We start from the raw sequence: 55,672 nt of genomic DNA, 5'->3' as shown, positions 1-55,672 counted from the left end.
ACCGGGAGCAGGAGGCCATGAGCGGCGCCGACGCGTACCTGGACACCACTGACCTGACCCTGCGCGAGACGGTGGGTCGTGTTCTGGCGCTCTGGGGGACCTGCGGTTAGAGGGCGAGCCCCGTGCGGGGCTCGCCCTCGCTGGGTCAGCCGACCGCGCGGAAGCTGCGGCCGTCGAAGGTCGGGAAACTGTGGATGTCGGTGGGCGGGTACGCGAGCGCGCGACCCGTGCAGTCGGTCGTCTCGTACACGCGGATGGTCGTGTCGGTGTCGTTGGACTCCGAGTGCGCCGTGAACGGCAGGGTGGCGCACGCGGTGGACGCCGGGAGGGTCACCGACTGGCCGGTGAAATCACCCGACCAGAACGTGACACCCGACCCCGACTCGGCAGAGGCGGGCACGGCGGATCCGAGCGCGATGCACAGCGACGCGGCGCCCGCGAGACCCCAAGCGAACGTGAGCTTGGTACTACGCATGACTTCTCCCTTGAACTGACCGTTGAAGAGGACATGACACCGGCCGGGCCAATGCGATCTTTAATGTTCAAACTTAAAAAGTCAACACCGGTATTATTGTTGAGTGGAATATCATTCGGTATTTCACGAAATCGCAGTATTGGCTCCTTCGAAGGGTGGCACCCTGGAAGGACCGCGATCAGGAGGAGACCATCGATGTCCCAGCACTTCGGCGTCCCGCCCGCCCCCCGGCGCACACCGCTCACCGCGGAGGAGAAGGCCCGGGGTGAGGCGGCCTTCGCCCCGCTGGTCGCCGAGCATCTCCTCGCCGGCGGCCGCTTCCGGATCACCGCCGACACCCCGGAGATGGTGGAGCTGTTCCAGAACGCCGCCCGCAGGGTGAGCGACTCGCTCCAGCGCCCCGTGGTGAGCTACGCCAACGGCAGGGACATCGTCATCACCTTCGGCGAGGATTGACAGCGCTCAGGGAGATCCCTCAATCGCGCTCGGAGCGAACCCGCCTCCCACCGCACACCCCGCAGACGAGACGGCGACCCAGCCGTCCTCGTCGGGCTGTTCGAGCTCGGTTGCCGAGAGCCGCCCGCCGTAGTCACAGGGCTCCGTCAACGGCGCGGCGAACAGCGGGAAGGACATGGGCGGTACGTGGAGAAGCCCGTCGGAGGGATGAGTCGGAGGGATGAGATGGACAAAAGAGACGCGGCGCTGATGGGGGTCGCGATCGAGGAGGCGCGCAGGAGTATGGAGGAGGGCGGCATCCCCATCGGGGCCGCGCTGGCCTCCGACGGGCGCCTCGTCGCCGCCGGCCACAACGAGCGCATCCAGCGCGGAGACCCGATCGCGCACGGCGAGATCGCCTGCCTGCGTAACGCCGGGCGCATGGCCTCCTACAGCGGGACGACGCTGTACACCACGCTCTCCCCCTGCGAGATGTGCAGCGGTGCGGTGCTGCTGTTCCGGATCCCGCGACTCGTGGTCGGGGAACGGCGCACCTACCCGGGTGACGTGGGCTTCCTGCGTTCCCGGGGCGTCGAGGTGGTGGTGCTGGACGACGAGGAGTGCGCGTCCATGATGCTGCGGTTCCAGCGCGAGCATCCCCGGGAGTGGAGCGAGGACATCGGAGGACGATGACACGACATTTCACCGCATCACCTGGCCATTTGTGATTTAAGCCGATGTAAGTGACCTATGTGGTCCAGTGCCATCATGGAGGCATGCTGGAGGTTGCCGGACTGGGAGAGCTGGAGGAACGGGCGTACCGCTTACTGGTACGAGCGGGCGAGGCGGACGTCGCGGACCTCGCCGACGAGCTGGGCGTCGAACCTGAGCGAGCGGCCCGCGCGCTGGGGTCGATGTGCGACACGGGCCTGACCCGCGAGGTGCCGGGCACCCACGGCCGCAGGTACGCGCCCGTGGCCCCCGAGGTGGCGCTCGGGCCGCGGCTGGTCAGGCAGCAGGAGACGATCGACTGGGCCCGGCAGGCGGTGGAGCAGCTCGCCGAGGAGTACCGGGCGAGCCTGCGCCGCCGTGACGCCGACTGGCTGATCGAGATCCTGCCGAGCCGGGCCGCGCTGCGCGAGCAGGTACGCCACCTGCAGAACACCGCCCGCGAGGAGGTCATGTACTTCTGCCGCGCCGGACATGTCGTGATGCCCTCGCAGGACAACACCGAGGAGCTGGAAGCGCTCGGCCGCGGCGTCGGTTACCGCGTCATCTACGAACGGGCCCTGCTGGAGGAGCCCGGCATGGTGGCCAACGTCGCGTACGGGATCAAGCTGGGCGAGCAGGCGCGGGCCGTGCGCTCACTGCCGGTGCGGATGATGATCGCCGATCGGTCGGCCGCGCTGGTGCCGCTGGTGCAGCACGCGGCCGGGGTGACCGAGCCGACGGCCGCGCTGGTGCGCGGGAGCAGCCTGCTGGAGGCGCTGATCGCGCTGTTCGAGTCGCAGTGGGAGCGGGCGACGCCGATCAGGTTCCTGGAGGACGGGCAGGTCGCCGACCCCGGCGATGCCTGCCCGCTCGACGCGGACGAGCTGTACCTGTTGTCGCTGCTCGTCGCCGGGGTGCCGGAGAAGACGATCGCGAGCCAGCTCGGGCTGAGCCTGCGTACGGTGCAGCGCCGCGTCTACCACCTGATGCGGCTCGCGGGCGCGCAGACCAGGATGCAACTGGCCTGGCATGCGGCCCGCGAGCGCTGGTTGTAGCTACTTCACGCCGTACGCCCGGGTGACGGTCTGCTGGAACCGCTCACCGTTCGCGCCGGTGGCGGTGACCCGCAGGGACACGCCGGTGTCGGTGGACCGGTGCGCCACCAGGGTGGTGAACCGGCCCCTGCCCAGCGGCGCGAGCGGCAGCCTGCGCCAGGTCCGCCCGTCGTCGTACGACAGCTCGGCGGTCACCGTCCGCGCGTTCCGCGCGGTGAAGCCGAGCGGGACCGGGACGGTCCTGCGGACGTTCCCCTCCAGGTCCGCGGGGACGTCGTAGTCCACGCCGAGCAGCGCCACGGGCTGGGTGCCCTCGGGACGCGCCGAGCGGAAGGTCCACGACGTCTCGGTGGCCGTGGCGTACCGCCAGTCCTCCGAGGTGCGCGTCGTCGACAGCTCCATGCGGTACTCGGCGTCCTGCGGCACGGCGGGGAAGGAGCCGTTCAGTGTCTTGCTCTCCTGCACGAGCTCGCCGTCGCGGTAGAAGCGGGCGGAGCCGGTGTCGTCGGCGGCACTGCCGTCCACGAAGCCGTAGTGCCCGTCGGCGTCCACGAACTCGGGGATGTCGAACGACAGCACGTCCCCCGTACGCGAGGCGGCCCGCGCCGCCGGGCGGACGACGGGGGAGAACCAGCTCTCCCTGGCGATCTCCGCCGGCCGGTACGAACGCGGCACGTCCGTCAGGCCGCCGCGCAGCCGGTTCATCGACTCCCAGGTGAGCTGGTGCTGCACGACGTGCTGCCACTGGGTGTCGCCCGCGCTGACGTACTCCATGCGGCGCAGCGGCGTCGGCACCACCCGCTGGGTCTCCATCTGCAGATCCAGGCTGTACGTCTGCCACGGCCGCCAGCCGAACCGCTGGTCCTTGCCGTGGTCGTCGCCGCCGAAGTCGTGGTAGCCGGCGTCCACCAGGGCGGTGTTGGTCCAGTTCACGTCGTGCACGACCCGCTCCGGCACGCGGCCGGAGGAGACCTGCATGATCTCGTACAGGTACGGCGCCCTGAACGAGCCGGTCACGTGCAGCACGCCCCGGCCGGTACGCGCCTGCTCCAGCAGCGGCTGGCCGCGGTCATGGGTGATCAGGAGCGTGGGCAGCGGGGCGCGGTCGCCGTCCGGCCGCCACGGCTGCCACATGGCGCGCCCGTCCGGGCCGACCGCGATGACCGCGGCCGCGCCGGCCTCGGCGAAGCCCTCCAGCCGCTCCTCCCAGTCGCCGAAGTCCTGGCTGGCGACCACCACGGCCTTGCCCCGCACGTCGCCGCCCTTGGCGTCGCCGTCGACGAGCTTCCAACGCTTGGTGCCCTCGAACTCGGGCGACCGGATCGCCGGCCGCACGACCAGCCTCTCGTTGCCCAGCCGGGCCTGGACCCGGGGCGCGGCGAGCTGCCAGCGCGAGGCGAACTCGAACGTGCCGTTCGCCACCGGCTCGGTCGGGGTGACCATGAGCCCCTCGACCGACGGGAAGTTCATCGAGCCCAGGCTGATCTTCCGCGACCCGTACGTGCGGTGGGTGAAGTAGGTGGAGATGCCCTCCTGCGTCACCGGCTGGGACGTCCTGATCTCGACGGGCACGGCGGTCCTCGCGTCGAGCACCACCTCCATGTCGCCGGTCACCGCCATCTCGGGCTTGACGACGAGGGTGTCGACGGGGAGCTCCTCCTGGCTCTCACCCATGATCGCCTGCATGTGGTAGGTGCCCACCGGCACCTCGACGGTCCAGCCGATGTTCTCGTACAGGATGTAGCCCATGGCGTCGTCGCGGCCGGCGGCGCCGTACATCATGATCACGGGCACGCGGGCGGGCTTGCCGTCGCGGCCGACGGCGGTGAAGTGCACCTTGTGCGTCTCGGCGCGCCGGGTCAGCGCCAGCGTGGTGTGCGCGACCGCGGAGCCGTCGGACGCGGTGGCGGTGACGTAGCCGGCGTGCCGGCCGTGGGTCAGCTTGGCGACGTCCACGGCGACCTCGACGGTCGCGCTCGCGCCCGGCTCCACGGTGACCGTCGTGGCCGACAGGGTGACCGCGCCCTCGCCGGGGGCGTCGCCGTCCAGGTTGGACAGCACCGGGGCCGGCGTCAGGGTGACGGGGGCCTGGCCGGAGTTGGTGTAGGTGATGACACCGCCGGGGGTCCCCTTGTCGCCGTCCTCGTGCACGCCCATGCTGAGGGAGGCGGTGGCGGTGACCGTCTGACGCAGCGCGCGGGCCACGTCCACGCGCCCGCCGCCCTGCTCGTACGGCGTCTGGCCGTCGATCGTGCGGGCGGTGGACACCAGCGCGTCCTTGATCTGCCCGGCCTGCCACTCGGGGTGGCGCTGAGCCAGGATCGCCGCCGCGCCGGCCACGTGCGGCGTGGCCATCGAGGTGCCGGAGAGCTTCGTGTGCAGGTCGTCCACCGGCGTGCCGAGGGAAGTGCCGGAGGCGCGGGCGGCGGTGATGGCCACGCCCGGCGCGGTGATGTCCGGCTTGACGGCCTCGTCCAGGCGCGGGCCGCGGCTGGAGAACGACGCCAGCGCGTCGTCGGCGTCCACCGCGCCGACGGTCAGCGCCGAGGCGGCGGCGCCCGGCGAGCCGACGGTGTACTCGCCGCCCTCGTTGCCCGCCGCGACGACGAACAGCGTGCCGGTCTGCTTCGTCAGCTCGTCCACGGCGACGCTGAGCGGGTCGGTGCCGTCGGTGGGGTCGCCGCCGAGGCTCATGTTGACCACGTCGGCGCCGCTCTTCAGCGCCGCCCACTCCATGCCCGCCAGCACCTGCGACTCCGTGCCGCTGCCGCCGGAGTCGAGCACCTTGCCGATCGCCAGCTCGGCGCCGGGGGCCACGCCCTTGCGCAGGCCGTTCGAGGCCGCTCCGGTGCCCGCCACGGTGGCGGCGACGTGGGTGCCGTGGCCGTGCAGGTCCTCGGCCGACAGGTCGTCGGTGAAGTTCCGCGTCTCGGTGATCTTGCCGGCCACGTCGGGGTGGTCGGCGTCGATCCCGGTGTCCAGGACCGCGACCTTCACGCCCTTGCCGTCGTACCCGTCCTGCCAGGCCTGCGGCGCACCCACCTGCGGGACGCTGTGCTCCAGCGACACGCTCACCTTGCCGTCGAGCCACACCTTGGCCAGCCCGTCGCGCAGCCGCGGCTCGGCCGCTTCCGATCGGGCGCCGGCCTCGCCCCACAGGACGGGCAGCTCGTCCTTGTCCGCGCGCAGGGGGCGGGCGTTCACGCTGCTCAGCGTGACGGCCTTCGCGCCGCTCTGCGCGTAGGCCAGGATCAGCGGTAAGACGTCGCTGCTCGCGTCGTCGTAGCCCTGCTCGATCAGGCCGCTGACCGAGAACAACCGCTCGTCCATGAGGCCGCGGGACAGGTACGGCACCATGTCGGCGGGCGTCACGATCAGCTCGCCGTTCTCCTCCCGCGTGAGGAACCTGACGTCCTGCCGGCCCTCGCCGGGCTCCACGGTCGCCGCGCGTTTCCCGCCGGCGAACTCCTGTACGGTGACCACGTCACCGGTGATCAACGTGACGCGGTACATCGCGCCGCCGGTCGCCGGCTCGGGCGCCGCGGCGTGCGCCGGCACCGGCTGCGCCAGCATCGCCAGGCCCGCGCCCACGGCGGCGAAGCGGGTGATCCATCTCATGAACGAACCCGATCTGTAGTGCTACGTCGCTTTACTCGCTCATGAGAATGCGGCACTCTGCCTGTTCGGAGGGCGCGATCTGCCTGGCCGAACAGCGACATGTCGTCAAAATGACAGGGTCAGAGCGCGGCGAGGAAGGCCCGGATCTCCAGGAGGTCGATGCCGGCGGCGTCGGCGCGGGGCACGACGAGGGTCAGCTCACGCGCGACCGGCCGCGTCCTCGACTGGGCCACGAACGACACCGCGACCATCTTGATCAACAGCTCGGGGTCCGCCTCGACGACGGGCACGGCCACCCGGTCCAGCGGCCCCTCCCGCGCGATCGCCGCCCACAGCCGCCCGAGGCTCAGCCACAGGTCGTCCACCGACGAGCGCGCCTCCATGTCGTTGCCCATCCTGCGGGAGACCACGCAGTGCACCTTCCGGTACGGCGAACCGATCGTGGCCACCGTGCCCAGCGAGTAGCGCTTGAGCTTGCCCACGGGCTTCGACTCGCGCGTCTCGACGCGGCGGGGCACCACCGCCGACAGAGCACGTTCCAGCTCGCCGTCCAGGCGTTCCAGGTCGCCGTCGTACAGGCGGCCGAGCAGTTTCCCCCGCACGCCGCCGAGGTCGGTGTCGAACGTGTCGGCGAACCCGACCACGAGGTCGGCGTCCTGATTCAGCGGGTCGCCCACCCGGACCGAGACCGTCGTTCCCGGAAAAGTGCGCCAGATCGGGCACCGCGGATACGCCCGCGCCAGCGCCCAGACCGCGGACACCACCACGCAGCCGGCGAGCACGACCGGACCGGCCGGCCCCGCCCCTGACGCCTGCGCGACCAGCACCACCAGCGCGAGGGCTCCGAACGCCATGAGGAAGTGCGCGGCCAGGAGCACCCGGCCGCGCGGCGTGCGGACGACCGCCCGCAGCCCCTGGACGAGACCCACCCGCCGCCCTCCCGAGGAAATGCGCCAGAGCCTGGAAGATACGTCGTTCGACGCCTTCTGGGTAGATCTCTGCCCAAATTTCCGTCGATCAGGCCCGCGTTTTCGGCATCAGGGTGGCGAGCAGCAGAAGCAGCGCGCTCTGCGCCAGCATGCCGGGCGCGAGCGGCGGCGCCGCGCCCACGGTCTTCGTCAGCGCGTACCACCACTGGGTGAGCGGCGAGAGCGAGTCCCACGCCGGGTCCATGCCCGCGCCCACACCGTAATTGACCGACACGTGCATGAAGACGCCGTACGCCGAGGCCAGCAGCACCGTCCCGGCCAGCACGCGCACCACGGTCACCGTGCGCGCGGACACGGCGAGCAACACGAGCGCGACCACGAGGGCCGCCACGGCCACCCATGGGATGAGCTGGGTGAACGACTGCCAGTGGCGCTCGAAGGCGAGCTCCAGCCCGGCGCCGGCGATGCCGACCGCGACCAGCGCCAGCAGCCCCAGCCGGACCGCGGAGGAGGGGCCGAGCCGGCGAGCTTCAGCGGTTCGAGGGGTAGTTGAGGTCATGTGCGGCGACCACCGTCCGATGGGAAATCCTGTTGTCCTCCTCACGTTCTCGGCGGATCCTCAGAGGAGTCTCAGCGCATTCTGAAGATCTCGTGAAAAGTGGACGAAATGGCCGACGAGTACGTTCCGCGGCTCCCGCCCGAGCACGTCGAGCGGATCCGCCGCTGGCATGAGAACGCCTACCGCGCCATGCGCGAGGAGGGCGCTGGAGAGCAGACCTTCGCCTACCTGGGCCGCACCATCGTGGTGCCGCCCGGCGTGATGCCGATCGCGCGCCTGTCCCACCTGCTCGGCGAGGCCGTGCTGGCCGAGGTGAGAGAGGGCGACCGCGTGCTCGACATGGGCACGGGCAGCGGCGTCAACGCGATCCTGGCCGCCTCGAAGGCCGCCGAGGTGCTGGCCGTCGACGTCAACCCGGCCGCCGTCGAGGCCGCCCGGCGCAACGCCGAGCGCAACGGCGTCGCCGACCGCGTGGAGGTGCGGCTCAGCGACGTCTACGAGGCCGTCGACGGCCGGTTCGACCTGATCGTCTTCGACCCGCCGTACCGCTGGTTCACGCCGCGCGACGCGTCCGAGCTGGCCGGCGCCGACCCCGGCTACCGGGCGATGACCGCGTTCTTCCGCGGCGCGCGAGCCCACCTCACCCCCGGCGGGCGGATGCTGATCGGCTTCGGCACCTCGGGAGACCTCGACCACCTGCGCGGCCTGGCCCGCGAGGAGGGCTTCGCCACCGAGGTCGTCGCCCACCGCGCCCTGGAGCGGGACGGCTGGCAGGTCGACTACTACACGTTCAGGATGACGTGATCGGTACGGCCGGGCCGTACCGATCACCGATCACGTCCTACATGTTGATCATGTGACCGGCCAGGCCGTGGACGGCCTCCTTGACCGCCTCGCCGAGCGTCGGGTGGGCGTGGACGTTGCGGGCCACTTCATGCACCGTCAGGTCCCACTGCTGGGCCAGGGTCAGCTCGGGCAGCAGCTCGGTGACCTCGGGGCCGATCAGGTGGGCGCCGAGCAGCTCGCCGTGGGTGTCGTCGCTGATGATCTTGACGAAGCCGTTGCTGTCGCCGAGACCGTGCGCCTTGCCGTTGGCGGTGAACGGGAACTTCGCCACCTTCACGTCGTAACCCAGGTCGCGGGCCTGCGCCTCGGTGTAGCCGAAGCTCGCCACCTGCGGCTGGCAGTACGTCGCGCGCGGGATCATCACGTAGTCGAGCTCCATCGTCTCGGCGTTCGCGATGGTCTCGGCGGCGATGATGCCCATCGACTCGGCGGCGTGCGCCAGCATCAGCTTGGCCGTGACGTCGCCGATGGCGAAGATGCTGGGGACGTTCGTCCGGCAGCGGCCGTCGACCGCGATGGCGCCCCGGTCGGTCAGCGCCACCCCCGTCTTCTCCAGCCCGTAGCCGTCGACGCGCGGCTGGAAGCCGATGGCCTGCAGCACCTTGTCGGCCTCCAGCACCTGCGTCTGGCCGCCCTTGGTGACGGTGACCTTGACCGAGGCGCCGGTGTCCTCGATGGCGTCCACGCGGGTGGAGGTCATCACCTCGATGCCGAGCCGCTTGTAACGCTTGGCCAGCTCGGCCGACACATCTTCGTCCTCCAGCGGCACGACCCGGTCGAGGAACTCCACGATCGTCACCTTGACGCCGTAGTTGTGCAGCACGTACGCGAACTCCACGCCGATCGCGCCGGCGCCCGCGATGATGATGCTGCCCGGCAGCTCCTCCGACAGGATCTGCTCCTCGTACGTCACCACCCGCTCCGACAACTGCGTGCCGGGGATGAGCCTGGTGGTGGCCCCGGCGGCGATGATGCAGTGGGAGAACGTGATCGTCTCGCCGTTCACCTGGAGCGTGTTGGCGTCCAGGAACGTGCCGCGCCCGTCGTACTCCGTGATGGCGTTCTTCTTCATCAGGTAGTGAACGCCCTTGACGCGTCCGTCGGCCACCTTGCGGCTGCGCTGGAAGGCCGCCCCGTAGTCGAAGGTGACCTCGCCGCTGATGCCGAAGGTCTTGGCCTCGTGATGGAAGATATGGGCCAGTTCGGCGTTGCGCAGCAGCGCCTTGGACGGGATGCAGCCCACGTTCAAGCAGACGCCACCCCAGTACTTCTCCTCGACGACCGCGGTGCGCAGTCCGAGCTGGGCGGCGCGGACGGCGGCCGTATACCCTCCAGGACCCGCGCCGAGTACGACGACGTCATAGTGAGTGCTCATGAGTCGGACCATACCGCCAGCCCGAACTTGACCCGTCCTCAGACCTCGACCTCGTACGACAGACTCAGCTCATCGGCGGGGACACCGCGGATCCCCCAGTTCACCCGGGGCATCTCGACGATCGTGAGCTCCAGGTCCTCGGGGTCGTGCGGCCACCGGGCGTAGAGCTCCCGGATCAGCGTCCGCTTCGCGTAGTCGCTGCGCCCGGTGAAGCAGACCACCTCGATGATCACATAGCGTTCGCTCCGCTGCGGGCAGACGAGGTCGTCGGCCTCCAGCAGCAGGAAGCGGTGGAAGCGTTTGTCCTCCGGCAGGCCCCACGCGCTCATCAGGCTCGCGTGGATCAGGTCCGACAGCTCGCGCCGCCTGCCTGCCCAGATGTCGCGACGGCCGTACACCTTCACCTGCGCCATATCGGCCACTATAGGAGGTGTGATCCGCATTCTGCTGGCCGACGACGAGACCATGATGCGGGCCGGAGTCCGGGCGATCCTGTCCTCCGACCCCGCCCTCGACGTGGTGGCCGAGGCGGGTGACGGCAAGGAGGCGGTGGACCTCGCCATCAGCCACCGTCCCGACGTCGCCCTGCTCGACATCCGCATGCCCCGGCTCGACGGGCTGGCCGCCGCGGCGGAGATCCGCAGGGCCGCGCCGGCGACGGCCGTGGTGATGCTGACCACGTTCGGCGAGGACGACTACATCGCCAAGGCGCTCGACGTGGGCGCCAGCGGCTTCCTGTTGAAGTCGGGCGACCCGCGCGAGCTCATCGCCGGCATCCACGCGGTGGCCGGCGGGGCGGCGTACCTGTCGCCCAAGGTGGCGAGGAGCGTCATCAGCCGGCTCCAGGGCGGCCGGATGGCCAAGGGCGCGGTGGCCCGCGACCGCATCGAAGGGCTCACCGAGCGCGAGCGGGAGGTGCTCGCCCTGCTCGGCGCCGGTCTGTCCAACGCCGAGATCGCGCGCGAGCTGCACATCGTGGAGGGCACCGTGAAGGCGTACGTGAGCGCCATCCTCACCCGCCTCGACGTGCGCAACCGCGTCCAGGCCGCGATCATCGCCCACGAGGCCGGCTTGGTAGCCTGACGCGTGATGTATCGCCTCGTGTTCACGCAGGTCTTGCGGCGGTTCGACGCCGAGGCCGTGCACCGTCTCACCGTCAGCGGCCTCGCGCTCCTCGCGCGGCTGCCGCTGCTCAAGCGGCTGCTCCACCGTGTGCTCGCCCCGCACGACCCGGCCCTGCGCGTGACCGCGTTCGGCGTGCACTTCCCCGGGCCGCTGGGCCTGGCCGCCGGGTTCGACAAGGACGCCGCGTGCGCCGAGGGCATCGCCGCGCTCGGCTTCGGCCACGTCGAGGTCGGCACGATCACCGCCCACGGCCAGCCGGGCAACCCGCGTCCGCGCCTGTTCCGGCTGCCGCGCGAGCGGGCGCTGATCAACCGGATGGGGTTCAACAACGACGGCGCCCTCGCCGCCGCCCGCAGGCTGCGCCGGCCCAGGGGCGTCCCGGTCGTCGTCGGCGTCAACATCGGCAAGACCAAGGTGGTGCCCGAGTCGGGCGCCGTCGCCGACTACGTCACCAGCGCCAAGCGGCTCGCCCCGCTGGCCGACTACCTCGTGGTCAACGTCAGCTCGCCCAACACCCCCGGGCTGCGCGACCTGCAGGCCGTCTCGCTGCTGCGCCCGCTGCTCACCGCGGTCAAGGAGGTCGCCGACGCGACGCCCCGCCGCACCCCGCTGCTGGTCAAGATCGCTCCGGACCTGGCCGACACCGACATCGACGCGATCGCCGACCTGGCGCTGGAGCTGGGCCTCGACGGCATCATCGCGACCAACACCACGATCCGCCACTCCGGCGAGACCGGAGGGTTGTCCGGCCGCCCGCTCAAGAAGCGCTCGCTGGAGGTCCTGCGGCGCCTGCGCGCCCGGGTCGGCGACGGCCTCACGCTGGTCTCGGCCGGCGGCGTCGAGGACGCCGACGACGTCTGGGAGCGCCTGCTCGCCGGCGCCACCCTGGTCCAGGGCTACTCCGGCTGGATCTACGGCGGCCCCCTCTGGGCCTCCCGCATCCACCGGCAGCTGTCCGTACGTGCGCGCCGACACGGCATGAAGTCCATCACCGAGGCCATCGGCCGCACCGCCTAAGGTGGCACGGTGATCCGACCAGTGACCCTTCCCGGCGGCGTCGTGCTCCGCCCGCTGAGCGAGCACGACGCCCCCGCCCTGACCGAGGCCTACATCCGCAACCGCGAACACCTGCGGCCCTGGGAGCCGCGCAGGCCCGAGAGCTTCTACACGCTCACGATCCAGGCCCAGATGCTGGAGGCCATGCTCGCCAAGCAGGCCGCCGGCCAGGCGACCGCGTGGGCGCTGGCCGACGGCGACCTGATCGTGGGCCGCATGACGCTCAACGACACCGTCCGCGGCCCCTTCCTCAGCACCAACCTCGGCTACTGGATCGACGCCGGCCACACCGGCCGCGGCCTGGCCACCGCCGCGGTGCGCGAGGTGTGCCGGATGGCCGACGAGGAGCTGCGCCTGCACCGGGTCGCGGCCGGCACGCTGGTCGACAACGTCGCCTCGCAGAGCGTGCTGCGCAAGGCCGGCTTCGAGCTGTACGGCACCGCCCCGCGCTACCTGGAGATCGACGGCCGGTGGCAGGACCACCGGCTCTTCCAGCTCATCCTCAACGACCGCCCGGCCCTCTGAGTCACACGCTCGGCCGGGTCGACTCCGCGTCGTACGTCATCGCCTCGATGCGGGCCATCCTGTCGCGCATGTCCAGCTCGCTCGGCCGGTGCGGGCGCCGCCGCTGCCACGGGCGCGGCCCCGCCGGCGGACGATACTCCACGCCGAGCGCGTCGAGCCGCCCGAGATGGCGGGCCAGCCGCTCGCCGAAGCCCTCCTGGGCCCGGCCCGCCCAGGCCACCTCCGCGAGCGCGCAGGCCCTCGGCCACAGCCGGTAGTCGACCGTCCGCGGGTCGGGCACCCGCTCGCTCCACAGCTGCGCCTGCGCCCCCAGCACCCGCGACCGCTCCGCATCGCTCCAGGAGGCGGGCGCCGGGTCGAACGCGGCCACGTCGTCCACCGTGGTGGTGTCGCCGATGGCCATCGGCTCCTCGGGCGAGCCCGACTCGGCGTAGTCGAAGTAGAGCGGGAACACCGGCGTCGCCACGATGTCGTGCCCGGCCGCGGCCGCCCGCCGGCCCACGCCCATGCCGCGCCACGGCATGACGATCGTGTCCTCGCGCAGCCCGCCGCTGACGAACGCCTCGTCCCACACCACGGCCCGCGCGCCGCGCTCGGCCAACGCGTCGGCCAGCCGCCGCAGGAACCACGCCTGCAGGTCGTTGGCCGTCGCCAGGCCCAGCGACTCGCGGTACGCGCCGATCTCCGGCGAGGCCGCCCAGTGGTCGAGCACCACCTCGTCGCCGCCGATGTGCACGTACGGGGTCTCGCCCAGCGCCCCCAGCAGCTCGTCGAAGACCGTGAGGAGGAAGTCGACGGTCGCCGGCAGCGGCGACAGGATCGCGGGGGAGATGCCCCACCGGTCGAGCACCTCATGCGGCTCCCCGGTGGCCCCGAACTCCGGGTACGCCGCCAGGATCGCCGACGCGTGCCCCGGCACGTCGATCTCCGGCACCACCGTGACGCAGCGGGAGCGCGCGTACGCGGCGATCTCCGCCAGGTCGTCCAGGCTGTAGTAGCCGCCGTGCGGGAGGTCGTCGTACGTCAGCGGCTCCCCGTAGTGGCTGGTCACCGTACGCGGGCGGTGGGAGGCCACCTCGTGCAGCCGCGGGTAGGCCCGGCTCTCCACCCGCCACCCCTGGTCGTCGACCAGGTGCAGGTGGAGCCGGTTGAGCTTGTGCACCGCCATCAGGTCCAGCAGGCGCAGCACCTCCCGCTTGGGGAGGAAGTGCCGCGCCACGTCGAGGTGCAGCCCACGCCAGGCGAACGCGGGCGCGTCCTCGACCCGCACCCCCCGCACGGCCCACAACGCGCCGGCCGAGAACCGGTAGGAGGCGTCGGGCAGCAGCTGGTGCAACGACTGCGCGGCGTAGAACGCCCCCGCCCGGCCGCCCGCCGCGATCTCCACACCGCGCGACCCCACCGTCAGCCGGTACGCCTCCTCGCCCAGCGACGGATCACGGCGCACGTCGATCTCGCCGGAGTCGCCGGGCCGCAGGTCGAGCCAGGGCAGCGCGACACGTACGGCGTCCACCAGGTCACCGGACACCGTCGCGCCGGAGCTCAGCGCGTAGGAGGCGGAAAGGTCATGGAGCAGCTCAGGACGAGGAATCATGATTCGAGATAGTGCTGCAATCCGTTCGCCAGCGCCAGAGCGATCTTCTGCCGGAACTTCGGATCGCGGAACTTGGCCGCCTCGGCGGCGTTGCGCATGTTGCCGCACTCGATGAACACCTTCGGCACCGTCGACAGGTTGAGCCCGCCCAGGTCGTTGCGGTAGTCGAGCGCCCGGCTGCCGATGTAGTTCGAGTACGGCAGCCCCGTGCCCTCGCGGAAGGCGTCGCGGACGGCGATGCCCAGCCTGCTCGAGGCCTTCACGACCTTGTCCACCGGCCCGTCGATCTTCTTCGGCATGATGACGTGGAAGCCGCGGTTGCCCGGCGCCGAGCCGTCCGCGTGCACGGAGATCGCGGCGTCCGCGTCGGCCTCGTTGCCGATCGCGGCCCGCTCGGTGATGCACGGCCCGACGCCGTCGTTGCCGGAGCGGGTCAGCTCGACCGTGGCGCCCCGGTTCTTCAGGATCTTGCGGAGCCGGGTGGAGACGTCCCAGGTGAAGGCGGCCTCGCTGTAGCCGTCGTCGGTGGACGTGCCGGTCGTGTCGCAGGCCTTCTTCTGCGTCAGCACGTCGACCTGGCGGTTGATCGCGGCCGGGTCGCGGAAGTTGCCGCCGTTGTGGCCCGGGTCGATGACGACCACCTTGCCGTCGAGCGGCTCGGCCTTTTCCGGTGTCTCCGACACCGGTACATCGGCCTCGCCGGTGGTGGCCGCGGGGGTCTGCCCCGTGGTGGCCGCCGGGGTCTGCCCCGCGCTCGTCGCGGGGGCGGCCTGACCTGCCGTGGCGCCATCGGTGCCGGCGCCGCCGCACGCGGAGGCGATCAGGCCGCAGACGGCGAGGATCGTGGCTGGTAGAGCACGCATACCGTCCAACTTACGGCAGGCAGGGCGGTCGAGCCCGTGTTATGCCGGTCTGGCGCGTACGATCCCCGCCGGCACGTCCTCACCAGACGTGCTCGCCGACCTCCTGTCGTTCGAGCAGGGCGGCCAGCTCCCGCGCGTCCTCGGCGTCGAGGCCGAGGACGACGCGGGGGCGGCCCCACGGGTGGTCGAGCGAGTGGGCGACGTAGCTGGCGACCGACTCGGCGCCGCCGTCGGCGCCCCGGCCCTTGCCCGCCCGCCAGTGCCCCCAGGCGCGCTCGAGCTCTGCCGCCGCACGCTGGGCACAGGACACCAGTTCCGGATCACGCATGACTGTTCCCCCCGGATCAGATCGTGACCGGACCGAATCCGGCCACAATTAGCATGACCCTGACGAGTAAACCGTCGTACGCCCGTGCCTCCGCACGGCTTGACCCAGCTTTGGGCCGCTCTTAGGCGGGCCCCGTGCTCCGTCGCACGACTAACTCCGGCCGGATCTCCCGCAGGCGCGCTGCCTTGCCGGGGTCTCCGATCCGGTCGCTCAGCAGGGCGGCCGCCGACCGGCCCATCGCGCGGCGGGGCTGGTCGACCGAGGTGAGCGAGATGTGGTGCGAGGCCGACAGGTGCGTGTTGTCGTACCCCACCACCGAGAGGTCTTCGGGGACGCGCAGGCCCAGTTCGCCCGCGGCAGAGAGCACGCCGAGCGCGACCACGTCATTGGCGGCGAAGATCGCCGTGGGCCTGGGGTCGCGGGTCAGCAGCGCCTTCGCCGCCGCCCTGCCGCCGTCCTCGTCGGACTCGGCGGCCTCCACCATGATGTACGGCGCCAGCGCGTGCCTGCGCATCGCCACGAGGTAGCCCTCGCAGCGCGACGCGCGCCGGCTCTCGATGTGGGCGATCCGCTTGTGGCCCAGCTCGACCAGGTGGTCGATGGCCATGCGGGCGCCGAGTTGATCGTCGTCGACCACGATGTCGACGCCGTCCAGCTGGTTGTCACGTTCCCCCACCACGACGGTGGGCGTGTAGGAGGTCGCCTCGACCAGCGTCTCGCTGGTCGGCGCGATGCCGAGCAGCACGAGGCCGTCGACCCTCAGCTCGAGGAACGCCTCAACGGCCTCGTCCTCGAACGCCGGGTCCCACTGGCTGTTCCCGATGAGCATGCGCAGACCGTCGCCGTGCAGGCTCTCCTGGAGGCCGTCGAGGAACTCCGCGTAGAACGGATTGTGCAGGTCGGCGACGAGCGCGCCCACCAGATGCGTACGTCCCTCGACCAGGCTGCGGGCGACCGCGTTCGGCCGGTAGCCGAGCTCGCGGGCGGCCTGCAGCACGGCCTGGCGACGGTGCTCGCTCACGTGCGGGGAACCACGCAGCACGAGAGAGACGAGCGATTTGGACACGCCGGCTCGTTCGGCGACATTACGGATGGTCGGTCTCGGCCGAGGCAGTGCGTCTACCTCTCTCAGTTCGGCGATGGAAGTGTTGACGGGCGGTCCTGACATGTGTCTCCCCCGCGATGCGGATATGGGCACCTGTCTCACCAAACGATCGAGTTCGCGGCAGGGTACGGCCTCCGTAACGGATTGGCGTAACTCTTGTCACGGGACGGAGGATTTCGGCCAAGGGGGGTCGGCTACTGTGCAGGTGTGAAAGGCGGGGAGTCAGCCGGAAACACACGGCCGGCGCGGCGCAGGCTCAGCGTGGACCGCCGCAGGGAAGAGCTCATGGCGGCGGCGCTGGAATTGTTCGGCACCCGCGACGCGGAAGACGTCTCCATCGACGACGTGGCCTCGGCGGCGGGCGCCTCGCGCGCCCTGGTCTACCACTACTTCGGCGGCAAGCAGGAGCTCTACGTGGCCGCGCTGCGCAGCGCGGCGGTGCAGCTGGAGTCGCGGCTGCAGTCCCAGGATGGCGGCGGGGCGCTCGACGAGCTGGCCTCCGGGCTCAGACGTTACTTCGACTTCGTCGAGGAGCACGCGGCGGGCTTCGCGGCGCTGCTGCGCGGCGGCCCCGCCAACAGGACGGGCGAGGTGGGAGAGATCGTCGACGGCGTGCGCCGCCGGCTTTTCGCTCTCGTCCAGAAGCAGATGGGCGTCGAGGAGCCAGGGCCTGTGCTGCGCACGACGCTGCGGTCGTGGATCGCCTCCGTGGAGGCGGCCGGCCTCGACTGGCTGGAGCACCGCGACATCGACCGCTCGACGCTCGAGAAGATGCTGGTCGATCACATGGTCGCGCTGCTAGGCGTCGCCGCCGCCCATGATGGCGACGTCGCCGGGTTGATGGAGCGACTGGGCTCTCCTCATGGCCTCACTCCGTGAGGCGGGCTCGGTCGCCCCGATGGTCGCTGCGCTCCCGCCGCTCATCCAGAAGACGGCGGCTCGCTCACGGAGAAGAGTGGCGCCGGGCGGGCGGCGCCAACTTCCGTCGCGACGTCGTGTCGTCACGAGTGGTGGACCGGGCCTCCAGCGCCGGCCAGGTCCACCCACTGAACCCCCCTGAGGTCCGTGACGACGTTCCCGTTACTCGGAGCGCTGCTGCGGGATCCCCGCGAGCAGCGCGCGAACCTCGGTCTCCCGGTAACGCCGATGACCGCCGAGGGTGCGAATCGACGTCAACTTGCCCGCCTTGGCCCACCGCGTAACGGTCTTGGGGTCGACCCTGAACATGGTCGCGACCTCAGCGGGCGTAAGCAGTGGCTCGGCCTCGGGTGTACGAGCTGACATTTGTGCGGCCTCTCCTCCGTGTGGACCGGCTTAGCGATCCTGTGACTGCCTTTGCGCGTGTCACGGATGTCCCCCTATGGCACAGAGCGTGCGGCTTTTCTGAGCCATATGCGGCATCACCCGATGTGACCATACCGCCACGCTGAGCGATTGGCGAGCCCTTCTTTGACCCAACTGCCCGCCCCCGTGGCCATGTCACGCTCGGTGATTCTAGCGACACGGTTCGTGGTATCGCAGTGAAAACGGCAAACTACTCAGTTCGCAGAAGAGAGCAGCCGCGAGACGTGACCTACTCATGCAGGTCAGACACCCGTATTGGGGCTCAGTTGGCAGATTCCAGCAGTTGCATTGACTTCCACCGCAGGATGACTCTCTGGTACATGGCGTAGGCAAGTTCTTCTTGACCCGTGTCCAGCCCCGTCAGAGCGGCGGAGAGCTCCGCCACCGACTGGTCGGCCTGCAACGCGTCGTCGTCCATCAGGTGGACGAGCCCGCCGTAGTCGAGCTCCACCAGCGAGTGGGGGTGGAACTCCTCCAGCCACCGCGCGACGTCCTCGACGTCGAGGGGTGCCGAGGTGTCGCCCAGGTGCCGGCGCAGCACGCTGAGCGCCCGCGCCGCCCGCCTCCTGGCCTGCGCCATGGAGGTGACATAGATGAGGTTGCGCCCCGTGGCCGTCGTGACGTCCTGCCCCGGGTTGGCCGAGCCGAGCACCAGCCAGCGCTCGTTGCCGTCGAACGGCACGAACCACGACGCCGGCACGTGCCAGGACGTCGTGCGGATGTGGGTGCGCAGCGCGCCCGAGCCCGCCCGCCGCTTGTAGCGGTCGAAGTCGTCGGCCGTCTGCTCGGCGACCGCCTTCGGCACAAGGTGGTCCATCACCTTCACGGGCGTGGTGCCACGAAGCCGTGAGAACGCCAGCCACGAACGCAACCGGGTCTGCCAGGGACATACGTACAGACGGTCCTCGACACGCCGGAGATAGGCGTTGGGGCTCTCCTGGGCGGGAACGGGTTGAGGGGGCGTGCCGAGCAGGCGCATGACGGACTCGCCATGCTCCGCGTTGAGCGCGTTCGCGCGTCGCGGGCGGTCGCGTGAGTCGGCGTAGTCGGCCCACACCTTGCGCTCGGGCTCGGCGAACGCGGTCAGCGGCTCATAGACACGGAGGTAGGCGGCGTAGGGCAGCACGGAGGCATCGTGTCACGAAGCGTCTCCGCGCGCACCGTCGCGCCGTCACTACTCTGGGAGGGATCTCCGCCGCGAAGGTGCGGCGGACCGGACAGGGAGTCACCACAGTGACCGACGTCTTCGGCACGTCCCACAAGGACGTACACGAGCAGGTCGTCTTCTGCGCGGACGAGCAGAGCGGCCTGCGTGCCATCATCGCCATCCACAACACGGCGCTGGGCCCGGCCCTCGGGGGCACGCGGTTCTATCCGTACGAGAACGAGCAGGCGGCCCTGGCCGACGTGCTCAACCTGGCCAAGGGCATGTCCTACAAGAACGCGCTGGCCGGCCTCGATCTCGGCGGCGGCAAGGCCGTCATCATCGGCGACCCGGCCCGCGACAAGAGCGAGCCGCTGCTGCGGGCGTACGGCAGGTTCGTCGAGTCGCTCGGCGGGCGCTACATCACCGCCTGCGACGTGGGCACCTACAGCGAGGACATGGACATCGTCGCCCGCGAGTCGACTTTCGTGACCGGGCGCACCCTGGCCAACGGCGGGGCCGGCGACTCGTCGATCCTCACGGCGTTCGGTGTGTTCCAGGGCATGAGGGCCTCCGCCGAGCGGGTCTTCGGCACCCCGTCGCTGCACGGCAGGCGGGTGGGGGTCGAGGGGGTCGGCAAGGTCGGCCACCGCCTGGTCGACCTGCTGCGCGAGGACGGCGCCGAGGTCGTGGTCTGTGACGTGAGCGAGCGAGCCGTCGAGCGGGTGCGCCAGCACCATCCCGAGGTCGACGTCGTCGCCGACGCGCGTGCCCTCGTGACCTCCGACATCGACGTCTTCGCTCCGTGCGCGCTGGGCGGGGCGCTCGACGACGACACGGTGGCCGCGCTCCGGGCGAAGATCGTCTGCGGCGCCGCGAACAACCAGCTGGCCCACGCCGGTGTGGAGAAGCAGCTGGAGGACCGCGGCATCCTGTACGCGCCCGACTACGTCGTCAACTCCGGTGGTGTGATTCAGGTCGCCGACGAGATCCGCGGCTTCGACATGGAGCGCGCCAGGTCGAATGCGGCCCAGATCTACGACACGACTCTGAAGATCTTCGAAATCGCCGCTGAGGAGGGCGTACCTCCCGCGGTCGCAGCAGATAGGCTGGCCGAGCGCAGAATGTCGGAAGTCGGGCGTATTCGGGCCATTTGGCTGGGCCGCTGATGCCCCGCGCCCATACGACGTACCGAGCTGGGCACAAAACAGGTACGGTAATAGGCGAACGATAGGCTGACGCCCAGAGTCAGGTGGCGTCAGTGTGTGGTGCGTTAGCGACGAGGGGTCGGGGACGACCCCACACGAGGGGGTCGAGCCAATGGGGCGCGGCCGAGCAAAGGCCAAGCAGGTCAAGGTTGCTCGCCAGCTGAAGTACAACAGCGGTGGCACGGATCTTGACCGTCTTCGCGACGAACTCGGAGTCGGAGACTCCAGCCGCAGTGACGACGCCGACGACCTCAACGATGAGCTGGCGGATCGCTATGCCGATTACGCCGATGACTACGGTGCCGGAGACGACGACGACAGCCGTCCTTCCGGCCGCCGGTAGCCGTTCTTCTGGGTGAAGTGACCAGGGCCCGGCGACATCAGTCGCCGGGATTCCGATCACATTCGTCGGGCCCCACGGGAAACCGTGGGGCTTTCGTCACGTGGTGGGGCTTTTTTCTGCTGCCCGCGGTCAGCGGTAGCGGGCCTGACCCGTTCCGGCGACGATCTCGCCCATCACCCAGGCGGGCAGCCCGCGTGCCGCGAGCACCCGCACGGCCTCGTCGGCCGCGCCGGGCGCGACCACGGCCGCCATCCCCACCCCCAGGTTGAACGTACGATCCAGGTCGCGCTGGGCGATCTTCCCGTGCCCGGCGAGCACCTCGAAGATCGCCGGGGGCGTCCACGACGAGCGGTCGAGCACCGCGTCGAGGTGGGCGGGCAGTGACCGCGCCAGGTTGCCCTCGATGCCGCCGCCGGTGATGTGGGCGTAGGCGTGCACCTCGACCGCGCGGGTCAGCTCCAGGCAGGCGAGCGAGTAGATGCGCGTCGGCTCCAGCAGCTCCTCGCCGAGCGGCCGGCCCAGCTCGGGCAGCACCGCGTCGAGCGACAGCGACGCCTCGCGCAGCACGTGGCGCACCAGCGAGTAGCCGTTGGAGTGGACGCCGGAGGAGGCCAGCCCCAGCACGACGTCGCCCTCGGCCACCCGCTCGGGCCCGAGCATGGCCGACGCCTCCACCACGCCGGTGCCGGCGCCCGCCAGGTCGTATTCGTCGGCGCCCATCGCGCCCGGGTGCTCGGCCGTCTCGCCGCCCACGAGCGCGGCGCCGGCCAGGCGGCAGCCCTCGGCGACCCCGCCGACGATCTCGGCGATGCGCTCGGGCACCACCTTGCCGCAGGCGATGTAGTCGGTCATGAACAGCGGCTCGGCCCCGCAGACCACCAGGTCGTCGAGGACCATGCCGACCAGGTCGATGCCGATCGTGTCGTGCTTGCCGTACCGCTGGGCGATCATGACCTTGGTGCCGACGCCGTCGGTCGAGGTGGCCAGCAGCGGGCGCTGGTAGCGCAGCAGGGCGGAGGCGTCGAACAGACCCGCGAAACCGCTGGCGTCGTCGACGACCTCCGGGCGGCGCGAACGCGCCACCTTGTCCTTCATCAGGTCGACGGCACGCTCGCCGGCCTCGATGTCGACCCCTGCCGCCTCGTACGTACTCACGCCTTGCTCTCCAACACGAACTTGCCGACGTTGTCCTGGTCGATGGGGATCGGGTACTCGCCGGTGAAGCAGGCACGGCAGAGCCGCTCGGCCGGGATGGTGGTGGCCTGGGTCAGGCCCTCCAGGGAGATGTAGCCGAGGCTGTCGGCGCCCAGCGAGGCGCGGATCTCCTCGACCGACAGCGAGCCGGCGATCAGCTCGGCGCGGGTGGCGAAGTCGATGCCGTAGAAGCACGGCCAGGCCACCGGCGGCGAGGAGATGCGGACGTGCACCTCACGGGCGCCGGCCTCGCGCAACATCTTGACGATCGCGCGCTGGGTGTTGCCGCGCACGATCGAGTCGTCCACGACCACCAGGCGCTTGCCCGCCACGACCTCGCGCAGCGGGTTGAGCTTGAGCCGGATGCCGAGCTGGCGGATGGTCTGCGAGGGCTGGATGAACGTGCGACCGACGTAGGAGTTCTTCACCAGGCCCTGGCCGTACGGGATGCCGCTCTCCTCGGCGTAGCCCACGGCCGCCGGCGTGCCGGACTCGGGCGTGGGGATGACCAGGTCGGCCTCGACCGGATGCTCGCGGGCCAGCACACGGCCGACCTCGACCCGGGTGACCTGGACACCGCGCCCGGCGATGGTGGTGTCGGGGCGGGCGAGGTAGACGTACTCGAAGAGGCAGCCCTTGGGGTCGGCGAGGGCGAAGCGGCGCGAGCGCACGCCGCGCTCGTCGATGGTGAGCATCTCGCCCGGCTCGATCTCGCGGACGAAGGTGGCGCCCACGATGTCGAGCGCGGCCGTCTCCGAGGCCACCACCCAGCCGCGCTCCAGGCGGCCCAGGACCAGCGGGCGGATGCCCTGCGGGTCGCGGGCGGCGTAGAGCGTCTTCTCGTCCATGAACACCAGCGAGTAGGCGCCCTTGACCTGGGGGAGCAGCTCGGCGGCGGAGTCTTCGATGGAACGCGTGCGGTCCTGCGCGAGCAGCGTGGTGAGGACCTCGGTGTCGGTGGTGGCGCGGATGGTGCCAGGAGCCAGGCGTTCGGCCAGCTCCGGGGTGTTGATGAGGTTGCCGTTGTGGGCCAGCGCGAGCCCGCCGTCCTCGGTGGAGCTCAGGGTCGGCTGGGCGTTCTCCCACACGCTGGATCCGGTGGTGGAGTAGCGGCAGTGGCCGATGGACAGGTGTCCGCGCAGGGTGCCGAGCACCGACTCGTCGAAGACCTGGGCGACCAGCCCCATGTCCTTGTAGACGAGAATGCGGCTGCCCTCGCTGACCGCGATGCCCGCGGACTCCTGGCCGCGGTGCTGCAACGCGTACAGCCCGTAGTAGGTGAGTTTGGAAACTTCCTCGCCCGGAGCCCAGACGCCGAAGACGCCACAGGCGTCTTGAGGTGCGCGGTCGTTGGGGTCCAGGTCATGGCCGAGCCGGCCGTCGCCCTTCAGCACATGCCTCAGTCTAGGTCGCCCCTTTCCGTGCTCGCACACCCGGGGCGGCAGTCACAGTGCGTGAGCGGACCTGCCCGCGTTCGAGCCGTCGCGGACGATCTCTCCGGTGAGGTTGCGGTTGGCCGCCGAACCGAGGAAGAGGACGAGGGCCGCCATGTCGCCGGCCGTGGACAGCCGGCGGGTGGGCGTGCGGGCGGCGAGCCGGTCGAGGGCCTCCTGGGGGATCGGACGGGCCGTGTCGGTGACGGTCAGCCCGGCGACGGCCACGTTGACCAGGATGCCGTCGCGGCCGGCCGCCCAGGCGAGGGCGCGGGCCATGCCGTGCAGGGCCATCTTGGCGGTGCCGTACACGCCCGGGCCCGGCACCCCCTCCTCGGCGATGCCCGAGGAGAGGAACACGATCCTGCCGAACCTCCTGCGCCGCATCTCGGGCAGCACCTGCTGGACGAGCAGGGCGTTGCCCACCACGTTGGCGTGCAGGGCGGCCGACCACTCGGCGGCGGGCACGTCCTCGAACGCGACGCTTCCCGGAAGGATCGTGCCCCAGCGGACGGCGTTCGCCACGAGGGCGTCCACCGGGCCGGCCGCGGCCACGGCGGGCGCGATGGTGGCGTGGTCCTCCAGATCGAGGTGGACGGCGGCGGCCTGACCGCCGCCCGCCTCGATGCGCTTGACGACCTCGGCCGCGCGGTCGGCGCCGGTGTTGTAGGTGATGGTGACGCGCGCGCCGGTCTCGGCGTACGCGAAGGCGGTGGCCTTGCCGATGCCGGACGAGCCACCGGTGATGAGGACGTGCATGGGTGAGACTCCTTATTAGCCGACTAATTAGCCAGCTAAGTGGAGTCGGTGTCGTGGTGGCAAGGGTGGTTCGCTCGCGGCGAAAACGGCATGGCGTGGACGAGCCGGGCGAGCAGGGCGCGTTCCTCGGCGGTGAAGCCGTGCAGCAGCTCCTCCTCCAGGCGGTTCCAGATGTCCTCGACCGGCTCGCGCAGCGCCTTGCCCGCGTCGGTGAGACGGACCCTGCTCACGCGCGGGCGTACGGGGTCGGGGGTGCGGTGGAGGAGACCCGCGCGTTCCAGGCGCTGGATGGTCTTGGTGACGGTCGGGGGCTCGACGCCCAGGCGGGCGATCAGCTCGCCCTGGGTCAGGCCGTCCTCCTTCCACAGCTGGTTGAGCAGCATCTCCTGCCCCGCGTGCAGCCCGAGCGGGACCAGCGCGGCGGCGAACCGGTTGCGGTGCGTCTTGACGACCTTGATCAACGCGTACGTCAGGGTCTCGTCCAGCATGCCCTCATCTTGCCGTTCGCCTGCTGCTTTGGCGCATGGTGGCCCAAGATTGAGCAGCTCCTTACCGTGTCGTGCGGTTTAGCGGACGCCTTCCGCGAAAGGGTGAAGTATCCGGCATGCAAACCCGTCGGGAGACGCAGACGTGACCACACCTGGGGACCCGAACGAGCACGAGCCCCGCCCGGGGCAGGAGGATCGCCCCGAGACCGCCCGTCCTTCGCAGGACCGGCCCGGTCAGGGGCCATCGGAGCGTGCGCCGGAGGAGGAGACGGCTCCTGAGGGGCTGCGGCCTCCCGAGCCGCTCCCCTACGAGAAGGGGCCCACCGGCGGGGACGAGACGCCGGAGGAGTGGTCCGCGGCCGGGCCACCCGGCGCCGGCCCCACGGGCGGCGCCGCCCCAGGCCCTGTCCCTGGTTCCGAGGCGGAACGGCAGTCCGCGGAAGGTGACGAGCCGTCGCGCGAGGGCGCTGGAGAAAGGCCGTCCCGCGAGGGCGGTGGCGAGGGGCTGTCGCCGGAAGAGGAGCCGATCGCGCCTGAGCCGCCCGAGCCGCCTGAGGCGCCGCAGCCTGACGTGCCGCCGACGCACGAGCCGCGACCGGCCGGAGAGCCGCGTCACCCCGACCTGCCCACCGCGCCGGAGGTACCCGAGCCCGCCGAGAGCGACGCGGAGCGGACCCAGGCGTTCCGGGTGCCCGGCGGCACCCCGCCGTACCCGGGGTGGGAGAGCGCCCCGCCGGAGGAGGGAGGTCCGGCGGGCCCGGAGTCGCCCGCCTTCGAGGAGCCCGCGTCGCGTTTCGAGGAGCCCGCCAAGCCGCAGCCGTCCCGTTTCGAGGAGCCTCCGAAGCCGCCGCCGTCGCGTTTCGAGGAGCCCGGGCAGCCGGGGTTCGCGGCGCCCGGCGGGGCGGGTGGGCCGGCGGAAAGGCCGGAGCAGGGCCGGCAAGGCCCGGGTGGTCCCGAGGAGAGGCCACGGGAAGGGGTGCCGCCGGAGGAAGGGCAGGTGCCCGGGGCGCCGCCGTACCAGGGCCCGTACGGGGCCACACCACGGGACCAGGGCCCGATCGTGCCCGGCACGACGCCCTCCAGCCCGTACGGCGGCCCGCCCGGCTACCCGCCGCCTCCGCCCCCCGGAGCGCCCTACGGCCCGCCCGGAGGGGGATACCCGCCGTCGCAGCCGGGCAGCGGCCTGGCCACCGCCTCGCTCGTGCTCGGCGTGGCCAGCCCGTTCCTGGTCTTCGTCTGCTTCACCGGCCTGATCACGGCCATCCTGTCGATCATCTTCGGCTGCGTGGCGCTGGCCAAGCATGCCGGCAAGGGCCGCGCCATCGCCGGCATCGTGATCAGTGTCCTGTCACTGGTGCTCTTCGCGATCGTGGCGATCTGGTTCTGGAACGTGGTGCAGGACTGCGCCCACCTGCCCACCGCGCAGGCGGACCAGTGTTTCCAGGAACGTTTCCCCTGGATGGACGGCAGCCGCCGCTAGAGCGGCAGGTGGGCCGACAGGTCGGCGCGGGATCCGCTGGCGGAGACCGCGCCGTCGGCCACCGCCTCGTCCCACGTCATACGGCCCAGCGCGAGCGCGATCCAGGTGTGGCCGTCCATCTCGACCACGTTGGGCGGCGTGCCGCGCGTGTGGCGGGGCCCGGCGATGGCCTGCACGGCGGCGTACGGCGGCACGCGCACCTCGACCGTGCGGCCGGGGGCCGCGGTGGTCAGTTTGTCGAGCAGATGGCGCACCGCCAGCCTGCCCGCGTCGCGCTCCGGACGCAGCCCCCGCTCGTAGGCGGTCAGCACGGCGGCCACGAGCGCGTCCGGCAGGGACGAGGCCGGGCCGTCGTAGGCGGGCTCGCCCAGCGCCACGAGTTGGGCGTCGAGTGCCGATCTCAGCGATTCCTGGTCCATCTTGCGTCGTGCCACGTCACCATTGTCCTCCCTGGAATCGTTCATCAAGATGGAGATCGTCGTTCACCCGAGGTTTCGACGGTGACCGTAGCCTCCCGGCCGTAACCCCCGCACATCCTTGGAGGACCTGTGGCGAACCCGAACGGGGGCAGGCGGCTCCTGCCGTTGCTCTCCACCCCCCACAAAGGCGGCCGATCCGCGCTGACCTGCCGGTTCCGCTGTGGCAACGCATGCGCCCACGAGGTGGCCAACACCTCGGAGAACGCCTACTTCGGTGACGTCGTGAAGGAGGCACTGTCCAGGCGCGGCGTGCTGCGGGCCGGCGCGCTCGGCGCGATCGTGGCGGGGGCCGGTGTGGCGGGCGCCGTGCCGGCGCTGGCGGACGAGCCGCAGGCGCGCGGCCGCGGCAACAGCGGTGGCGGGAAGGGCGGTGACCTGCGCTTCACCGCCGTGCCGCCGAACAAGGACGACGCGCTGAGCATCCCCCACGGCTACAAGTCGTCCGTGGTGGTGCGGTGGGGTGACCCCGTGCTGCCCGACGCGCCGGAGTTCGACTTCGACAACCAGAGCGCCGAGGCGCAGAGCAAGCAGTTCGGCTACAACTGCGACTACGTGACGATGTTCCCGATGGGCCGCGACCGCGCGCTGCTCTGGGTCAACCACGAGTACACGGCCGAGAGCCTCATGTTCCGCGGCTACACCGACGGCTCGTTAGCGTCCGAGGAGCAGATCAAGATCGCGCTGGCCGCGCACGGCGGCTCCGTCGTGGAGATCGAGCGGGTCGGCAACGGCGGCGAGTGGAAGCTCGTCACCAGCGGCCGCCGCCGCTACAACCGGCGCGTCACCGCGCACACCCCGATGCGGTTCAGCGGGCCGGCCGCGGGCAGCGACCTGCTCAAGACGGCCGCCGACCCCGAGGGCCGTAAGCCCATCGGCATGCTGAACAACTGCGCGGGCGGCACGACCCCCTGGGGCACCGTGCTGACCGCCGAGGAGAACATCGACCAGTACTTCATCAACGGCGACAAGGTGCCCGAGGCGCAGAAGCCGTTCATCGCCCGCTACACGATCCCCTCCGGCGTCCCCGAGGACAGCCGCCGGTTCGACCGCGTGGAGGAGCGCTTCGACCTCGAGAAGCACCCGAACGAGGCCAACCGCTTCGGCTGGATCGTGGAGATCGACCCGTTCGACCCCGACTCCGCGCCGATCAAGCGCACCGCGCTCGGCCGCTTCAAGCACGAGGCCGCCACCACGACGCTCTCGCGTGACCGCCGTCTGGTCGTGTACATGGGCGACGACTCGCGCTACGAGTACATCTACAAGTTCGTCTCGAAGGACCGCTACATCCCGGGCTTCGACCGGCACAACCGCACCCTGCTGGACGAGGGCACGCTGTACGTCGCCAAGTTCACCGGCGACAGCCGGGACTCCGAGATCGACGGCTCCGGCAAGCTGCCCCGCGACGGCGAGTTCGACGGCTCCGGCGAGTGGATCCCGCTGGTCTCGGGCGACCGCTCGTACGTCAAGGGCATGTCCGCCGAAGAGGTGCTCGTCTACACCCGCGTCGCCGCCGACAAGGTGGGCGCCACGAAGATGGACCGCCCCGAGGACATGGAGCGCAACCCGGTCACCGGCGGCGTGTACGTGGCGCTGACCAACAACACCAACCGCACGGCGGCCGAGGCCGACGAGGCCAACCCGCGTTCGGCGAACAAGCACGGCCACGTGCTGGAGATCGTCGAGCGGCGCGACGACGCGGCCGAGAAGAGTTTCTCCTGGTCGCTGCCGCTGGTCTGCGGCGACCCGAAGGACCCGGCCACGTACTTCGCGGGCTACGACAAGTCCAAGGTCTCGCCGATCTCGTGCCCCGACAACGTGACGTTCGACCGCGACGGCAACCTGTGGATCTCCACGGACGGCAACGCGCTCGGCACCAACGACGGCCTCTTCGTGATGCCGGTCGAGGGCAGGGAGCGCGGTCACCTGCGCCAGTTCCTGAGCGTCCCGAGCGGCGCCGAGACCTGCGGCCCGATGGTGACCGACGACCAGCTCAGCGTTTTCGTGGCGGTGCAGCACCCGGGAGAGGTCAGCGGCGCCACCCCCGACAACCCCGCCAGCCACTGGCCCGACGGCGCCCAGCCGCGCCCGTCGGTCGCGGTGGTGTGGCACGGCTCCAACAAGAAGATCGGCGCTTGACCTCAACTTAACTTGAGGCTCTAGCGTTCCGTGCCATGAGCATGGAAGTGACCGCCTGGCACCAGCTGTACTCGATGAACGACCGGCAGGAGCGTCGCTCTGTCTCCAGGGCGACGCTCCGGCGCATCGCGGGCTTCGCGCGTCCGCACCGGCGCAAGCTGACGGTGTTCCTGCTGCTGAGCGTCGTGCTGGCCGGCCTCGCGGTGGCCGCCCCGCTGCTCGCCGGCCGGGTCGTGGACGCCGTCTTCAACCGCGAGCCGATCGGCGTGGTGGTCGTCGTGGCCCTGCTGATCGCCGGGCTGGCGATCGTGGAGGCGGGACTTGGGCTGCTGAACCGGTGGCTGTCGGCCGGCCTGGGGGAGGACCTCATCCTCGACCTGCGCACGGCCGTCTTCGACCACGTCCAGCGCATGCCGGTGGCCTTCTTCACCAGGACCCGCACCGGCGCGCTGGTCAGCAGGCTCAACAACGACGTGATCGGGGCGCAGCGGGCCTTCACCGACACCCTGTCCGGCGTGGCGGGCAACGTCGTGACCCTCCTGCTCACGCTCACCGCCATGATCAGTATCTCCTGGCAGATCACGCTGCTGGCGCTGCTGCTCCTGCCGGTGTTCGTGCTGCCCGCGCGGCGGATGGGCGTCAGGATCGCCCGGATGAGGCGCGAGGCGGCCGACCACAACGCGGCCATGGGCAACCAGATGACCGAGCGTTTCTCGGCGCCGGGCGCGACGCTGGTGAAGCTGTTCGGCCGGCCCGCGTACGAGTCGGCCGAGTTCGCCGGCCGCGCCCGCCGGGTGCGCGACATCGGGGTGCGCTCGGCCATGACCCAGTACGCCTTCGTGACCGCGCTGACCCTGGTGTCGGCCCTCGCCCTGGCCCTCGTGTACGGCCTCGGCGGCTTCTACGCCCTGAGCGACCGGCTGGCCCCCGGCGCGCTGGTGTCGATGGCCATGCTCCTCACCCGCCTCTACGCCCCGCTCACCGCCCTGGCCAGCGCGCGGGTGGACGTGATGAGCGCGGTCGTCAGCTTCGAGCGGGTCTTCGAGGTGCTCGACCTCAAGCCGCTCATCCAGGACAGACCCGACGCCCGATCGGTGCCGGAAGGCCCGGTGTCGGTGGAGTTCGACGACGTGCGCTTCGCGTACCCGTCGGCCGACAAGGTGTCGCTGGCCTCGCTGGAGGAGGTCGCCGTGCTCGACACGCGCGGCGGCGAGGAGGTGCTGCACGGGGTGTCGTTCCGGGCCGAGCCGGGGCAGATGGTGGCGCTCGTCGGCTCGTCGGGAGCGGGCAAGTCCACCATCGCCCAGCTCCTGCCCCGCCTGTACGACGTCGACTCCGGCGCCGTACGCCTCGGCGGCGTCGACGTACGGGAGCTGAGCGCCGAGTCGATCCGCGCCACTCTCGGCATGGTCACCCAGGACGGACACCTCTTCCACGACACGATCCGGGCCAACCTGCTGCTGGCCAGGCCCGAGGCGAGCGACGAGGAGCTGTGGGACGCGATCACCCGCGCCCGCCTCGCCTCGCTCATCACGTCGCTGCCCGACGGGCTCGACACGGTCGTGGGCGAACGCGGCTACCGGCTGTCGGGCGGCGAGCGCCAGCGGCTGACGATCGCCCGCCTGCTGCTGGCCCGCCCCAGGGTGGTCATCCTGGACGAGGCCACGGCCGCGCTCGACTCCACCAACGAGGCGGCCGTGCAGGCGGCGCTCGGCGAGGCGCTGGAGGGCAGGACCGCCGTGGTGATCGCGCACCGGCTCTCCACCGTACGGGCCGCCGACCTCATCCTCGTCATCGAGGACGGGCAGGTGGTCGAGCGCGGCACGCACGCCGAGCTGCTCGCCGCGGAAGGCCGCTACGAGGAGCTCTACCGCACTCAGTTCGACGAGCCGACGGTCGCCGCCGCCTGAGGCTCGTCCTCCTCCTGGCGCCGCGCGGGGACGTGGCGCAGGGTGTAGAGGGCCAGCGGGATGCCCGCCAGCAACACGGCCGCCGCGACGACAAGCGTGAACCGGTAGGCGTCGAGGAAGGCGAGCAGCGGCGGCAGGTCGCTGGCGCTCTGCGCCGAGGTCAGGAACGCGCCCAGCAGCGTGATGCCGAGCAGGCCGAACACCTCGCGCGAGACGTTGAACATGCCCGAGGCCACACCGGCCCGGCCCTCGGGCATCCCGCCGAGCACCGCGGCCGTCAGCGGCACCATCAGGCCGCCACCGAGGCCGTACAGGATGAACCAGGGGGCCACGTCGGCGTACGAGCCGTCGGCGCCGACGCGGGACATCAGGAAGATCGCGACGCCCATGAGCGCCGTGCCGAGGGCGACCGTGCGCGCGACGCCGAGCCGTGCGCTCACCCGCTGCGACACCACCGCGGTCACCCCCATGACCAGCGCCATCGGCACGAACGCGGCGCCCGCCTCGGTGGGGGAGAAGCCGAGCACGTTCTGCAGCCACATCGCGCTGAAGAAGTAGATGCCGAACACCCCGAACGACCAGATCCCGCTGGTGAGCAGCCCGCCCCCGAACACCCGCTGCCGGAACAGCGACAGGTCGGCCATCGGCTCGCCGGCCCGCCACTCGGCCAGCACGAACGCCACGGCCGCCGCCGCGAACACGCCGAACGCGGCCAGGATCGCGGGCGACGTCCAGCCGGCCGACTCGCCCTCGATGAGCGCGTACGTCAGGGCGAACAGCGCCAGCGCCGAGGCCGCCAGGCCGGGTAGGTCGAGGCTGCGGAGCACCCGCTGGAACGCGGGCCTGACCGTCCGGAACGCCAGCGCGAACGTCGCCACCCCGATCGGGACGTTGATCAGGTAGATCCACCCCCAGTGCAGGTGCTCACTGATGAAGCCGCCCGTGATCGGACCGAGCGCCATCGACAGCGCTCCTGAGGCGCTCCAGATCCCGATCGCCCGGCCGCGCTCGGCGGGGTCGGGGAAGATCTGGCCGATCAGCGCCAGGGCGGTGGGCGTGAGCAGCGCCGCCCCGACGCCCTGCACCGCCCGCGCGGCGACCAGTGCGCCGCCCGACTCGGCCAGCCCGGCGGCCAGCGACGCCAGCGTGAAGACCGCCAGCCCGCCGAGGAACGTCCTGCGCGCGCCGAACACGTCCGCCAGTCGCCCGCCGACCAGCATGAGCCCGGCGAACACGAGGATGTACGAGCTCACGACCCACTCCAGCCCCGAGATCGTCAGCCCCAGGTCACGCTGGATGGTGGGCAACGCCACGTTGCCCACGTTGTTGTCGAGATAAGTCATGAAAGTTCCTGCGGTAACCGCGCCCAACGCCCACCAGCGCACGCCTGCCTCCTATACGCCGTACTTGTACGTCGTATAGTTCATGTACGCCGTATAGTTGTCAACCGTGATGGGAAAGCTGACCGCGGGGATGATCGCTGAGCGGGCTCTGGAGATCGGGGACGCCGAGGGGCTGGACGCGGTGACCATCCGGCGCCTGGCCGCCGACCTGGGCGTGACGCCGATGGCGCTCTACTGGCACTACAAGAACAAGGAGCAGCTGCTCATCGGCATGGCCGACCACCTGATCGGCGGCTTCGCGCCCGAGCCGGCCGACGAGAGGCCCTGGCAGGAGCAGCTGCGCGACCTGACCCGGGGGCTGGTCAGGACGCTGCGCGCGCATCCGTGCGCCAAGGACGTGATCGAGCAGATCGACGCGGTCGAGGTGCCCAACTTCCTGGCGGTCTGGGACCTGGCGCTCGGGCTGGCCCGCGACGCGGGCTTCAGCGTGGAGGAGAGCTGCCTGATCACCAAATATCTGCTGCAGAGCGCCATCGCCATCGCCGACGCCCCCGTCCACCACCAGGCCGGGCGCTCCGACGAGGAGGTCGCGCGGATCGTGCGGGTCAAGCGGCTCGGCCTGGAGACGCTGCCCGTCGAGCGTTACCCGCACCTGGTGGAGATGGCGGGCCCGCTGGTGGGCGCGATGTCGCCGGAGGTGTGCGACACGTTCGGCGTCGATCTTGTGTTGGCCGGCATCGAGGCGCTGGCGGCCGGACGCTAGAGTCCCGGTTCGTGACCTTCGAGTTGATCTGCGAGATCGAACCCCCGACCAAGCCCGATCTGAAGCGTGTACGCCACCAGATCGGCACGCTGACCACGATCGCGGACGCGTTCCTCATTCCCGATAACCACATCGGCCGCGCCACCGTCTCCAGCGTGGCCGTGGCGCACGAGGTCGAGGCGATGGGCGGGCGCGGCATCGCCTGCCTCAACTCGCGCGACCGCAACCTGCTCGGTTTCCGCCGCGACCTGCTGACGGCGGCGGCGTACGGCGTGGACCAGTTCCTCTTCGTCTACGGCGACAAGCCGACGAGCGGGAACCGGACGAGTGACCTGACGGTGCGGTCGATGATCGAGGAGGCGCGGGAGTTCTCGCCCGAGTTCCGCCTCGGGGCGGCGGCCGCGCTCCGGCCGGTGCCGGCCTGGAAGCGTACCGCCGACTTCCTGTTCTCCCAGGTCAGCTTCTCGGTGGAGGCGCAGCTGCGGTGGCGGGAGGCCCACCCGGTCGACATGCCGGTCTACGCCGGGGTGATGGTGCTGGCCAGCGCCAACCACGCGCGCGGTCTGGCCGCCGCCATCCCCGACATCGACATCCCGGGTGAGCTGGTGGACAAGGTGTCCGCCGACCGGATGGTGGGCGTGGAGGCGGCCTGCGAGCAGGTGCTCGCCCTGCGCGAGTCGGGCGCGTTCGCCGGGGTGCACCTCGTCCCGGTCGCGCGCTACCGCGACGTGGAGTCGAGGCTGGCCGGCGTCCTCTGAGAGCGGGCGAACGCGGCCAGCACCGCGCCGGCCACGGCCACGGCGAAGAGCACCCCGTACGCCCGCTGGAACCCGCCCATCAGCTGCTCCACGGCGACCGGTGACAGCTTCGACAGCGTGCCCGCGTACACCTGGGCGCGCAGCTCGGGGCCGACCGAGGCGGACAGCACGCTGAGCGACAGGCCGACGCTGATCACCATCCCGACGTTCATGATCATGACGCGGAAGCCGTTGACCACGCCGAGGCTGCCGGTCGGCAGCGCCTGCATGACCTGGGTCGTGTTGCCGGTGAGGAACGTCCCGCTGCCGCAGCCGGCCACGAAGAGCCCGATCGCGATCAACCAGTACGGCGTCGCCGGGTCGGCCGTCAGCATCAGCGTGCCGAGACCGACGGCGCTCAGCGTCGCCCCGCCGATCGACAGCGCGTACGGCGACACCCACCGCCCCAGCACGCCCACCAGCGGCGAGGCCACCCCGAGCCCGATCGGCACCGGCAGCACGCTCAGGCCGGCCTCGAAGGCGTCGACACCGCGGGCCGCCTGGAAGTACAGCGCCACCACCAGCACCAGCGCCGAGCGCGCGAGGGAGTTGCAGAAGGAGGCGAGGTTGGCGCAGGCCAGCAGCCGCCCGGCGAACAGCTGCAGCCTCATCACCGGGTTCGACGCCCGCCGCTCGACCAGGACGATCAGCGGCAGCAGCGCCAGGAACACCCCCGCACCGGCCAGCACGACGGGGCTGGTCAGGCCGCCCGTGCCGGTCTCGTTCAGGGCGAGCAGCGCCGCGGACATCGCGGCGAAGACCAGGATGTTGCCGAGCGCGTCCACCGGCTCCTTGGGCTGCTTGGGCATCTTGCGCAGGATGACCGCGCCGACGGCTAGCGCGATGAGCCCGGCCGGCACGTTCACCCAGAAGATCCACTGCCAGCCGGCGGTCTCCGCGATCAGGCCGCCCACGGTGGGCCCGGCCAGCTGCGCGACCGACATCACGCCGAAGTAGACGCCCATGCCCTGGCTGAGCTTCTCCGGCGGGAACGCGTCGGTGATGATCACGGTGCCGTTCGCCAGGATCATGGCCGCGCCGACGGCCTGCAGCACGCGCATCGCGATGAGGAACCACACGTCCGGCGACAGGCCCGCCAGCAACGAGGCCACGGTGAAGAGGGCGAATCCGGCGAGGTAGACCTCGCGCCGGCCGAGCAGGTCGGCCACGCGGCCGAAGAACACCACGCTGGCGGTGTTGACCAGTAGGAACGACAGCAGGATCCAGCTCGACTCCATCGCGTCGGCGTGGAAGTGCCGCACGACCGTGGGTAATGCGACGTTGAGCGTGCTGCCGGCGATACCGATGAGGACGAGGCCCAGGCTGGTGACGGCGCAGACCTGCCAGGCGTAGCGGAGGCTGCTGCCTTCTCGGGGGGTGACCGCGACCATGACCTCCACTATGACGTACGACGTACGTCCGAATTGTTACGGGGGTTACCTGGCGCGTCTGCGCAGGCCCTCGATGTCGTGGATGACGACGCGGCGGCGGCCGGTCTCGATCAGGCCGCGGTCGCGCAGCATGCGCAGCGCCTTGCTGACGGCCTCGCGGGAGGAGCCCGTCCAGCCGGCCAGCTCGTCCTGCGACAGGGGCAGCGCCACGCGCACGCCGGCGCTGGTCTGCTCCCCGTAGCGCTCGGCCAGCTCCAGCAGCCGCGTGGCCACCCGGCCCGCGGTGTCGTACGCGCCGTACTCGATGCGCTTGCGGTCGGCGTCGCGCAGCCGGAAGCTGACGTGCTGCATGAGGAGCACGGCGATTCTCCCGTGGTTCTCGAGGAAGGTCGCGAAGTCGCGCACCACGATGCCGGCGATCGGCTCCAACGCGGTCACCGTGGCGGAACGTGGCGAGCCGTCGATGGCCGACAGCTCGCCGAGGATGCCACCGGGGCCGCGTACGGCCAGTACGACCTCGGTACCGCTGTCAGTGTGGGAGGAGACCTTGACCCGCCCCTCCATCAGGACGACTACCCAGTCGGACGTGTCGCCCTCGTTCATGACGGTGGCGCCCCGATCCCACTTGCGCAGCCGTCCGGCCGCGCGGACGGCCTCGATCTCCTCGGCGGTCAGCAGGGACAGGAACTCTCCGGGCTCTGGAACCATGCGCCCGATTATGACGCTTCCCGTATTGCTCTTTTATTGCAGGTCGGTCAGAACGTACGCGGTGACGAGCTCCTCCTTGCCTTTCAGGCTCAGCGGTCCCAGAGGCTTCACCTTCACGCCATCGCCGAGTTGCCGCAGCGTGGTCTCGCCGATGACCACCGTGCCGGGCTCGGCGATGCCCTGGAGGCGGGCGGCCACGTTCACGCAGTCGCCCATCGCGTTGAAGCCGCGAAGCTCAGGGCTGCCGATGTTGCCGACCAGCGCAGGGCCGGTGTTGACGCCGACGCGGAACGTCGGCCACTCGATGCCGTCCTCACGCTTCCAGGACATCTCCTCGGCCACCTCGGCGGCGGCCCGCTGCATCGCCAGCGCCGCCCGGCAGGCCGCGTGCGCGTGCCCGGCCTGCGTGGCCGGGGCGTTGAACAGGGCCAGCAGCGCGTCACCGACGAACTGCACGATCGTGCCGCCGTTGTTGAGTATGCAGGGCACGGCGGCCGTGTGGTAGCGGTTGAGCATCTCCACGATCTCGCCGGGCGAGACCTTCTCCGAGAACGTCGTGAAGCCCTTGAGGTCGGCGAAGAGCGCGGTCAGCTCCTTCAGCTGGCCGCCCAGCTCGGCCTGCGACGGGTCGGCGAGCAGCGCGTGCGCGACGTCGGGCGACATGTACTGGTGGAAGAGCGTGTCCAGCTCGCGGTAGAGGCGGGCGTTCTCCAGCGAGATCGACAGCTGCCCGGCCAGCGTCGCGGCCAGGGCCTCGTCCTGGCGGGTGCCGCCGACGGGCACCTCCAGCACGCCGGCCAGGTTGCCCTTGACGGTGAGCGGGAAGGCCAGCAGCCCGTCGCGGCGGATCGGGTTGCCGTCCTTGAACTGGTACTCCCGCGAGCCGACCTGCGTCTTGCCGCCGGACACCAGGGCGATCTTGACGTCCCCGTACGCCTGCCGCGCCCGGTCCAGCGAGGCCGTCAGCAGCTCGTCCTCGGGCAGGCCGATCCGAGTCTGGGCGCTCACCTCGACGAGCGCGGAGAGCCGCTGGGACAGCTCCCGCTCGTGGGCCAGCGCCTCGCCCGCCCGGTCGAGCACCGCGACCTGGCCCTCGTTGAGCCGGAACTTGCCCGACAGCCGGGCCGCGGCGAGCGGCTCCCCTCGGCGTACGTGCTCGACCATCTCTTCCAGGGCCTGGTCGTAGTCGCGGCGGATGCGCGCCACGGTGCCCGACAACGCCACCGAGTCGAACAGCCCGGCGCTGGACCCTTCGCGCCTGAACTGCAGGTACGCGCTGTAGGCCACGAACACGAAGGCCAGCGTGAGCAGGATGTGCCACTCCCACCACGACAGGTGCCAGTTGAGCTGCGACATGCCCGCGATCATCGCCTCGGCCAGCAGCGCGTACGCGGTGAGCAGGCTGACCAGCATGGCCGACGGGCGCCGCCGGTGCAGCAGGAACATCATCACGCTAGCCGCCGTGAACAACACCAGCCCCGGCACCGACACCCACATCAGCCAGTCGATGGGCGAGATCTCCGGCGGCGCGCTGAGCGGTGTCAGCCCGGGCACCAGCGACGCGACGCCCCAGAGCATCATGAACGCGACGAGCACGGCGCGGATGGCGCTCTGGGCCTCCAGCACGGCCTTGGCGGCCCGCTCGCCGAGCGGCAACGCCGAGGCGAACGCGAACACCGCCGCGATCGACAGCCCCACCTGGTGGTCCAGGTCGAACCCCACCGAGCCGGCCGGCAGGATGATCTTCGGCGTGGCGAGCCCGTGCAGGAACAGGAAGCCGGCGCTGCTCAGGAAGACCATGGACACGAGGAACAGCCGCGCGTCCTGCCGCTGCCGAGAGGTCTCGCTGACGAGGAAGCCGAGGACGACGCTGATCCCGGCGACGGCCAGGATCATCCAGAAGTGGCTGGGGTTGTGCTGCCAGACGATGTTGATGTCCGGCTGCGCCAGCAGCAGCCAGAGGCCGAGCAGCGGCAAAGCCAGGTGGATGACCCAGACGCCGCCTCGCACGGGTTGGGTGGCCGGCGGCAGGTACGGAGCTTGATCAGGGGTTGGCACAGACCTGATTATCCTCGCTACCAACTCGTTACCAATGCGTACTTTTACTCAATAAGTGGCTAACAGCTGGTCAAATTGGTCAGTAACGCTCCGTTTTGTGATGGATGCGTTATGTCATGACCGCCATCCGTTGGAACGGTTGAAGCGTGATTCTCATGCACACCATGAGCATCACTGGTTCCTGGAAGGACAACCGTGGCTATCAAGGTTCGCGGTGGGCGTACGGTCACGCTCGCTGCCGTCGGAGCGCTGGCCGCCTCGCTTCTCACCGTGGGTGGCGTCGCCACCGCTTCGTCCGCCGCCGCCGAGGTGCACGCCTGCGTGCACAAGAAGTCCCGGTACGCGCGCATCGTCAACCCGACCACCAAGTGCCGCAAGACCGAGGTCCGGATCCTGGTCGGCGGCGGTGGCACCTCGACCACCACCGTTCAGACGGGCGAGCAGGGCCGGACGGGCCCGCGCGGCCCGCAGGGCCCGCAAGGGCCGCAGGGTGTCAAGGGCGACACGGGCCCGACCGGCCCCCACGGCAGGCAGGGCACGCAGGGCCCCAAGGGCGATCCCGGCCCACAGGGTCCGAAGGGGGAGCTGGGGGAGCAGGGCCCGAAGGGCGAGCAGGGACCGAAGGGCGAGCAGGGCCCGAAGGGCGAGCAGGGCCCGAAGGGCGAGCAGGGCCCGAGGGGTGCGACCGGCCCGCGGGGTCCCGAAGGCGACGACGGCAAGAACGGCCTGCCGGGCAAGGACGGCGCCCCCGGCCCTCAGGGCCCGAAGGGCGACCGCGGTCCCCAGGGTCCCCGGGGCCCGAAGGGTGACTCCGGGACGAGCTACGTCTCCTACACCAAGACGGAGTCCATCGGCTCGACCGGAGCGCAGAGCGTCAGCTGCGGCAACGGCGGCATGGCCACCGGCGGCGGCTTCTCCTTCGACACCCTCAAGAACGCCGTCGTCATGAGCAGCGCCCCCAGCGGCTCCGGCGGCTGGACCGTCACCGTGGCGAAGGACGACAACGGCAACAAGGACGTCAACGACACCAAGGGCGGCGATGAGCCCAAGGGCGGCGCGTTCGGCTCGTCCTCCGAGACACCGGCGGGCGGCAGGCCCGGCGTCAGCGGCACCAGCGTCAGCGGCACCGTCTACGTCGTCTGCCTGAAGAAGGCGTAACGAGAAGGGCCGGCACGGTGACCCCGTGCCGGCCCTTCCGTGAAACCGTCAGCCGAACAGCGCCGGCAGCGCCGCCGAGTGCGTCTCGCGCAGCTCCTCGACCGGCACCTCGAAAACGTCCTTGACGACCAGCGACGTGCCGCCGGTGACGCCGAGCCCGTAGCAGGGCACCTCGTGGCGCGCGCACAGCGAGGCGAACTCGTCGTACGCCTCCGGCCGCACCGCGACCAGCGCCCGCGCCGCCGACTCGCTGAACAGCTCGGTGAACGCGTCACCGCACAGCTCCACCGAGGCCCCGACGCCTCGCGCCAGGCAGGACTCCGCGAGCGCGACGGCCAGGCCGCCGTCGGACAGGTCGTGGGAGCCCTCCAGCAGGCCGCGGCTCGCCGCCTCGACGAGCACGGTCGCGAGAGCCTGCTCCGCCTCCAGGGCGGCCTGCGGCGGCAGCCCGCCCAGGTGGCGGTGGACGACGTGGGCCCACTCCGAGCCGCCGAACTCCTCGTGGGTGTCGCCCAGCAGCACCACGCGCAGCCCCTCGGCGACGAACCCGGTCGGCACCCGCTTGGCCACGTCGTCGATGACGCCGAGCACGCCCACGACCGGAGTCGGGTTGATGGCGGTGGAGCCCGTCTGGTTGTAGAAGGAGACGTTGCCGCCGGTCACCGGCACGCCGAGCGTCTTGCAGGCGTCGGCCAGCCCGCGTACGGCCTCGGCGAACTGCCACATGACCTCGGGGTCCTCGGGCGAGCCGAAGTTGAGGCAGTTGGTGACGGCCAGCGGCTTGGCCCCGGTCACGGCCACGTTCCGGTACGCCTCCGCCAGCGCCAGCTGCGCCCCCGCGTACGGGTCGAGCTTGGCGTAACGGCCGTTGCCGTCGGTGGCCAGCGCGATGCCGCGCGTCGTCGGCTCCGCCCCGGCGATGGACTCGGAAATGCGCAGCATGCCCGAGTCGGCCGGCTGCGCCAGCACGGTGTTGGAGCGGACGTAGCGGTCGTACTGGGAGGTCACCCACTCCTTGGAGGCCAGGTTGGGCGAGCCGAGCAGCTTCAGCAGCGTCGCCCGCAGGTCGGCGGGGCGCTCCAGCCGGTCGGGCGCGTCGGCGTTGAGCGCGGCCTGCCCGGCGGGCTCGTGGAAGGGCCGCTCGTAGACGGGGCCCTCGTCGGCCGCGGTGCCCGGAGGGATGTCGACGATGACCTCGCCGTCCCACGTCATGACCAGGCGGCCGGTGTCGGTCACCTCGCCGATGACGGTGGCCGGGACGTCCCACTTGGCGCAGATCGCCATGAACGCGGGGATGTCGTCGGGCCGGACCACGGCCATCATCCGCTCCTGCGACTCGCTCATGAGGATCTCCTCGGGCCTGAGCGAGGGGTCACGGAGCGGGACGAGGTTGAGGTCGACGTCCATGCCGCCGGTGCCCTTGGCGGCCAGCTCGGTGGTGGCGCAGGAGACGCCGGCCGCGCCGAGGTCCTGGATGCCGACGACGACGTCGGCGGCGTACAGCTCCAGGCAGCACTCGATGAGCAGCTTCTCCATGAACGGGTCGCCCACCTGCACGGCGGGCCGCTTGGCCTGCGACTCGTCCTCGAACGTGGCAGAGGCGAGCACGGACGCGCCGCCGATGCCGTCGGGGCCGGTGGAGGCGCCGAACAGCACGACCTTGTTGCCCGGCCCCGGCGCGGTGGCGAGCTTGATCTGGTCTTTGCGCAGCAGGCCGACGCACAGGGCGTTGACCAGCGGGTTGCCGATGTAGCAGGGGTCGAAGACGACCTCGCCGCCGATGTTGGGCAGGCCCAGGCAGTTGCCGTAGTGGCTGATGCCCTCGACCACGCCGGGCAGCACCCTGCGGGTGTCGACCGCGTCGGCCGCGCCGAAGCGCAGGGAGTCCATCACGGCGATCGGGCGGGCGCCCATCGACATGATGTCGCGCACGATCCCGCCGACGCCGGTGGCAGCGCCCTGGTGCGGCTCGACGTAGGACGGGTGGTTGTGCGACTCGATCTTGAACGTGGCCGCCCAGCCGTCGCCGATGTCGACGACGCCGGCGTTCTCGCCCATGCCCACGAGCAGCGCCTCGGACTTGGGCGCCTTGGTGGCGAACTGCTTCAGGTGCACCTTGGACGATTTGTACGAGCAGTGCTCGGACCACATGACGCTGTAGATGGCCAGCTCGGCGCCGGTGGGACGGCGGCCCAGGATGTCTTTGACCCGGTCGTACTCGTCCTGCTTCATCCCCAGCTCGGCGAAGGGCATCGGCTCGTCGGGCGTCGCGGCCGCCCGCACCACGCTGTCGGTCGTCCGCCCTCCTGCGTCGGTCGGACGACCGACTTCGTCGCCGTGTTCGCTGGGTCGCTCGCTGCGCTCGCTCATGCGTTCACCAGGTTCTTGAGGATGGACGTGAAGAAGCCCAGGCCGTCGGTGCTCGGGGCGCCGACCAGCTCTTCCACCGCGTGCTCGGGGTGGGGCATGAGGCCGACGACGTTGCCGGCCTCGTTGCGGATGCCGGCGATGTCGTTGAGCGAGCCGTTGGGGTTGCCGCCGAGGTAGCGCACGACGACGTGGCCGCCGGCCTCTAGCGCGGCCAGCGTGTCGGCGTCGGCTACGTAGCGGCCCTCGCCGTGCTTGACCGGCAGCACGATCTCCTGGCCCGCCTCGAACGCGTTGGTCCACGCGGTCGCGGTCTGCTCGACGCGCAGCTTCTGGTCGCGGCAGACGTAGTGGAGCGAGCCGTTACGGGTCAGCGCGCCGGGCAGCAGGTGCGCCTCGCACAGGATCTGGAAGCCGTTGCACGTGCCGATCACGGGGAGCCCGGCCTTCGCGGCCGGGACGATCTCCTCCATGAGCGGCGCGAACCGGGAGATGGCGCCGCAGCGCAGGTAGTCGCCGTAGGAGAAGCCGCCGGGCAGGAAGACGGCGTCGACCCCGTTCAGGTCGCGGTCGGCGTGCCACAGCGGAACCGCCTGCGCGCCCACCAGGCGAACGGCTCTGGCGGCGTCCTGGTCGTCGAGAGTTCCTGGAAACGTGACTACGCCCACACGGGCAGCGCTCATGACAGTCGTCCCCTCCGAGGATGCGCGCGCACGCGCCACCGTCACTTCGGGGTGGACGGTGGTCAGCGGCGGTGTAATCCAGCCTAACGGGTGCTGCCAGGTGGTCCGCATCGGCTCAGAGGCCGTACGGAGGCGCAGGTCAGAACGGGCGGCAGAACGGGCGGCAGGTCAGACTGCGGCCAGCTCGCGGGGACGGGCGTCGGCCTCGTCGTCCCAGGCGAGCAGCTTGCGCAGGTGGACCGTGGTGCCCCGGCCGGGCGTGACGCCGAAGGAGATCTCGTCGACCACCGAACGCATGATCAGCAGGCCGCGGCCGTTCTCGGTGTCGGGAGGCGGGAAACAGGGGGGCATCGTCGGGACGCCTTCGCCGTTGTCGGCGACGCGGACGTCGCACTGGCCGTAGCCGATCGACGCGGTCACCTCGTAGCGGTTGGCCGGCCCTCCGTGCCGGACGGCGTTGGAGCAAGCCTCGGAAACGGCGAGCAGCATGTCCGCGATGCACGTCTCACTCACGTGGAGTGAACGCATCGCGTCGCCCAGCACCCGCCTGACCATCGGTATGCCGATCGCATTCCGAGGCAGTGCCAACGAGAACTCAATATCCACCGGACTCCTCCGGGCTCCGGAATGTCACCTGGAGTAGGTTTCCCTGTGAAATTGGGGCTAACCGCAAAATCACGTTGTTGTTATTTAGTGTTGGCACGCCCGTGGGATTGTGACACGTCCGAACCCCACTTTAACCCCCCAGGGGGAAACCAGTGCCCCAAATGTGACTTCTACCCCTCAACCCGGACGCTGTAGTCCTCAATCACGGTATTGGCCAAGAGTGTCTCTGCCATCTTGCGTACCTCGGCGAGAGCCGCCTCGTCGGCCGCGCCTTCGAGCTCGATCTCGAAGCGCTTGCCCTGGCGCACGGAGGAGACGCCGGAGAAACCGAGCCGGGGCAGCGCCCTGGCGATGGCCTGGCCCTGAGGGTCGAGGATCTCGGGCTTCAGCATGACGTCCACGATGACGCGGGCCACGTGCGTTCCTCCTGGGAGCGAGCGGGGTGATGGGAAGGACAGCCTACCGGCGCGCAACGGCCGCCTGACGGCGCGTGTGGCCGACGACACAACGGGAACGGGGAGGACATGGGGCTTGCGCACCGGGCTGTGATGTCTGCCACGATGGCCCCGAACGCGTACGAATCAACACCTCCCGGTTCGTCGCAGAGGAGGCCTGGCTAAGGTGGCAACCCCACCGAGACCGGCCCTGACCAGCAGGAGTGGCACGTGACAACCGACGCCTCTCGTGGTGCCGAGGCACCTCCGGATCTCGTCCAGCTGCTTACCCCGGAAGGGGAGCGGGTCGAGCATCCCGACTACGACATCGACCTGACGCCGGAGGAGGTGCGGTCGCTCTATCGCGACCTGGTGCTCGTCCGGCGTATCGACCTGGAGGCCGTGGCCCTGCAACGCCAGGGCGAGCTGGGCATCTGGGCCTCGCTGCTGGGTCAGGAGGCGGCCCAGATCGGTTCTGGCCGCGCGCTGACCGACGCCGACATGGCCTTCCCCACCTACCGCGAGCACGGCGTGGCCTGGTGCCGCGACGTCGACCCCGTGAAGCTGCTCGGGTTGTTCAGGGGAGTGAACCACGGCGGGTGGGACCCGAAGGAGCACAACTTCCACCTCTACACGATCGTGATCGGTAGCCAGACGCTGCACGCGGTCGGCTACGCGATGGGCATCCAGCGCGACGACGCCAACGCCGCCACCATCGTCTACTTCGGCGACGGCGCGACCTCACAGGGCGACGTCAACGAGTCGTTCATCTGGGCCAGCGTGTTCAACGCGCCCATCGTGTTCTTCTGCCAGAACAACCAGTGGGCCATCTCCGAGCCGCTGGAGAGGCAGACCCGCATCCCCCTCTACCGCCGCGCCTCCGGCTTCGGCTTCCCCGGCATCCGGGTCGACGGCAACGACGTGTTCGCCTGCCTGGCGGTGACCCGCAAGGCGCTCGAAGCGGCCCGCACCGGGCAGGGGCCGACGCTCGTCGAGGCGTTCACGTACCGGATGGGGGCCCACACCACCACCGACGACCCGACCCGTTACCGGGTGGCCAGCGAGCTGGAGGCGTGGAAGCTCAAGGACCCGATCGAGCGGGTCAAGGCGTACCTGTTCAAGAACGAGCATGCCGACCAGGAGTTCTTCGACTCCGTGGCCGCCGAGGCCGACCAGCTCGGCGCCGACCTGCGCCGGCGCTGCCTGGCGTTGCCCGACCCCGGGCCGCTCGCCATCTTCGACCACGTCTACAGCGAGCCCCACGCGCTGATGGAGCAGGAGCGCGCCCAGTTCGCCGCGTATTTGGAGGGGTTCCAGGCATGACGACCATGAGCCTGTCCAAGGCGCTCAACGAGGGCATGCGCAAGGCCATGGAGGACGACCCCAAGGTCCTCATCATGGGGGAGGACGTCGGCAAGCTGGGCGGCGTCTTCCGGGTCACCGACGGGCTGCAGAAGGACTTCGGCGAGGACCGCGTCATCGACACGCCGCTGGCCGAGTCGGGCATCATCGGCACCGCGATCGGTCTGGCGCTGCGCGGGTACCGCCCGGTGTGCGAGATCCAGTTCGACGGCTTCGTCTTCCCGGCCGCCGACCAGATCATCACGCAGCTGGCCAAGATGCCGATGCGCTCGCTCGGCGCGATCAAGCTGCCGGTCGTCGTCCGCATCCCCTGCGGTGGCGGCATCGGCGCGGTCGAGCACCACAGCGAGTCGCCGGAGGCGTACTTCACCCACACGGCCGGCCTGCGGGTAGTGGCGTGCTCCAACCCGGCCGACGCGTACACGATGATCCAGCAGGCCATCCGCAGCGACGACCCGGTGATCTTCTTCGAGCCCAAGCGCCGCTACTGGGAGAAGGCCGACGTCGACACCTCCTCCGCCGACTGGTGGACACCGCTGCACGCGGCCAGGACCGTACGCCAGGGGTCCGACGTCACGCTGCTGGCCTACGGGCCGATGGTCAAGACGTGCCTGGAGGCGGCCGCGGCGGCCGCGGAGGACGGGCGTTCGCTGGAGGTGATCGACCTGCGCTCGCTCAACCCGCTGGACGAGCCCGCGGTCATGGACTCCGTACGCCGGACCGGGCGGGCCGTGATCGTGCACGAGGCGCCGGTCAACAGCGGCTTCGGCGCGGAGCTCGCGGCCAGGATCACGGAGCGGTGCTTCTACCACCTGGAGGCTCCGGTGCTGCGCGCCGGTGGCTTCTCGACCCCCTACCCCCCGTCGAAGCTGGAGGAGCACTACCTGCCCGATCTGGACCGGGTGCTCGACGCTGTCGACCGGACCTTCGGTTACTGAGGGGAGTGCGATGCGACGCGAGTTCAAGCTCCCCGACGTCGGCGAGGGCCTGACGGAGGCGGAGATCGTCCGCTGGCACGTCAAGGCGGGCGACGAGGTCAAGGTCAACCAGATCGTCGTGGAGATCGAGACGGCGAAGTCCATCGTGGAGCTGCCCATCCCGTGGGACGGCGTGGTCGGGGCCCTGCTGGCGGAGGAGGGCCGCACGGTCGAGGTCGGCATGCCGATCATCGCCGTGGACACGGCGGAGCCGGGCGGTGAGCCCGCGCGCCCGTCGGCCGAGGACGCCGAGAAGGTGGTGCCCAATCCGCCGGAGGAGGGCGCGGTAGAGCCCGGGACCCACGGCAGCCCGGCGCCGAAGGAGGAGCGCCAGTCGGTCCTGGTCGGCTACGGCGTCAAGACCGGGGCCACCAGGCGCCGTCCGCGCAAGGAGCCGCCGTCGCGCGGCATCCCGGCCAACCCGGTGGCGAACCCGTCCCGGGTGGAGGTGGACGGCCCGCCGTCCGCGGCCCCGGCAGCGCAGGGCCCGCCGCCCGCCGCTCCCGCGCCGCCGCGGCGTCCCGCCGTCCTGGCCAAGCCCCCGGTGCGCAAGCTGGCCAAGGACCTCGGCGTCGACCTGTCGGAGGTCTCGGGCACGGGCCCCGAGGGCTCGATCACCCGCGAGGACGTCCACGCCGCAGCCGCGGGGCCGCAGCCGGTCGCCACGCGGCCGCAGGAGGGGGAGGAGCGCATCCCGGTCAAGGGCGTGCGCAAGATGACCGCCCAGGCCATGGTGGCCAGCGCGTTCACCGCCCCCCACGTGAGCACGTGGCTGCAGGTGGACATGACCGAGACGATGGAGGCGGTGCGGCGGCTGCGCGCCCTGCCCGACTTCGCCGAGGTCAAGGTCTCGCCGCTGCTGCTGGTGGCCAAGGCGATGCTGACCGCGGTACGCCGCCACCCCCTGATCAACTCGTCGTGGGACGAGGCGGCCCAGGAGATCGTGGTCAGGCACTACGTGAATCTCGGCATCGCCGCGGCCACCCCGCGCGGGCTGGTGGTGCCCAACGTCAAGAACGCCCACACCCTGGCGCTGCCCGAGCTGGCCGCGGCGCTGGCCGAGCTCACCGAGACGGCCAGGGCGGGCCGTACGCAGCCGGTGGAGATGTCCGGCGGCACGATCACCATCACCAACATCGGCGTGTTCGGCGTCGACGGCGGCACCCCGATCCTCAACCCCGGCGAGTCGGCCATCCTCGGCTTCGGGCAGGTCAGGGACATGCCGTGGGTGGTCGACGGCCAGCTCGCGGTGCGCAAGGTGGCCACCCTGTCGCTCTCGTTCGACCACCGGATCGTGGACGGCGACCTCGGCTCGTCGTTCCTGCGCGACGTCGGCGCCATGCTGGAGGATCCCCTCCGCATGCTCGCCTGGAGCTGAATCCGGCGGCCGCCGGGAGGACCCCTCCCCCGGCGGCCGCCGTGGCGGGACACCCGCACCCACTCATGCCAGAGCGGCAGGACCCGCCCTCAGATACATCGATAAAGTGACCGGCATGATCCGCCACATCGCGATGTTCACCTGGACCGCAGAGGCCACCGACGAGCAGAAGGCCGCCGTGGCCACCGCGCTCGACGAACTGCCCGGCCTCATCCCGCAGATCCGCTCCTTCGCCGCCGCCCCCGACGCGGGCATCAGCCAGGGCAACTACGACTTCGCGGTGGTGGCCGACTTCGACAGTGCCGACGACTTCCTGGTCTACCGCGACGACCCGCGGCACCAGGCGGTCATTGCCGAGCGCATCAAGCCGATCCTCGCCTCGCGCGCCGCCGCGCAGCTGAGCCTCTAGATCTCCGGCGGCCGGTTCTCGCGGTGCATCAGCCGGTCGTCCGACGTGCGGCCCCGCCTCGGGGCCAGCACGACGCTCAGCACGATGCCCGCGCCACCGACGATCATGAAGATGAGGCCCACGATGTCCATGTGGACGGCATCTCCGAACACGTCAGGCTCGATCGCGAACCTCAGGATGGCGCCGAGCGTGAGGAAGAAGATGCTGACCCCGACACCCATGAGCGACCTCCAGGCAATGAGCGAGTACAGCCAGGGTCATACCCGGGTATAGATGGTCCACCCGTCGCAATCAGGCCAGGCACGACAGCGGCAGGCCGCCGTTGCAGGTGATCACGTCGAGCACGGCGGCGGCCAGGTCGATCGGCGCGCCGAGCGGCTGTCCGTCGAGCTCGGCGTAGGCGCGGTACAGGTTGCCCGCTCGGAGTCAAGCAGGCCGCCCCACTCGCCGAGGTCCGTCTCCCGGCCGTCTCCACGGGGCCCCGCCGCCCTGGCGCGCCGCGGGGTCCCCTGGACGAACCGAAGAAACCCCTCGACCCGGTCGTACGCCTCGGGCCCGCACTCCTGGCGGCCCCACTCGACGTCCGGTGACCAGGCGCCGAGGTAGCTCGGCACGCCGTCGGCGAGGATCTGCTCGCGCGCGCCCTCGCGGCCGACGATCGTGGCCCGCTGCCGTCGGGCTGCAGATAGGCGTGGACGCCGTCGGACACCTCCTCGACGCGCGGCGGCGGCAGCGGATGGTCGTGGGAAGGCGAGCTCATGGGAGGGGGAGGCGGGCCTTCCACGTCGATATCCGGCGAGTATCCAGTTCTCATGGCAGAACGCCCGCGCATACTCGCGCGGGCGTTCTGGCGGTGCGGTGGGCCGGTGCGGCCTAGAAGGCCTCCTCCGGGAGCTCCATGAGCTCCAGGCCGGTGGAGGTGAGCACGCGCCGCTCGGCGGCCATCCGGGGCAGCACGGTCCTGGCGAAGAACGACGCCGCGCCGACCTTGCCCTGGTAGAACGGGTCCTCGGCCTCCGACAGCCGGGCCAGGGCCACCTCGGCCTGGCGCAGCAGCAGCCAGCCGATCACCAGGTCGCCCAGCGCGAGCAGGAACCGGGTGGTGTTCAGGCCGACCTTGTAGACCTCCGAGGCCGACTCCATCGAGCTGATCGCCCAGCCCGCCATGGTGTCGCCCATGACCTTGACGTCCGCGGCGGCCTCGGCGAGCAGCTTGCGCTCCTCCTTGAGCCGCCCGTTGCCCGCCTCGGAGCCGGCGAACTCGTTGATCTCGGCCAGCAGCCTGCCGACCGCGGCGCCCCGGTTGCGCAGGATCTTCCTGAAGAACAGGTCCATGCCCTGGATCGCCGTCGTGCCCTCGTACAGGGAGTCGATCTTGGCGTCGCGGATGTACTGCTCGATCGGGTAGTCCTGCAGGTAGCCGGAGCCGCCGAGCGTCTGCAGCGAGCGCGAGAGCATCTCGTACGACCGCTCGGAGCCGACGCCCTTGACCAGCGGCAGCAGCAGGTCGTTCATCTCCTCGGCCTGCCGGTCGTCCGGGTTGATCAGCAGGGTGTCCTGGAACGTGGCGGTGTAGAGCACCAGGGCGCGCATGCCCTCGGTGTACGCCTTCTGCAACATGAGCTCGCGCCGGACGTCCGGGTGGTGGGTGATGGGCACCCGGGGGGCGGTCTTGTCGCTCTGCCGCGTCAGGTCGGCGCCCTGCAGGCGGGCCTTGGCGTACTCCAGGGCGTTGAGGTAGCCGGTGGAGAGCGTGGCGATGGCCTTGGTGCCGACCATCATGCGGGCGTGCTCGATGACCATGAACATCTGCTTGATGCCCTCGTGCACGTCGCCGACCAGCCAGCCGACGGCCGGGTGCTTGTCACCGAAGGTGAGCTCGCAGGTCGTGGAGACCTTCAGGCCCATCTTCTTCTCGACGTTGGTGACGTAGACGCCGTTGCGCTCGCCCAGCTCGCCGGTCTCCAGGTCCACGTGGTACTTCGGTACCAGGAACATCGACAGGCCCTTGGTGCCGGGGCCGTGGCCCTCGGGGCGGGCCAGCACGAGGTGGAAGATGTTCTCCGACATGTCGTGCTCGGCGCTGGTGATGAAGCGCTTGACGCCCTCGATGTGCCAGGTGCCGTCGGGCTGCCGCACCGCTCTGGCCCGGCCGGCGCCGACGTCGGAGCCGGCGTCCGGCTCGGTGAGGACCATCGTGGCGCCCCAGTTGCGCTCGATGGCCAGCTCGGCGAAGCGCTTCTGCTCCTGCGTGCCGAGCTTCCACAGCGTGTAGGCGAAGTTGGGGCCGGCCGCGTACATGTAGAGGGCCGGGTTCGCGCCCAGCACCATCTCGGCGGTGGCCCAGGCGAGGCTGCGCGGGATGCCGGGGCCGCCCAGGTCGGCGGGCAGATCGAGGGCCGCCCAGCCGCCGTCGACCAGGGCCTTGTAGGACTTCTTGAAGCCCTCCGGCACCTTGACGGTGGCGGTGGCCGCGTCGAACACGGGCGGGTTCCTGTCGCCCTCTTCGAAGGAGTCGGCCAGTACGCCGGTCGCGAGGCGGTTGACTTCGTCGAGGATGCTGCGGGCGACGTCCTCGTCCATGTCCGCGAAGGGCCCGGTGCCGAGGATCTCGCGTCTGCCGAACACCTCGAAGAGGTTGAACTCCAGGTCGCGCAGGTTGCTCTTGTAGTGGCCCATGGGCGTCGATCTCCTTGAACCGAGGGGTTGTACCGGCGAGTAACCTTACTCCCGAATGCTACCCGCGGGTAACCAGGGGCATGCATGGCATGCTCGTCGTCATGGACGCCGAAGAACTCGCCACCCGGTGGCGTGAGCGACTGGAATCGTGGGCGATCCCCGACGAGATCCTGGCCAAGGCTCCCGTCGATCCGTGGAGTCACTCGCCGCAGAGGTTCGGCACCCGTACCGACCGGGCGCTGGCCGAGCCCGACGACGGCTCCACCATGCAGCGCCTGGCGGAGGCCCTCCCCGAGGAGGGCACGCTGCTCGACGTGGGCGCCGGAGCGGGGGCCTCCTCCCTGCCGCTGCGCGGCCGGATCGGCCATCTGTACGCGGTGGACACCTCGCGGGCCATGCTCGACGGGCTGACCTCGCGGGCCGAGAAGCTGGGCGTCCCCGTCACCGCGGTCGAAGGCCGCTGGCCCGACGTGGCCGACCGGGTGCCGGTGGCCGACGTGAGCGTGGCCGCGCACGTCGTCTACAACGTGCCCGATCTGGCCCCGTTCCTGCGCGCGCTCGACTCCAGGACGAAGGGCAGGGTCGTGCTGGAGCTGACCCACCGCCACCCCATGAGCTGGCTGACGCCGCTGTGGCAGCACTTCCACGGCATCGACCGGCCGGTGCGGCCGGTTGCGGAAGACTGCGTGGCGCTGGCGGCGGCGCTCGGCTTCGCCGTGCGGGTGGAGGAGCGAGAGGCGCCGCTCGAACGGTTCTCCTCGCTGGAGGAACTGGCCGCCAGCGCGTGCCGGCGGGCCTGCCTCGACCCCGCGCGGGCCGACGAGGTGGCCGCGACCGCGCTGGAGCTCGGCATGTGGCCCCTGCCCCGCGACCGGTGGGTCACCATCTGGTGGGAATGATCCTCACATGGGCCCTGTTCACCCTTTGAGCCTCAGGGCTCCCGGACGAGACGCGCCGTACCCGGACACGCCAAGACGACGCATCCGTGTAGGTCTCAGGTCCAGGAGAGTCATCTCAATGGCATGGATCGTTCTCGTGCTGGCCGGCCTCTTCGAGGTCGCCATGGCGCTGTCGCTCAAACTCAGCAACGGTTTCACCCATCTGTGGTGGAGCCTGTCGTTCCTCACCACGGCCGTGCTCAGCTTCGGCCTGCTCTCGTACGCCATCAAAACGCTTGAAGTGGGCACCGCGTACGCCGTCTGGACGGGCATCGGGGCGGCGGGCACGGCGGTGCTCGGCATGCTCCTGCTGGGCGATCAGGTCTCGGCGGGGCGGCTGCTCTTCATCGGCCTGATCCTGGCCGGGGTGATCGGGTTGCGAACACTCGCTTGACGGCTTAGGCGGTGTCGCGATTGGGTGACGGCATGATCGAGATTCATGCCGTCACCATCGACGCCGCCGACCCGTACGCGATCGCCTCCTGGTGGAGCAAGGTCACCGGGCTTCCTCTGGGGGAGGGCGACAAGCCCGGCGACGACGACGTCGTGCTGCGCACCAGGCAGGACCCGTTCCTGCTGTTCCAGCGCGTCCCCGAGGGCAAGACGGTCAAGAACCGGCTGCACCTCGACGTCAACGGCACCGAGGGCAGGACCCGCGACCAGGAGGTCGAGTGGCTGCTGGGCCAGGGCGCGACGGTCTTCGAGGACCACCGCAAGCCCGACGGCAGCGGCTGGGTGACCATGCTCGACCCCGAGGGCAACGAGTTCTGCGTCTGCCGTAGCCAGGCGGAGCGGGAGTCGCAGGTCTGAGGTCAGCGGGCTGACTGCGCTCGTCCCTTCATCGTGACGGTCAGAATGCCGGCGATCAGGTAGACGAGCGCGCCGTGCCACAGGGAGTCCACGGCCGCGCCGAAGACGCCCTCGCCGTCGAGCACGAGCTGCACCGGGTAGTCCAGCACGGCCGTGATGCCGGCCGGCAGGAGCGAGAACTTCCACGGGTGCTGCAACGACCACAGGCGGGCCTGGCGGGTCACCCGGTCGCCCTCGTTCGGCCGCGCGACCGACCCGATCGCGGCGATCAGGGCGAACAGGCTGATGCCCAGCCCCAGCGCCCAGGACAGGTCGCCGCCGCCCGTCACCAGGCCGAGGCCGAAGCTGGTCGCGGAGACGACGCCGCCGCCGATGGCGGCGGCCTTCCAAGGAGCGCCGCGCAGCGCGGCGCCCGACAGCGAGACCTCATCGCGTCGACTGATTTCGTTCATGTCCTCATGCTGTCTTTTGACCCACCCTGGGGGCATCGGGGACGGACCCTGAACCGTCCCTGACATGATGCGGGACATGAGGAACATCGAAATTGTGCGGCTTGGCCCGGACGAGGGGGAGCGGCTGAAGCACGTACGGCTGCGCGCGCTGCGCGACACGCCGGACGCCTTCGCCTCCACCTACGAGAGCGAGAGCGCCTTCCCGGCCGAGACCTGGGCCGAACGCCTGACGAACCCGGAGTCGCGCTGGTGGGTGGCCCGCGCCGGCGACGGCACGGACGTGGGCCTGGTGTGCCTGCGCATGGAGGAGACCGGGGGACACCTGCTGTCCATGTGGGTCGCGCCGGAGGCCAGGGGGTCGGGCGCCGGCTCCCGGCTGGTGGACGCGGCCGTCGCCTGGACCCGCGACGCCGGCGCCGAACGGGTGCGGCTGTGGGTCGTGGACGCCAACGAGGGCGGCCGCGCGTTCTACCTCCGCAAGGGGTTCACGCCGAGCGGCCGGACCGGCGTGCTGACCCGCGAGTCCGGCCCCGACTCCCCTGAGACCGAGTACGTGATGTCGCTGATCTTCCGCCAGGCCCGCAGGGACGACGTGCCCGCGATCGTCGCCATGCTGGCCGACGACCCGCTCGGGGCCCGGCGCGAGGGCGACCCCGCCGACGAGCGCTACCTGGCCGCCTTCGACCGGATCGACGCCGACCCGTACGACGAGCTGATCGTGGCCGAGATCGACGGCAAGGTGGTGGGCACGATGCAGCTGACGTACCTGGCCGGGCTGTCACGGCTGGGCGCCGAGCGCTGCCAGATCGAGGCCGTACGCGTCGCCGCCTCCGCCCGGAGCCAGGGCCTCGGCGGCAAGATGATCCGGTGGGCGATCGACCGGGCGCGCGCCCGCGGGTGCGCGCTGGTGCAGCTGACCTCCGACAAGTCCCGCGCCGAAGCCCACCGCTTCTACGACCGGCTCGGCTTCGTCCAGTCCCACGTGGGTTACAAGCTCGCCCTATGAGATGGGGCTGAGCTCCACCAGGTTGTCGTGGAAGCCGGGCCCCCGGCCCATGTCACCGTCCCGCTCGGCCACGACGGCGTTGGGGTTGGCGCCGCCGGGGCTGAGCTTGGGCCAGCGGCCCTTCGGCGAGGCCACCACCCCGGCGGCCACCCGGTCGCTGATCTCCACGTCGGCCAGGAACCCGCCGCCGTCGTTGTGCACGCGCACCCGCTGCCCGGCGCTCAGCCCGCGGGCCGCCGCGTCGGCCGGGTTGACCAGCACCACCGGGTCCTTGGCCCGCCGCCGCAGCTCGGGGTTGTTGCCGAAGGTCGTGTTGAGGAACGTGTGCGGCGCCGGCGTCACCAGCGTCAACGGGTACGCCGAGCGCCCCGCCGAGGCCGTGTGCGACGGCACGTACGCCTGCCCGGCCGGCGGGAAGCGCAGCCGCCCCGACGGCGTCGGAAAGCCCTCGGCGAACGGCGCGAACGGCTGGGGGTAGTTCATCCGCACCCAGCCCTCCTTGCGCAGCCGGTCGAGCGTGATGCCCTCCAGCGACGGGTGCCCGCTCGACAGCAGCTGCTCGGCCAGCTCCAGGTCCGAGTCGAACAACGACGGCTCGGTCATCCCCATGTGCGCAGCCAGCCTGCGGAACGTCTCCGTCGTCGACAGGCACTCGCCCGGCGGCTCCACGGCAGGCTCGTTCCACAGCAGGTACAGGTGGCCGTAACCGGCGTGCAGGTCGTGGTGCTCGGTCTGCATGGTGGCCGGCAGCACGATGTCGGCGTAGTCGACGGTGTCGGTCGGGAACTGCTCCATGACCACCGTGAACAGGTCCTCGCGTTCGAGCTGCCGCCGGATCGCGTTCGCGTCGGGCGTGGAGCCGACCGGGTTGGCGGCGTACACCCACAGGCACTTGACGTCGTCGAGCTGCGAGGCCAGCTTGCTCATCACCCGGGTGCGCACCGGCTTGGCCAGCAGGTCGTCGCGGGTGTCGATGGTGAAACGCACGTGGTCGCTGGTCGAGTACGCCACCCCGCCGCCCGGGTGCCGCCAGTCGCCGGTCACGCCGGGGATCGCGGCGATCGTGCGCAGCGCGGTGCCGCCGCCCTTGTGCCGCTGCAGGCCCTGCGTGGCCCGGATCGCGGTCGGCCGGGTGTGCGCCAGCCTCATCCCCAGCCTGTGGACGGCCTCGGCCGGGATGCCGGTGATCTCCGCCACCCGCTCGACGGGGTGGCTCAGGATCTCCTGCCGGAAGTCCTCCCAGCCCTCGGTGTGCTCGGCCAGGAACTCCTCGTCCTGCGCGTTCTCCGCCAGCACCACGTTGAGCAGGCCGAGCGCGAGCGCCGCGTCGGTGCCCGGCCTGATCGCCAGGTGCTCGTCGGCCTGGTCGGCCGTCCTGGTGCGGATCGGGTCGATGGCGACGACGTGGGCGCCGTCCGCGCGGGCGTCCTGGATGAACTTCCACAGGTGGTGGCCGCTGGTCAGCGTGTTCGTGCCCCACAGCAGGATCAGCTTGGACAGCGCGAAGTTCTCCGGGTCCATGCCGGCCGCGGTGCCGTTCGTCCGCCGCAGGCCGGTGCTGCCGGCCGCCGAGCAGATGTTCAGCCAGTGCTTGGAGGCTCCCAGCATGTTCCAGAACCGCCGCCCTGCCACGCCCTCACAACCCTGCAGGTAGCCGAGCGTGCCGGTGCCGAGGTAGGGCCAGACGGCCTCGCCGCCGTGCTGCTCGACGATGCCGCGCAGCCGTACGGAGATCTCGTCGAGCGCCTCGTCCCACGTGATCCGCTCGAACTGCCCGGACCCCTTCGGCCCGGTACGCCGCATCGGGTACAGGATGCGGTCATCAGCCTGCGTGTGCTCCAGATACCGGTTGACCTTCACGCAGAGTGCGCCCCTGGTGTAGGGCTGGTCGGGGTTGCCCCGGAGCTTGACGGCCTTGCCGTTCTCGACGGTGACCACCCACGAACAGGTATCCGGGCAGTCCAGCGGACAAGCCCCCAAAACCCTCAGTTCACCCGACATGCGTTACAGCGTATGCCGGGGAAATACGGAGGTGAACGGGGGAAGGCGACCGTGTAGCCTGCCACCTGCGACGGGGACGACTCAGGACACTGCAAGCTAGACGACGTACAGGTCCGGCCGGGAAGGTGCAGAATCACTGTCGGTGGCCGATATCAGCGCACGAGATGACACGGAGGACCTCGAGAAAGGGGATCCCGCCGTGGCCCAGTCACGCTCCGACACCGACGTCTACGTCGTCGAGCCGCTGCTGCCCCAGCGCCTGCGGCGGCCGTCCGACCTGCTGCGCTTCTTCGCCACGCTCATCGTGCTGGCCGCGGTCGTCCTGCTCGCCCTGGTCGCCAAGCAGACGCTGATCGGCCTTGAGGCCGACGTCAAGGAGGGCGCCGAGCTCGTACCGCCGCTCGGCCGGATCGCCGCCTTCCTCGGCGGCGCGGCCGTGCTCATCGTGCCCGCCGCCTTCGCCGTCGAGCGCGTCTTCCACCGCGACGGCCTGCGGGTCGCCGAAGGGCTGATCGCCGCCATCATCGGCATGGCCGGGTCGTTCCTGCTCGGGCAGTGGCTCATCTCCGGCACCCTCGACGACCTGCGCGTGCTGCTCACCGGCGACCGCACCATCGAGCCGCTCAACACCCTGCTCACCTCGGTCGTCGCGTACGCCACCGCCGTCCGCATCTCCCGCCGCCCCACCTGGCGGATGCTGATGTGGACCACGATCGCCCTCTACATCCTGGCGTTCTTCTCCGGCCGCCAGATCACCATCCCCAGCGCCATCGTCACGGTCCTGGTCGGCATGGCCATCGGCTACGCCACCCTGTACGGCGTCGGCAGCCCCAAC

At 70.8% G+C, this 55,672-nt stretch carries 54 protein-coding genes, 1 pseudogene and 1 riboswitch (1 of these 56 cut by a window edge); of the genes and pseudogenes, 26 read left to right on the top strand and 29 right to left on the bottom strand.

What is annotated here, in order from left to right; genetic code table 11:
* A protein-coding gene (locus E1286_RS01210; protein ID WP_132608279.1) for an AAA family ATPase crosses the window boundary here: on the top strand, window positions 1-110 show its final stretch. It extends 391 nt beyond the left edge of the window; the window shows 110 of its 501 coding nt (coding positions 392-501); the start codon falls outside the window, past its left edge; it ends in the stop codon at window positions 108-110.
* A gap of 35 nt (window positions 111-145) precedes the next feature.
* Here E1286_RS01210 and E1286_RS01205 read toward each other — a convergent pair whose 3' ends face one another.
* Window positions 146-475, bottom strand: coding sequence for a hypothetical protein (locus E1286_RS01205; protein WP_132608277.1), 330 nt, complete (start codon window positions 473-475; stop codon window positions 146-148).
* Window positions 476-670: 195 nt separating this feature from the next.
* On the opposite strand from E1286_RS01205, the gene E1286_RS01200 reads away from it, so the two are divergent.
* From E1286_RS01200 to E1286_RS01190, 3 genes are all read left to right on the top strand, one after another.
* Entirely contained in the window at window positions 671-931 is a 261-nt protein-coding gene (locus tag E1286_RS01200) for a hypothetical protein (RefSeq protein WP_132608275.1), read from the top strand.
* Between the two features lie 225 nt (window positions 932-1,156).
* Window positions 1,157-1,603 carry a nucleoside deaminase gene (locus tag E1286_RS01195; RefSeq protein ID WP_132608273.1) on the top strand — a complete coding sequence of 149 codons (447 nt, stop codon included), beginning with the start codon at window positions 1,157-1,159 and terminating at the stop codon, window positions 1,601-1,603.
* 83 nt (window positions 1,604-1,686) lie between these two features.
* Entirely contained in the window at window positions 1,687-2,676 is a 990-nt protein-coding gene (locus E1286_RS01190; protein WP_132608271.1) for a TrmB family transcriptional regulator, read from the top strand.
* Here the strand turns inward: E1286_RS01190 and E1286_RS01185 are convergent, their stop codons facing one another.
* The 3 genes from E1286_RS01185 to E1286_RS01175 form a co-directional block, all read right to left on the bottom strand.
* Complete coding sequence (locus E1286_RS01185) at window positions 2,677-6,294, bottom strand: S8 family peptidase (RefSeq protein ID WP_132608269.1); 3,618 nt, start codon at window positions 6,292-6,294, stop codon at window positions 2,677-2,679. It abuts the gene before it with no gap.
* A gap of 119 nt (window positions 6,295-6,413) precedes the next feature.
* Window positions 6,414-7,223: a macro domain-containing protein gene (locus E1286_RS01180; RefSeq protein WP_132608267.1), complete on the bottom strand. Its 810-nt coding sequence runs from the start codon at window positions 7,221-7,223 to the stop codon at window positions 6,414-6,416.
* Between the two features lie 88 nt (window positions 7,224-7,311).
* On the bottom strand, window positions 7,312-7,782 hold the full coding sequence (locus E1286_RS01175; RefSeq protein ID WP_223189416.1) for a hypothetical protein: 471 nt from the start codon (window positions 7,780-7,782) through the stop codon (window positions 7,312-7,314).
* A 108-nt stretch (window positions 7,783-7,890) separates the two neighbouring features.
* Between E1286_RS01175 and E1286_RS01170 the strand changes: the two genes are divergently transcribed.
* On the top strand, window positions 7,891-8,586 hold the full coding sequence (locus E1286_RS01170; RefSeq protein ID WP_132608265.1) for a methyltransferase: 696 nt from the start codon (window positions 7,891-7,893) through the stop codon (window positions 8,584-8,586).
* 37 nt (window positions 8,587-8,623) lie between these two features.
* On the opposite strand, the gene lpdA is transcribed toward E1286_RS01170, so the two are convergent.
* Both lpdA and E1286_RS01160 read right to left on the bottom strand, forming a co-directional pair.
* Complete coding sequence (gene lpdA, locus E1286_RS01165; RefSeq protein ID WP_132608263.1) at window positions 8,624-10,003, bottom strand: dihydrolipoyl dehydrogenase; 1,380 nt, start codon at window positions 10,001-10,003, stop codon at window positions 8,624-8,626.
* Window positions 10,004-10,041: 38 nt separating this feature from the next.
* A complete protein-coding gene (locus E1286_RS01160; protein ID WP_132608261.1) occupies window positions 10,042-10,416 on the bottom strand; it encodes a tautomerase family protein in 375 nt (124 codons plus the stop codon).
* Between the two features lie 19 nt (window positions 10,417-10,435).
* Here E1286_RS01160 and E1286_RS01155 point away from each other — a divergent pair, with 19 nt between their 5' ends.
* Genes E1286_RS01155 through E1286_RS01145 form a run of 3 tightly spaced genes read left to right on the top strand, consistent with a single transcriptional unit; the run spans window position 10,436 to window position 12,709 of the window.
* Entirely contained in the window at window positions 10,436-11,086 is a 651-nt protein-coding gene (locus tag E1286_RS01155) for a response regulator (protein ID WP_132608259.1), read from the top strand.
* Between the two features lie 6 nt (window positions 11,087-11,092).
* Complete coding sequence (locus E1286_RS01150; protein WP_187368095.1) at window positions 11,093-12,145, top strand: quinone-dependent dihydroorotate dehydrogenase; 1,053 nt, start codon at window positions 11,093-11,095, stop codon at window positions 12,143-12,145.
* A 9-nt stretch (window positions 12,146-12,154) separates the two neighbouring features.
* A complete protein-coding gene (locus tag E1286_RS01145) occupies window positions 12,155-12,709 on the top strand; it encodes a GNAT family N-acetyltransferase (protein ID WP_132608255.1) in 555 nt (184 codons plus the stop codon).
* A gap of 1 nt (window position 12,710) precedes the next feature.
* On the opposite strand, the gene E1286_RS01140 is transcribed toward E1286_RS01145, so the two are convergent.
* From E1286_RS01140 to E1286_RS01125, 4 genes are all read right to left on the bottom strand, one after another.
* The gene (locus E1286_RS01140) at window positions 12,711-14,303 is read right to left on the bottom strand and encodes a beta-N-acetylhexosaminidase (protein ID WP_132608253.1); all 1,593 of its coding nucleotides are present in this window, start codon (window positions 14,301-14,303) and stop codon (window positions 12,711-12,713) included.
* Window positions 14,300-15,166, bottom strand: coding sequence for an N-acetylmuramoyl-L-alanine amidase (locus E1286_RS01135; RefSeq protein WP_132608251.1), 867 nt, complete (start codon window positions 15,164-15,166; stop codon window positions 14,300-14,302). The genes E1286_RS01140 and E1286_RS01135 overlap by 4 nt, the downstream gene beginning before the upstream one ends.
* Before the next feature lie 79 nt (window positions 15,167-15,245).
* Entirely contained in the window at window positions 15,246-15,494 is a 249-nt protein-coding gene (locus E1286_RS01130) for a hypothetical protein (RefSeq protein WP_132608249.1), read from the bottom strand.
* A gap of 121 nt (window positions 15,495-15,615) precedes the next feature.
* Complete coding sequence (locus tag E1286_RS01125; protein WP_425464728.1) at window positions 15,616-16,662, bottom strand: LacI family DNA-binding transcriptional regulator; 1,047 nt, start codon at window positions 16,660-16,662, stop codon at window positions 15,616-15,618.
* Window positions 16,663-16,860: 198 nt separating this feature from the next.
* Between E1286_RS01125 and E1286_RS01120 the strand changes: the two genes are divergently transcribed.
* Complete coding sequence (locus tag E1286_RS01120; protein WP_246074292.1) at window positions 16,861-17,478, top strand: TetR/AcrR family transcriptional regulator; 618 nt, start codon at window positions 16,861-16,863, stop codon at window positions 17,476-17,478.
* A 201-nt stretch (window positions 17,479-17,679) separates the two neighbouring features.
* Here the strand turns inward: E1286_RS01120 and bldC are convergent, their stop codons facing one another.
* On the bottom strand, window positions 17,680-17,883 hold the full coding sequence (gene bldC, locus E1286_RS01115; RefSeq protein ID WP_013133571.1) for a developmental transcriptional regulator BldC: 204 nt from the start codon (window positions 17,881-17,883) through the stop codon (window positions 17,680-17,682).
* Window positions 17,884-18,205: 322 nt separating this feature from the next.
* Window positions 18,206-19,069 carry a DUF8083 family protein gene (locus E1286_RS01110; protein WP_132608247.1) on the bottom strand — a complete coding sequence of 288 codons (864 nt, stop codon included), beginning with the start codon at window positions 19,067-19,069 and terminating at the stop codon, window positions 18,206-18,208.
* 107 nt (window positions 19,070-19,176) lie between these two features.
* On the opposite strand from E1286_RS01110, the gene E1286_RS01105 reads away from it, so the two are divergent.
* Together E1286_RS01105 and E1286_RS01100 are read left to right on the top strand one after the other, a co-directional pair.
* A complete protein-coding gene (locus tag E1286_RS01105; RefSeq protein WP_132608245.1) occupies window positions 19,177-20,256 on the top strand; it encodes a Glu/Leu/Phe/Val family dehydrogenase in 1,080 nt (359 codons plus the stop codon).
* Window positions 20,257-20,407: 151 nt separating this feature from the next.
* Window positions 20,408-20,638, top strand: a complete 231-nt coding sequence (locus E1286_RS01100; RefSeq protein WP_111183760.1) for a DUF3073 domain-containing protein — start codon at window positions 20,408-20,410, stop codon at window positions 20,636-20,638.
* A 129-nt stretch (window positions 20,639-20,767) separates the two neighbouring features.
* Here the strand turns inward: E1286_RS01100 and purM are convergent, their stop codons facing one another.
* Genes purM through E1286_RS01080 form a run of 4 tightly spaced genes read right to left on the bottom strand, consistent with a single transcriptional unit; the run spans window position 20,768 to window position 24,512 of the window.
* Window positions 20,768-21,793, bottom strand: a complete 1,026-nt coding sequence (purM, locus tag E1286_RS01095) for a phosphoribosylformylglycinamidine cyclo-ligase (RefSeq protein ID WP_132608243.1) — start codon at window positions 21,791-21,793, stop codon at window positions 20,768-20,770.
* Window positions 21,790-23,226, bottom strand: a complete 1,437-nt coding sequence (purF, locus tag E1286_RS01090) for an amidophosphoribosyltransferase (RefSeq protein WP_132608241.1) — start codon at window positions 23,224-23,226, stop codon at window positions 21,790-21,792. The genes purM and purF overlap by 4 nt, the downstream gene beginning before the upstream one ends.
* A gap of 51 nt (window positions 23,227-23,277) precedes the next feature.
* Complete coding sequence (locus tag E1286_RS01085; RefSeq protein WP_132608239.1) at window positions 23,278-24,024, bottom strand: SDR family NAD(P)-dependent oxidoreductase; 747 nt, start codon at window positions 24,022-24,024, stop codon at window positions 23,278-23,280.
* Between the two features lie 35 nt (window positions 24,025-24,059).
* Window positions 24,060-24,512: a MarR family winged helix-turn-helix transcriptional regulator gene (locus E1286_RS01080; protein ID WP_132608237.1), complete on the bottom strand. Its 453-nt coding sequence runs from the start codon at window positions 24,510-24,512 to the stop codon at window positions 24,060-24,062.
* Between the two features lie 142 nt (window positions 24,513-24,654).
* Here E1286_RS01080 and E1286_RS01075 point away from each other — a divergent pair, with 142 nt between their 5' ends.
* Window positions 24,655-25,992, top strand: a complete 1,338-nt coding sequence (locus E1286_RS01075; protein WP_132608235.1) for a DUF4190 domain-containing protein — start codon at window positions 24,655-24,657, stop codon at window positions 25,990-25,992.
* On the opposite strand, the gene E1286_RS01070 is transcribed toward E1286_RS01075, so the two are convergent.
* Window positions 25,989-26,411 carry a sterol carrier family protein gene (locus E1286_RS01070; RefSeq protein ID WP_187368099.1) on the bottom strand — a complete coding sequence of 141 codons (423 nt, stop codon included), beginning with the start codon at window positions 26,409-26,411 and terminating at the stop codon, window positions 25,989-25,991. The genes E1286_RS01075 and E1286_RS01070 overlap by 4 nt on opposite strands.
* A gap of 129 nt (window positions 26,412-26,540) precedes the next feature.
* Between E1286_RS01070 and E1286_RS01065 the strand changes: the two genes are divergently transcribed.
* Together E1286_RS01065 and E1286_RS01060 are read left to right on the top strand one after the other, a co-directional pair.
* Complete coding sequence (locus tag E1286_RS01065; RefSeq protein ID WP_132608231.1) at window positions 26,541-28,607, top strand: PhoX family protein; 2,067 nt, start codon at window positions 26,541-26,543, stop codon at window positions 28,605-28,607.
* A 35-nt stretch (window positions 28,608-28,642) separates the two neighbouring features.
* Window positions 28,643-30,517, top strand: a complete 1,875-nt coding sequence (locus tag E1286_RS01060; RefSeq protein ID WP_132608229.1) for an ABC transporter ATP-binding protein — start codon at window positions 28,643-28,645, stop codon at window positions 30,515-30,517.
* Here the strand turns inward: E1286_RS01060 and E1286_RS01055 are convergent.
* Window positions 30,484-31,902, bottom strand: a complete 1,419-nt coding sequence (locus tag E1286_RS01055; protein WP_281282602.1) for an MFS transporter — start codon at window positions 31,900-31,902, stop codon at window positions 30,484-30,486. The genes E1286_RS01060 and E1286_RS01055 overlap by 34 nt on opposite strands.
* A gap of 67 nt (window positions 31,903-31,969) precedes the next feature.
* Between E1286_RS01055 and E1286_RS01050 the strand changes: the two genes are divergently transcribed.
* Entirely contained in the window at window positions 31,970-32,623 is a 654-nt protein-coding gene (locus E1286_RS01050; protein ID WP_246074316.1) for a TetR/AcrR family transcriptional regulator, read from the top strand.
* Window positions 32,624-32,634: 11 nt separating this feature from the next.
* Complete coding sequence (locus E1286_RS01045) at window positions 32,635-33,381, top strand: methylenetetrahydrofolate reductase (protein WP_132608223.1); 747 nt, start codon at window positions 32,635-32,637, stop codon at window positions 33,379-33,381.
* On the opposite strand, the gene E1286_RS01040 is transcribed toward E1286_RS01045, so the two are convergent.
* From E1286_RS01040 to E1286_RS01030, 3 genes are read right to left on the bottom strand one after another with little or no spacing between them, the layout of a single operon-like run.
* On the bottom strand, window positions 33,342-34,811 hold the full coding sequence (locus E1286_RS01040) for an MFS transporter (protein ID WP_132608221.1): 1,470 nt from the start codon (window positions 34,809-34,811) through the stop codon (window positions 33,342-33,344). The genes E1286_RS01045 and E1286_RS01040 overlap by 40 nt on opposite strands.
* 45 nt (window positions 34,812-34,856) lie before the next feature.
* Complete coding sequence (locus E1286_RS01035; protein WP_132608219.1) at window positions 34,857-35,519, bottom strand: Crp/Fnr family transcriptional regulator; 663 nt, start codon at window positions 35,517-35,519, stop codon at window positions 34,857-34,859.
* Window positions 35,520-35,552: 33 nt separating this feature from the next.
* Window positions 35,553-37,577: an adenylate/guanylate cyclase domain-containing protein gene (locus E1286_RS01030; RefSeq protein WP_246074290.1), complete on the bottom strand. Its 2,025-nt coding sequence runs from the start codon at window positions 37,575-37,577 to the stop codon at window positions 35,553-35,555.
* A 195-nt stretch (window positions 37,578-37,772) separates the two neighbouring features.
* Here E1286_RS01030 and E1286_RS51100 point away from each other — a divergent pair, with 195 nt between their 5' ends.
* Entirely contained in the window at window positions 37,773-38,735 is a 963-nt protein-coding gene (locus E1286_RS51100) for a collagen-like domain-containing protein (RefSeq protein WP_132608217.1), read from the top strand.
* 48 nt (window positions 38,736-38,783) lie between these two features.
* Here the strand turns inward: E1286_RS51100 and purL are convergent, their stop codons facing one another.
* The 4 genes from purL to purS form a co-directional block, all read right to left on the bottom strand.
* Window positions 38,784-40,988 carry a phosphoribosylformylglycinamidine synthase subunit PurL gene (gene purL, locus E1286_RS01020; protein WP_246074314.1) on the bottom strand — a complete coding sequence of 735 codons (2,205 nt, stop codon included), beginning with the start codon at window positions 40,986-40,988 and terminating at the stop codon, window positions 38,784-38,786.
* 113 nt (window positions 40,989-41,101) lie between these two features.
* Complete coding sequence (purQ, locus tag E1286_RS01015; protein WP_132608213.1) at window positions 41,102-41,785, bottom strand: phosphoribosylformylglycinamidine synthase subunit PurQ; 684 nt, start codon at window positions 41,783-41,785, stop codon at window positions 41,102-41,104.
* A gap of 168 nt (window positions 41,786-41,953) precedes the next feature.
* Window positions 41,954-42,340 (bottom strand): ATP-binding protein, encoded by a 387-nt coding sequence (locus E1286_RS01010; protein WP_132608211.1) that lies wholly within the window; start codon window positions 42,338-42,340, stop codon window positions 41,954-41,956.
* 221 nt (window positions 42,341-42,561) lie between these two features.
* Window positions 42,562-42,807, bottom strand: a complete 246-nt coding sequence (gene purS, locus E1286_RS01005) for a phosphoribosylformylglycinamidine synthase subunit PurS (RefSeq protein ID WP_111182494.1) — start codon at window positions 42,805-42,807, stop codon at window positions 42,562-42,564.
* 249 nt (window positions 42,808-43,056) lie between these two features.
* Here purS and pdhA point away from each other — a divergent pair, with 249 nt between their 5' ends.
* The 4 genes from pdhA to E1286_RS00985 all read left to right on the top strand — a co-directional run bounded on the left by pdhA (window position 43,057) and on the right by E1286_RS00985 (window position 46,951).
* On the top strand, window positions 43,057-44,148 hold the full coding sequence (gene pdhA, locus E1286_RS01000; RefSeq protein WP_132608209.1) for a pyruvate dehydrogenase (acetyl-transferring) E1 component subunit alpha: 1,092 nt from the start codon (window positions 43,057-43,059) through the stop codon (window positions 44,146-44,148).
* Window positions 44,145-45,125: an alpha-ketoacid dehydrogenase subunit beta gene (locus tag E1286_RS00995; RefSeq protein WP_132608207.1), complete on the top strand. Its 981-nt coding sequence runs from the start codon at window positions 44,145-44,147 to the stop codon at window positions 45,123-45,125. Before pdhA ends, E1286_RS00995 begins: the two co-directional genes overlap by 4 nt.
* 10 nt (window positions 45,126-45,135) lie before the next feature.
* Entirely contained in the window at window positions 45,136-46,542 is a 1,407-nt protein-coding gene (locus tag E1286_RS00990; RefSeq protein WP_132608205.1) for a dihydrolipoamide acetyltransferase family protein, read from the top strand.
* A gap of 115 nt (window positions 46,543-46,657) precedes the next feature.
* Window positions 46,658-46,951 carry a Dabb family protein gene (locus tag E1286_RS00985; RefSeq protein WP_132608203.1) on the top strand — a complete coding sequence of 98 codons (294 nt, stop codon included), beginning with the start codon at window positions 46,658-46,660 and terminating at the stop codon, window positions 46,949-46,951.
* On the opposite strand, the gene E1286_RS00980 is transcribed toward E1286_RS00985, so the two are convergent.
* Window positions 46,948-47,172, bottom strand: coding sequence for a DUF6458 family protein (locus tag E1286_RS00980; protein ID WP_132608201.1), 225 nt, complete (start codon window positions 47,170-47,172; stop codon window positions 46,948-46,950). The two genes, E1286_RS00985 and E1286_RS00980, sit on opposite strands and share 4 nt — an antisense overlap.
* A gap of 652 nt (window positions 47,173-47,824) precedes the next feature.
* Complete coding sequence (locus E1286_RS00970; RefSeq protein WP_132608197.1) at window positions 47,825-49,630, bottom strand: acyl-CoA dehydrogenase; 1,806 nt, start codon at window positions 49,628-49,630, stop codon at window positions 47,825-47,827.
* Window positions 49,631-49,731: 101 nt separating this feature from the next.
* Between E1286_RS00970 and E1286_RS00965 the strand changes: the two genes are divergently transcribed.
* The 3 genes from E1286_RS00965 (at window position 49,732) to E1286_RS00955 (ending at window position 51,378) form a co-directional block, all read left to right on the top strand.
* Window positions 49,732-50,529 carry a class I SAM-dependent methyltransferase gene (locus E1286_RS00965; protein WP_246074286.1) on the top strand — a complete coding sequence of 266 codons (798 nt, stop codon included), beginning with the start codon at window positions 49,732-49,734 and terminating at the stop codon, window positions 50,527-50,529.
* A gap of 24 nt (window positions 50,530-50,553) precedes the next feature.
* Window positions 50,554-50,614: riboswitch (guanidine-III (ykkC-III) riboswitch) on the top strand.
* Window positions 50,615-50,647: 33 nt separating this feature from the next.
* Entirely contained in the window at window positions 50,648-50,962 is a 315-nt protein-coding gene (locus E1286_RS00960) for a DMT family transporter (protein WP_132608193.1), read from the top strand.
* A 32-nt stretch (window positions 50,963-50,994) separates the two neighbouring features.
* Window positions 50,995-51,378, top strand: a complete 384-nt coding sequence (locus E1286_RS00955) for a VOC family protein (protein ID WP_132608191.1) — start codon at window positions 50,995-50,997, stop codon at window positions 51,376-51,378.
* A gap of 2 nt (window positions 51,379-51,380) precedes the next feature.
* On the opposite strand, the gene E1286_RS00950 is transcribed toward E1286_RS00955, so the two are convergent.
* On the bottom strand, window positions 51,381-51,830 hold the full coding sequence (locus E1286_RS00950; protein WP_165969510.1) for a hypothetical protein: 450 nt from the start codon (window positions 51,828-51,830) through the stop codon (window positions 51,381-51,383).
* 76 nt (window positions 51,831-51,906) lie between these two features.
* Here E1286_RS00950 and E1286_RS51825 point away from each other — a divergent pair, with 76 nt between their 5' ends.
* Window positions 51,907-52,836 carry a GNAT family N-acetyltransferase gene (locus E1286_RS51825; protein ID WP_165969509.1) on the top strand — a complete coding sequence of 310 codons (930 nt, stop codon included), beginning with the start codon at window positions 51,907-51,909 and terminating at the stop codon, window positions 52,834-52,836.
* Here E1286_RS51825 and E1286_RS00940 read toward each other — a convergent pair.
* Window positions 52,831-54,837, bottom strand: coding sequence for a molybdopterin-containing oxidoreductase family protein (locus E1286_RS00940; RefSeq protein ID WP_132608187.1), 2,007 nt, complete (start codon window positions 54,835-54,837; stop codon window positions 52,831-52,833). The two genes, E1286_RS51825 and E1286_RS00940, sit on opposite strands and share 6 nt — an antisense overlap.
* A 199-nt stretch (window positions 54,838-55,036) precedes the next feature.
* Between E1286_RS00940 and E1286_RS00935 the strand changes: the two are divergent.
* Window positions 55,037-55,672 (top strand): annotated as a pseudogene (locus tag E1286_RS00935) (TIGR00374 family protein); the annotation flags it as partial.

Source organism: Nonomuraea terrae (assembly GCF_004348995.1).
Lineage (GTDB): Bacteria > Actinomycetota > Actinomycetes > Streptosporangiales > Streptosporangiaceae > Nonomuraea > Nonomuraea terrae.
The sequence above is the reverse complement of the archived record's forward strand: the minus strand, read 5'-3'. Positions and strand labels throughout refer to the sequence as shown.

Bases quoted from the DNA above. Each gene is read 5' to 3' on its own strand.
- E1286_RS00985 (WP_132608203.1), top strand. From the start codon at position 46,658: ATGATCCGCCACATCGCGATGTTCACCTGGACCGCAGAGGCCACCGAC.
- E1286_RS00980 (WP_132608201.1), bottom strand. From the start codon at position 47,172: ATGGGTGTCGGGGTCAGCATCTTCTTCCTCACGCTCGGCGCCATCCTG.
- E1286_RS00960 (WP_132608193.1), top strand. From the start codon at position 50,648: ATGGCATGGATCGTTCTCGTGCTGGCCGGCCTCTTCGAGGTCGCCATG.
- E1286_RS00950 (WP_165969510.1), bottom strand. From the start codon at position 51,830: ATGAACGAAATCAGTCGACGCGATGAGGTCTCGCTGTCGGGCGCCGCG.
- E1286_RS01170 (WP_132608265.1), top strand. From the start codon at position 7,891: ATGGCCGACGAGTACGTTCCGCGGCTCCCGCCCGAGCACGTCGAGCGG.
- E1286_RS01040 (WP_132608221.1), bottom strand. From the start codon at position 34,811: ATGGTCGCGGTCACCCCCCGAGAAGGCAGCAGCCTCCGCTACGCCTGG.
- purQ (WP_132608213.1), bottom strand. From the start codon at position 41,785: ATGAGCGCTGCCCGTGTGGGCGTAGTCACGTTTCCAGGAACTCTCGAC.
- E1286_RS01185 (WP_132608269.1), bottom strand. From the start codon at position 6,294: ATGAGATGGATCACCCGCTTCGCCGCCGTGGGCGCGGGCCTGGCGATG.
- E1286_RS01060 (WP_132608229.1), top strand. From the start codon at position 28,643: ATGAGCATGGAAGTGACCGCCTGGCACCAGCTGTACTCGATGAACGAC.
- E1286_RS01070 (WP_187368099.1), bottom strand. From the start codon at position 26,411: ATGGACCAGGAATCGCTGAGATCGGCACTCGACGCCCAACTCGTGGCG.
- E1286_RS01080 (WP_132608237.1), bottom strand. From the start codon at position 24,512: ATGCTGGACGAGACCCTGACGTACGCGTTGATCAAGGTCGTCAAGACG.
- E1286_RS00970 (WP_132608197.1), bottom strand. From the start codon at position 49,630: ATGGGCCACTACAAGAGCAACCTGCGCGACCTGGAGTTCAACCTCTTC.
- E1286_RS01035 (WP_132608219.1), bottom strand. From the start codon at position 35,519: ATGGTTCCAGAGCCCGGAGAGTTCCTGTCCCTGCTGACCGCCGAGGAG.
- E1286_RS01140 (WP_132608253.1), bottom strand. From the start codon at position 14,303: ATGATTCCTCGTCCTGAGCTGCTCCATGACCTTTCCGCCTCCTACGCG.
- E1286_RS01125 (WP_425464728.1), bottom strand. From the start codon at position 16,662: ATGTCAGGACCGCCCGTCAACACTTCCATCGCCGAACTGAGAGAGGTA.
- E1286_RS01150 (WP_187368095.1), top strand. From the start codon at position 11,093: ATGTATCGCCTCGTGTTCACGCAGGTCTTGCGGCGGTTCGACGCCGAG.
- E1286_RS01100 (WP_111183760.1), top strand. From the start codon at position 20,408: ATGGGGCGCGGCCGAGCAAAGGCCAAGCAGGTCAAGGTTGCTCGCCAG.
- E1286_RS00955 (WP_132608191.1), top strand. From the start codon at position 50,995: ATGATCGAGATTCATGCCGTCACCATCGACGCCGCCGACCCGTACGCG.
- E1286_RS01130 (WP_132608249.1), bottom strand. From the start codon at position 15,494: ATGCGTGATCCGGAACTGGTGTCCTGTGCCCAGCGTGCGGCGGCAGAG.
- E1286_RS01190 (WP_132608271.1), top strand. From the start codon at position 1,687: ATGCTGGAGGTTGCCGGACTGGGAGAGCTGGAGGAACGGGCGTACCGC.
- E1286_RS51825 (WP_165969509.1), top strand. From the start codon at position 51,907: ATGAGGAACATCGAAATTGTGCGGCTTGGCCCGGACGAGGGGGAGCGG.
- E1286_RS01175 (WP_223189416.1), bottom strand. From the start codon at position 7,782: ATGACCTCAACTACCCCTCGAACCGCTGAAGCTCGCCGGCTCGGCCCC.
- bldC (WP_013133571.1), bottom strand. From the start codon at position 17,883: ATGTCAGCTCGTACACCCGAGGCCGAGCCACTGCTTACGCCCGCTGAG.
- E1286_RS01160 (WP_132608261.1), bottom strand. From the start codon at position 10,416: ATGGCGCAGGTGAAGGTGTACGGCCGTCGCGACATCTGGGCAGGCAGG.
- E1286_RS00965 (WP_246074286.1), top strand. From the start codon at position 49,732: ATGGACGCCGAAGAACTCGCCACCCGGTGGCGTGAGCGACTGGAATCG.
- E1286_RS01135 (WP_132608251.1), bottom strand. From the start codon at position 15,166: ATGCGTGCTCTACCAGCCACGATCCTCGCCGTCTGCGGCCTGATCGCC.
- E1286_RS00940 (WP_132608187.1), bottom strand. From the start codon at position 54,837: ATGTCGGGTGAACTGAGGGTTTTGGGGGCTTGTCCGCTGGACTGCCCG.
- E1286_RS01195 (WP_132608273.1), top strand. From the start codon at position 1,157: ATGGACAAAAGAGACGCGGCGCTGATGGGGGTCGCGATCGAGGAGGCG.
- E1286_RS01050 (WP_246074316.1), top strand. From the start codon at position 31,970: ATGGGAAAGCTGACCGCGGGGATGATCGCTGAGCGGGCTCTGGAGATC.
- purL (WP_246074314.1), bottom strand. From the start codon at position 40,988: ATGCCCTTCGCCGAGCTGGGGATGAAGCAGGACGAGTACGACCGGGTC.
- E1286_RS01085 (WP_132608239.1), bottom strand. From the start codon at position 24,024: ATGCACGTCCTCATCACCGGTGGCTCGTCCGGCATCGGCAAGGCCACC.
- E1286_RS01200 (WP_132608275.1), top strand. From the start codon at position 671: ATGTCCCAGCACTTCGGCGTCCCGCCCGCCCCCCGGCGCACACCGCTC.
- E1286_RS01205 (WP_132608277.1), bottom strand. From the start codon at position 475: ATGCGTAGTACCAAGCTCACGTTCGCTTGGGGTCTCGCGGGCGCCGCG.
- E1286_RS01010 (WP_132608211.1), bottom strand. From the start codon at position 42,340: ATGGTCAGGCGGGTGCTGGGCGACGCGATGCGTTCACTCCACGTGAGT.
- E1286_RS00990 (WP_132608205.1), top strand. From the start codon at position 45,136: ATGCGACGCGAGTTCAAGCTCCCCGACGTCGGCGAGGGCCTGACGGAG.
- lpdA (WP_132608263.1), bottom strand. From the start codon at position 10,003: ATGAGCACTCACTATGACGTCGTCGTACTCGGCGCGGGTCCTGGAGGG.
- E1286_RS00995 (WP_132608207.1), top strand. From the start codon at position 44,145: ATGACGACCATGAGCCTGTCCAAGGCGCTCAACGAGGGCATGCGCAAG.